Source organism: Citrobacter sp. Cpo109 (assembly GCF_030332565.1).
GTDB lineage: Bacteria > Pseudomonadota > Gammaproteobacteria > Enterobacterales > Enterobacteriaceae > Citrobacter > Citrobacter portucalensis.
In genome coordinates this window covers 1-57508 of the sequence record NZ_JAOWHQ010000068.1, presented here as the reverse complement: position 1 = coordinate 57508, position 57508 = coordinate 1, and the positions used below count along the sequence as shown (strand labels likewise).

The following is a 57508-nucleotide window of genomic DNA, read 5'->3' as shown; positions in this document are numbered from 1 at the left end:
CTTGGGCGTTTCTTTCCATTGCGTAAAACATCGCGCTGGCAAGAAAAAGCCACTGGCTGGCTGCGGCGCTATGGCGCTGTCACACTATTATTAAGCTGGATGCCGGTTGTGGGGGATTTGCTGTGCCTGTTAGCCGGGTGGATGCGCATCTCGTGGGGCCCAGTTCTCTTTTTCTTATGCCTTGGCAAGGCGCTGCGCTATGTTGTTGTCGCAGCGGTTACGACACAAGGCATTATGTGGTGGCACTAATTGTGTTGTGGGATAGCCTTCAGGGTAACCAATACCATTATGCTAATTAAAACGATTTTGACAGGCGGGAGGTCAATTTGATCCCGGACGTATCACAGGCGCTGGCCTGGCTGGAAAACCATCCTCAGGCATTAAAGGGGATTCAACGTGGTCTGGAGCGCGAAACGCTGCGTGTTAATGCAGATGGGTCATTAGCAACGACAGGCCATCCTGAGGTGTTAGGCTCAGCGCTAACGCATAAGTGGATAACCACTGACTTTGCCGAAGCATTGCTGGAGTTCATTACTCCACCCGGTGACGACATTGAGAAAATGCTCACGTTCATGCGCGACTTACATCGTTATACCGCCAGAAACCTTGGCGACGAGCGTATGTGGCCGTTGAGCATGCCTTGCTATATTGCCGAAGGTCAGGATATCGAACTGGCGCAGTATGGTTCGTCGAATACCGGTCGCCTGAAGACGCTGTACCGTGAAGGCCTCAAAAACCGCTATGGCGCGTTGATGCAGACAATCTCGGGCGTCCACTACAACTTCTCGCTGCCTATGGCTTTCTGGCAGGCGAAATGCGGTGTAACCGAAGGTGAGGATGCTAAAGAGAAGATCTCCGCGGGCTACTTCCGTCTGATCCGCAACTACTACCGTTTTGGTTGGGTGATCCCGTATTTGTTTGGTGCCTCTCCGGCCATTTGTTCCTCATTCCTGCAAGGAAAACCAACAACTCTGCCGTTTGAAAAAACCGACTGTGGGATGTATTACCTGCCGTACGCAACGTCGCTGCGCCTGAGTGACTTGGGCTATACCAATAAGTCGCAAAGCAATCTCGGAATTACGTTTAACGATTTGCATGAGTATGTGGCAGGATTAAAGCGCGCGATTAAGACGCCTTCCGAGGAGTACGCGGCGATCGGTCTGGAGAAAGACGGTAAGCGTCTGCAAATCAACAGCAACGTTCTGCAGATTGAAAATGAGCTGTATGCGCCTATTCGCCCGAAACGCGTCACTCGTCGTGGAGAAACGCCATCAGATGCGCTTCTGCGTGGCGGTATCGAGTACATCGAAGTACGCTCGCTGGATATCAATCCGTTCTCGCCTATCGGCGTGGACGAGCAGCAGGTGCGCTTCCTCGATCTGTTTATGGTCTGGTGTGCGCTGGCTGATGCCCCGGAAATGAGTAGCGATGAATTGCTGTGTACGCGTAAAAACTGGAATCGCGTGATTCTCGAAGGGCGTAAGCCTGGGCTGACGTTAGGTATTGGCTGTGAAACAGCCCAGTTCCCGCTGCCTAAGGTTGGGAAAGATTTGTTCCGCGATCTGAAACGCGTGGCACAAACGCTGGACAGCATCGATGGAGGAGAGGAGTATCAGAAGGTCTGTGATGAACTGGTTGCCTGTTTTGACAATCCTGAACTGACTTTCTCTGCCCGGATCCTACGGTCTATGATTGATGAAGGCATTGGCGGCACGGGCAAAGCGCTGGGTGAGGCTTACCGAAATCTGCTGCGTGAAGAGCCGTTAGAAATAGTGCAGGAAGCTGAATTTATTGCTGAAACCGAGGCTTCAAAGCGTCGTCAGCAGGAGATCGAAGCGGCTGATACTGAGCCGTTTAGCGTGTGGCTGGAAAAGCACGCTTGATACAAAAGAAAAAGGCCACTCGGGAGTGGCCAAAATTTCATCTCTGAAAACAGGGATGATGATAACAAATGCGCGTCTTTCATATACTCAGACTCGCCCCGGAACAAAGAGTTCAGATTATTTTTAAAAAATTTATCGGAGGTGGCTAAATGCCGTTGTTAGATAGTTTTACTGTCGATCACACCCGGATGGAAGCTCCCGCGGTCCGGGTTGCAAAAACGATGAACACCCCGCATGGCGACGCAATCACCGTGTTTGATCTGCGTTTCTGCATTCCGAACAAAGAAGTGATGCCTGAGAAAGGTATCCATACGCTGGAACACCTGTTTGCAGGTTTTATGCGTAACCACCTTAACGGTAACGGCGTTGAGATTATCGATATCTCTCCGATGGGATGCCGTACCGGCTTCTACATGAGCCTGATTGGTACGCCGGACGAACAGCGTGTAGCCGACGCGTGGAAAGCGGCAATGGCGGACGTGCTGAAAGTACAGGATCAGAACCAGATCCCGGAGCTGAACGTTTACCAGTGCGGTACGTATCAGATGCACTCTCTTAGCGAAGCACAGGATATCGCGCGTCATATTCTGGAGCGTGATGTACGCGTGAACAGCAATGAAGAGCTGGCGCTACCGAAAGAGAAACTGCAGGAACTGCATATTTAGTCTTATTGATTAGCTGTTCCAGTATTTATATTAACCCCGGTTTATGTCCGGGGTTTTTTATTGCTTAATATAATGTGTGTTTATTATATTTGCGGTGGGAATATATTATAATTTAAGTGATACCTGACCTGTTAAATAATAAAATGTGATCTGGCAAACAGAATGAGGCGGATAATTAACGATGCCAGAGTGTATTGATCACATAAACTAAAAAACATAAATAATTAATAGAAAAACATAATGGAATACGCCAGATATCCGGGTAATAACAAGACTCTTTTAATAGCCGGTAGATAGGTTTTTTATCAAATCTTATCTGGTATACATTAAACTTTAGGGATGAAAATGAAGGCTAAATATTTGGCGCTGATGATCGGTGCTTGCTTTTCTCATAACCTTTGGGCAGCAAATAATATCACTATTGAGCAGCGTCTGGCTGAACTGGAGCAACGTGTTGTTAATGCCGAAAAACGGGCATCCGATGCTGAGGCGCAAATTCGCTCGCTGAAGCAGCAGCAGGTCACCGCTACGCCGACGGTGAATGTCCAGTCTGCCGAGCCGATTGCAGCAGGTGAAACTCCGCCTAAGCTGACATTATCCGGCTTCAGCGATATTAAGTTCTATGGCGATGTCGAATTTAATATGGATGCGGCAAGCCGTTCCGGTAGCCTGACATCGACGAGAACGTCAGCGAATAAAGATTGGGCACCAGGAACCAATGAACGCTGGGATATTAACGGACGCCTGTTGCTGGGCTTTGATGGTTACCAGCGGCGGGACAACGGTAATTTTGCAGGGTTCTCGGTACAGCCTCTGGCGGACCTGACCGGAAAAATGAACCTCGATGATGCCGTTTTCTTCTTTGGTCGTGAGAATGACTGGAAAATTAAGGTTGGTCGTTTTGAAGCCTACGATATGTTCCCGCTGAATCAGGATACGTTTGTTGAATATTCGGGGAATACAGCGAACGATCTCTACAGTGACGGTTACGGCTATATCTATATGATGAAAGAAGGACGGGGACGTAGCGACAGCGGGGGTAACTTCCTGCTGAGCAAAACCATCGACAACTGGTATTTCGAAGTTAACACATTGCTGGAAAATGGCAGTACGTTATATACCGAGAAGCAGTACCACGGAATGGATTTAACCAACGATAAAAACGTGGCTTACGTCCGTCCGGTTATCGCCTGGCAAAACGGGCGTTTTTCAACGGCGATAGCGATGGAAAGTAATGTCGTTAACAACGCCTACGGCTATTACCAAAATGGGACGTGGATCGATCAGTCAGATCGTACGGGCTATGGTTTTACCATGACCTGGAATGGTCAAAAAACGGACCCGGAAGATGGCGCAGTGATTAACCTGAATACCGCCTATATGGATGCGACCGATGAGACAGATTTTACCGCTGGGGTGAATGCGTTGTGGCATCGATTTGAACTGGGTTATATCTATGCGCATAACAAAATCGAAGCCTTCAATGCTACCAATATCGATACCGTTTGTGAGGACGATTGCTGGATCACCGATCCCGGCAATTATGACATTCACACTATTCATGCCTCATATTTATTCCCCAATGTGATGGATATGAAAAACTTTAACATCTACCTCGGCGCCTATGCTTCATGGGTAGAGGCCAATCCGAATAATGGTGATAACAGCGAAGATGCGCGTTACGGCGGGCGTCTGAGATTCAAATATTACTTCTGATTGTAGGTCTAATAAAAAAGGGATCCGCAGATCCCTTTTATCAGATAGTTAGTGTGCGCCACCACCACCGCCGCCCGCACCGAAGGGCGGTTTGGCGAACCACACCAGGCCAAGCAGGACCAGGAATATCCCCGCCGACATCCAGAAGATTTCGTTAGCGGAAATAATCAGCCCCTGATTGGTGATCTGCTGAGCTATCCAACCTGAAGCCTGCTGGTGCGTCATCCCTAAATCCTGCAGCTTATCGTACATAGCCTGTGCATTTGGGTTGTAGGGGTTAACAGATTCCGTTAGCTGAGCATGGTGCAGCGACTCGCGGTTCGTCCACATTGTCGTCGTAATCGATGTACCGATGGAACCTGCCAGCGTTCGCGTAAAGTTCGACAAGCTGGATGCCGCCGCCAGACGCTCTGGAGGTAAGCCGGACAGCGTAATGGTGGTTAGCGGCATAAAGAAGCAGGCTACCGCGAACCCCTGAATAAACTGCGGCCAGGCCGACGCGCCAAAGTCCATACCCGGCTCGAACGTCCACGCACGCCAGTAGAAACAGACGGCGTACATTATAAAACTAAACGTCACCAGCCGACGCATATCCAGCTTGTGCGCGAAGCGGCCGATAATCGGCGACAGGATCACCGGAATCACCCCAACCGGCGCTGACGCCAGACCAGCCCAGGTTGCCGTATAGCCGTATACCTCCTGCAGCAGCTGCGGCAGCAGGACGATTGCGCCGAAGTAGAGCATATAGGCCAGACTGATACACAGACAGCCGATGGTAAAGTTGCGCGACTTAAACAGCGAGAGATCGACAATGGGGTGCTCGTCGGTAAGCTCCCAGACGATCAGGAAGCTGATAGCGACAACGGCGACCACCGTCAGGATGATAATCTCCTGCGAGGCGAACCAGTCCAGCTCTTTGCCGCGGTCGAGCATAATCTGCAAACTGCCGATACCGATGACCAGCAGTGCCAGACCAATGGCGTCAATGCGCCGCTGCTCGGTTTTGGTTTCCCGACCGCGCAGGGTTTGCAGGGTCATCAATACCACCACAGCCCCGATTGGCACGTTGATAAAAAATATCCAGCCCCAGTGATAGTTGTCGCTGATATAGCCCCCAAGAATAGGACCACATATCGGGGCAACAATCACCGTCATCGACCATAGCGCGAGGGCGATGGAACGCTTGGCGGGTGGATAGTTATTCAGCAACAGGCTCTGTGACAGCGGAATTAATGGACCGGCAACAATACCCTGGATTACGCGGAAGAAAATCAGCATGTTCAGGCTGGTGGACATCCCGCATGCCCATGACGCAATGACGAAGGCGATAGTTGACCACATAAAGAGTCTTACTTCGCCAAAGCGTTTTGCCAGCCAGCCGGTGATCGGAATAGAGATAGCGTTCGCCACCCCGAATGAGGTGATCACCCAGGTTCCCTGGCTCAGTGAAGAGCCGAGGTTCCCGGCGATAGTGGGGATCGCCACGTTAGCAATGGTGGAGTCCAGCACCTGCATGAATGTCGCCAGGGACAGCGCGATCGTCATAATGACGAGCTGCGCGCCTTCCAGCGGTTTTTGCTGTTGCATCACACGCACCTTTGAATTAGCCCGCGTTGGCCCGCACGATCTCTTCGATCATCTTATTGACCGGAGCAAGGTTGATTTCACGTGCATTACTTTCTGATACCGGCGTGGTACGAACCTGGCTTGCCAGAATTTGTCCGTCACGATTTGAGGTATCTACCGTAACCAGCGTAGACAAACCAATACGTAATGGATGCTGTGCCAGTTGCTGCGCATCCAGTTCGATACGTACCGGCAGACGCTGGACGACTTTGATCCAGTTGCCGGTTGCGTTCTGCGCTGGCAGCAGGGAGAAGGCGCTGCCCGTACCCATATCGAGACCGATAACTTTACCGGTATATTTTACGTCATCGCCGTAAATATCGCTGATAACGGTCGCCGGTTGGCCGATACGCATGTGCGCGAGCTGTGTTTCTTTGAAGTTGGCATCTACCCACAGGTTAGTGGCCGGAACAACCGCCATCAGCGGCGTGGTTGGGCTAATTTGTGCACCAGGCTGTACGGCGCGACGGGATACATAACCGGTCATTGGGCTGACAATTCTGGTACGTTCCAGCGCCAGCCAGGCATTGCGCACTTCGGTAGCAGCCTGTTGCACAGCGGGTTGATCTTCCAGCTTGCTACCCAGAATCATCGCCTGGTTAGCATTATATTGTTGGATCGCGACATCAAGCTGGGCCTGAGCGCTGGCGACGGCATCACGAGCGTGTTGCAGCTCTTCGCGGCCAATCAGGTTGGCATTGCCCAGCGGAACTCGGCGATTAAAGTCGCTTTGTGCCTGCGCCAGTGCGGTTTTCTGCACTTCAATGCTTGCCTGTAACTGCTTGCTGTTGATCATCAACTGGTGCGTCTGACGCACGCTGGAAGCCAGCGCAGTTTTGGCTTTTTCAAATGCCTGCTTTGCGTCCGTCTGGTCGAGGGTGACCAGCACATCGCCTTGTTTTACAAAGTCAGTGTTATCAGCCCAGACTTTCGTCACGCTGCCTGATACCTGAGCCATGATTTGAACCTGGTTCCCTGCCACGTACGCATCGTCTGTCTCTTCGACATGACGAAGTACTAAAAACCAATAAATCCCATATGCCACGGCAATGATAATAAAGAGCAAGGTCAGAAGGAGCAGCATACTTTTACGTTTGCCATTCTTCTTGACCGGTTGCTGCGGGGTTTGAGTCTCCGCATTTGCGCTCATGTTGTTCTCCACGATCTTATTTTTTTCACATCGGCTGAGCCGACCTGTTTATCAGACAGGCCAGCAGTATGCGTGCTGGCCTGTCGGTTTTTTCATTTATAAATCTGGATTTCTGAGCGAGTCGGCGCGTTAGCGCAGCGCTTCTAACACCGCGCCATCCTGCTCCATCTGATCAAGACGGGTCAGAAGTTTACGGGTAATTTGCTCAAGCTGATCTTTTTCGGTGGTGCTAAGAGACGACCAGAGCTGATGCAGGCAGTTATGCTGAGGCGGTAACACCTCTTGCAAAAATGCATGGCCTTTCTCGGTCAATTGCAGATGCAGACAGCGGCGATCGTTATCGCTTTCGCGACGTTCGATCCAGCCACGTTTTTCTAACTCATCCGCGATGCGGGTAGCGTTAGTACGTGACGAGCCAAGCGCACAACTCAGTTCAGAAGGCTGAATACTGTGGTTTTCCTGAGACTCCAGCGTAATCAACGCCATAAACAACGTCTCGTTAATCCCTTGAGCTTTCAGCATCTTATTGCGGTTTTCCAGCAGCTTGCCCTGCATGTGCATGCATAGGCGAGTCAGAAGCACTTCCTGATAAGGGAACTCTTCGTAGCGGCTGGCGCGAAATTTTAGCATTTGTTCAATGGGCGTAAACGAACTATCCATTTGGGTATAACCTCATTAATTTCAGCCGATATAGTAACGACAGTGACAAATAAAGTAAATGTATTATTTCTTTAAAATGATTGTTTTTATCTATAAGCCAACAAGCATTTTCCAGGCTAATCCATAGCCCAGAGCACTCAGTAACGTTGGAATGATGATGCTGCGGGTCTTATAGAAGCTTGCGCCCAGTATGACAAACCCCACCAGCGTAGGCACGAACCGACGAGCGTCGTGCATCACTTCTGGCGCGGTAGACACCACCAGCAGGGCGCAAATAGATGCAATGCCAATAGTGTCGAGTAATATGCCCGTCGCGCCGCGCTTCGTCGGGCGAACATTGCCCACCCCAAGACGGAGTGGCAAATAGCGAAAACAGTAATTAACGCAGCCGACCAACAGGCCAAGTAGCAGAACCTCATAGCTCATCAGGACCTCCCTGCCAAAATGACTGGATGAGCGCCGTCAGGCATCCGCAGACAATACCTGCAAGGATAGCGGCAGGTATGGAAAACAGCATGACGCCAGCCAGCGCCCCGGCCAGGGAGGCAGTCACGCAGAGCGCTTGTTTACGTTGGAATGACGCGAGCAGGAAGCTCATAAACAGCGCCGGGAGCATGAATCCCAGTGCCGCTTCAACCGCCGGGTAATCCTTGAGTAAACCACTGCCGGAAAACGCGCCGATCACCGTACCAAACACCCAGGAGGCCCAGGAGCACAGTGCGATGCCGATCATCCAGTTTTCACTCCAGCGCCGATTATCCCGGACCAGTTTTGCCGTTGCGGCGGCAAAGACTTCATCGGTAAGGCCAAAAGCCCACAGTGCACTTTTGGGTTTACTCAGTCGCTGGGCTATTCGGCTGCGCAGGGAAGGGCCGTACAAAACATGGCGGACATCCATGGCCATGACGGTCAGCGCGGCGACCCACAGCGAACTGCCCGCAGCGAGCATGGTGGTAATGACAAACTGGCTGGCCCCCGCATAGATAATGCAGGAGAAAAAGACGCTTTCAACCGGCGTAAAGCCAAGGCGAGTGGCATTGAGACCAAATGCAAAAGCGACCGGAATATAGCTGATGACTATTGGCAGGCTGTCTTTGAATCCTTCTGTTAACGTTGCCGAACAGGATTCAGACTGGGGTACAGGGCTTTCCATAGGGTTATAGGTTTCATTACCGAAATTAATATAACTTGGTTCAATGAGTTATAACCTTAGCAGACTGATGGGCTCCTTAACACCCTGTGGAGCCCAATCAGCGGTAAACATGCACTATACGCTTAATTTACGGCTTCCTGACGGTGAAAACCTCGCCACCAGACCACCAGGTTGAGTATGGCAACGGTCGTACCTGCCAGACAAACTCCAGCCCACCCGGCATGCTGCCAGGCGGAGGCTGAAATCAGCGAACCCGCCGCTCCGCCAATAAAATAGCTGGTCATGTATCCGGCGGTCAGGCGATTACGCGCGTCAGGATGAATGCGATAGATAACCGTCTGGTTGGTGATGTGTACGCCCTGAACGGTGAGATCCAGCACCAGAATGCCGATAATCAGCATGGGGACGGAAGTGTGCCCAAGCCAAATAGCAAGCCAGGAGAGCAGCAGTAATAGCAGCCCCATAGTTGTGGTCAGGTGGGATTTACCCTTATCGGCAAAACCGCCTGCCGGACGTGCGCCTAATGCACCTGCGGCACCCGCCAGACCGAACAGACCAATCATGCCTTCTGAATAGTTAAACGGCGGTGCGGCGAGCAAAAACGCCATTGATGTCCATAGGATACTGAAATTGGCAAAGGTCAGACAGCCCAGCATCGCGCGGGTACGCAGCAGTTTATCGTGGATAAACAGGCTGAATACCGAACCCAGAAGTTGCGGGTAGTTAAGATGCGTTTCTGATTTCATCTTCGGCAGACCGCGCCACAGCGCAATCGCCATCAGCGCCATTAATACCGATGCCACCCAAAACACGGTGCGCCAGCCGCCCAAATTGGCCAGTAATCCCGCTACGGTGCGTGCCAGCAGAATGCCCAACAGCAGGCCGCTCATAATCGTGCCGACAACTTTACCGCGCTTGTCTGGCGTGGCAAGTGTCGCCGCCAGCGGAACTAAAATCTGTGCGACTACCGAGAACAGTCCGGTCAGAGCGGTGCCGAGGATCAGCATACTCAGTGACTGACTGCTGGCGGTAATCAGCATGCCACCAGCCGCGAGCAACGTCATGGAGACGATCAGCATCCGACGTTCGAACATATCGCCAAGCGGGACTAAAAACAGCAGACCAGCGGCGTAGCCGAGTTGGGCCGCGGTGACGATAAACCCGGCAGTACTGGCAGATAGCGAAAAGTTACGCGCAATGGTATCAAGCAGCGGTTGCGCATAATAGTTACTGGCGACGGCAAGGCCGGTGGCGATAGACATTAACAGGATCAGCGAAGGGCTAAGTCCCTGAGTGGTTTTCGTCATTGTTTTCAACTGAGTAATGGGTTGCAGAAAACAATCATAACGGAAGTGATTAAATGTTGCTGATTTGTTGAGTGATGGATTGTGCGATTGGGGGAAGGAGGATAGGCCGGATTAGGTGCATCGCGCCACCATCCGGCATTTATGCGGTTACAGGCCTGATGGCGCTACACTCATCAGGCCTGTGAGTGGATTATTTCTGCGCGGCCAGCGCTTCGTTCACCCAGCCGTCAAACTGCTGCTGGTGGGCTTTGATCCAGCCGTCAACGTGACCCTGCACGTCGGCTTCAGACGCTTTCCCGTCGTGCATCATTGCGTTCTGTGCGTTGATATCCGCCAGCGGCAGCTTCATGATGGCAAACAGTTTCGCCGCAGCCGGGTTTTTCTCCGCCCAGGCTTTATTGGCGACAATATGCATAGTGTTCACCGGGAAGCCGTAGTTGGCACCGTTTGGCAGTTTGGTATCAATATCTTTCTGCTCGCCTGGCAGGGAAGAGAACGGTACCTGCAGCCAGACCACATCTTTACCCGGCTTCATTACGTCGCTGACCCAGTACGGTGTCCAGGTGTAGTAAAGAATGGGTTTACCTTCTTTGAAGCGGGTAATGGTGTCGGCCATCATCGCCGCATAGTTACCGTGGCTGACCTCGACGGTTTTTTCCAGATCGAAAGCTTTGTTCTGGTGGTTGATTACTGCTTCACAGCCCCAGCCCGGTGAACAGCCCATCATATCGGCTTTTCCGTCACCGTTGGTGTCAAAGATTTTAGCGATCTTCGGATCTTTTAACTGGGCGATATTGGTGATTTTATACTGCTCAGCGGTTTTCTTGTCGATCAGATAACCCTGTGCGGCACCTGTAACGAATACCCCCTCGCGATAAAACTTTTTGTCTCCGCCCGCAGCGGCGTACATATCATCATGTAGCGGCTGCCAGTTCACGGCGGTAAAAGTTGCATCGCCAGAGGCAATGGAGGTATAGCCGACGTTGTAGTCAACTTCGCTGGTTTTGTTAACGGTGTAACCCAGTTTCTCCAGCGCACGGGCGACTAATTGCGTCTGGAAGGATTCTTCAGAGATAGTGCTCTGGATTGGCTGTACGGTGATGCCTTTGCCCGGCAGGTCGGCAGCGAAAGTGCTGGTGGAGACAAGGGTGGCAAACGCTGTGGCAATAATTACTTTCTGTCGCATCGTTGTTCCTTATTACACTTCATCCTGAATGATTTTGTGCAAGTTAATGAATTGTAGGCCCGGTAAGCATGCGCCACCGGGCAACGGGTGAATTACTTCGTGAATGGGCGAGTGATAAGCCCAATGGGACCGGTGGTGTACCAGCGACGGTTGCCACGACTACGCGAGTCGCGACCAACGGCCTGCGTCAGGCGATCCAGGATGATGGCGAGGATCACAATCCCAACCCCGCCGACGGTGGCAAGCCCCATATCCAGACGACCGATTCCGCGCAGAACCATCTGGCCCAGTCCGCCGACGGCAATCATCGACGCGATGACGACCATTGAGAGCGCCAGCATCAGCGTCTGGTTAACCCCAGCCATAATGGTGGGCATTGCCAGCGGGAGCTGCACTTTAAACAGCATCTGACGCGGGCTGGCGCCAAACGAGCGCGAGGCTTCAATCAGATCGGCTGGCACCTGGTTAATCCCCAGAATAGTCAGACGCACGATTGGCGGCAGGGCGAAGATAATCGTCACCACTACGCCCGGGACGTTACCAATACCGAAAAGCATGACAATCGGCACCAGATAGACAAACGCGGGTGTGGTTTGCATGGCGTCCAGCAGCGGGCGAACAATTTTTGCTGCCCGTGGACTGCGCGCCAACCAGATTCCCATCGGCAGACCGATAACCACGCAGAACAGCAACGCGGTCAACACCAGCGCCAGGGTTATCATGGCCTGCGACCACGCGCCGATGGCACCGATGGCAATTAAGGAAATCAGCGTAGCAACGCCCATCCCCACGCCGGAAATCTGCCAGGCAATCAGCGCGAACAGGATAATCGCTACCGGGGCTGGCATACCTAACAGCAGCTGTTGAAAGCCGTTGAGAATGTAATCCACCGGGACACGAATGCCCTGGAAGACCGGACGGAAATGGGTAACGACCCAGTCGATCCCCTCTGTGACCCAACTGTCCAGCGGGATCAGCGTTTTATGGAACGGATCCATAATATTGAAATGCTCTGGTGCCGGCGCGGGTGCGCTGGTCAGCCAGTCCGCGCCACCACCGTCAGTGGGTGCGCCTGATGGCGTACTCCAGGCATCAGCATTTTGTGCGGCACTGTCGGCCGCTGGTGTGGTGTCCCACGGATTAGTTTGATCAGCCATTGTTTACCCCCTCACGATCTAAAGCCTGTAACAGCATGCGTTTTGAAATGACGCCCACATACTGCTGTTCCTCATCTACAACCGGCACCGCGCACGGGGCCTGACCGACATGAGAAAGCAACTCGCTGAGAGGGGTTTGTGCATCCACGGCCAGCGGCTCATTAATTAACGCCGCTTCAATTCCTTGCGCCTGACTTAACGCTGTTTTTAATGAGTCGATAGAGACAATACCGACAAACTTATTACCGCGCTCGATCACGTAACCATATTCGCGATCTTTGTCCTGCAACAATTGCAGCGCAGAACGTGGACCCACCCCGGGCGTTTTACGAATTAAACCCTCGGGGCTACGGCGTGAAATATCTTTCGCACTGAAGACCTGGCTAATATCAACGCCGCGGAAGAAGGTGCGTACATAATCATTGGCCGGATTATTCAGGATTTCATCCGGCGTGCCGACCTGGACCACTTCACCGTTTTGCATAATGGCAATTCTGTCGCCAATACGCATAGCTTCGTCGAGGTCATGCGATATAAATACCACGGTACGTTGATGCTTCGCCTGTAGCTTTACCAGCTCATCCTGCATCTCGGTACGAATTAACGGATCGAGGGCTGAGAAGGCCTCATCCATTAATAAGATGTCAGGGTTAATGGCTAATGCGCGGGCGAGGCCCACACGCTGGCGCATCCCTCCGGAAAGTTCATCCGGGTAGCCGTGAGCATAATTCTCCAGACCAACCTGACGCAGCGCATCTAACGCTTTTTCACGACGTTCATCCGCACCTACGCCGGCTAATTCCATACCGAATGCCGTATTGTCGAGAACCGTCATGTGCGGCATCAGGGCAAAGGACTGGAACACCATCGCAATCTTTTTTCTGCGCACCTCGCGAAGCTCAGCATCGGATATCCGGGCGATGTCTACGCCGTCAATCAATACCTGTCCGCGGGTGGGTTCAATCAGGCGATTGAGAAGGCGTACCATTGTGGATTTACCCGAACCGGATAATCCCATGATGACAAATATCTCGCCTTCTTCAATGGCCAGACTGGCGTTCTTAACGCCAAGCGATAGCCCCGTTTTATCCAGAATCTGCTCTTTTGAAAGTCCTTTTTCAATATATTTGAAGGCTCTCTGGGGATGCTCTCCAAATATCTTATAGAGATTTTTAACTTCTAATTTAATTGCCATGCAATAGAATGATTCCTGTTATTTGTTTATATCGATATATTACCTGATGGAAATAGTGACCTTTTTCTACCCTAACATACTGAGAATCTGAGACAACCCTGAATTTGGTTGTGGCATGAATATTGCCGAAGGCCAGGCGGCGGGACTTCCCGTGATATAAGGGCTGAGCGCGAATGCGGGCGGGTTAATATTTTTTGTAAATGCCAATGAAAAATCGCCTGAATTGCTGGAATGCAGGCGAATAATGCGGCTGATATTGAGTGTAGATCACACAATTATATTTGCACAACAAAAGTGTGATCCTGTTAAAATATTTCCGCGAAAAATGTACGGTATTTCCCACAGAATTGATTGCTAGAAATTCCAGTCGTCGTCTTCGGTTTCGACCGCTTTTCCCATCACATAGGATGAGCCAGAACCCGAGAAGAAATCGTGGTTTTCGTCAGCGTTGGGCGACAGCGCGGCAAGGATTGCCGGGTTAACCTCCGCCATTTCAGGTGGAAATAGCGCCTCATACCCCAAATTCATCAATGCCTTATTGGCGTTGTAGCAAAGGAAGGCTTTGACGTCATCCACCCAGCCTGTTTCTGCATACAATTCTTCCGTATAGCGCGCTTCGTTATCATACAATTCCATCAGCAGATCGAAGGCAAAGTTCTTTAACTCCTCGCGTGCGGACTCGGAAATATGCTCCAGACCTTTTTGATATTTATAACCAATGTAATACCCATGAACGGCCTCATCACGAATAATCAGGCGAATAAGATCGGCTGTATTGGTCAATTTTCCGCGGCTGGAAAAATACATCGGTAACCAGAAGCCGGAATAGAACAGGAAGGATTCCAGAAACACGCTGGCTATTTTTTTCTTCAACGGTTCGTCGCTGGCGTAATGTGTCAAAACGATCTGCGCTTTGCGCTGGAGTGGGGTATTTTCTTCACTCCAGGCGTAGGCTGCATCCACATCTTTGGTCTGGCAAAGGGTGGAGAAAATTGAGCTGTATGAACGGGCGTGCACCGCCTCCATAAAGCTGATATTCGACAGCACCGCCTCTTCATGCGGTGTTAACGAATCAGCCATTAACGCTGGTGCTCCGGCAACATTCTGAATGGTGTCGAGCAACGTCAGCCCGGTAAAAACGCGGATTGTTAACTGCTGTTCGGCGGCGTTCAACGTTTGCCAGGCCGAAATGTCATTGGAGAGCGGGACCTTTTCCGGGAGCCAGAAGTTACTGGTCAGACGGTTCCATACCTCAAGATCTTTATCATCCTCAATCTTGTTCCAGTTGATGGCGCTCACGCGGGATAATGTCATTTTCTCCTCCTTACAGCGCGCATGACACGCAGCCTTCTATTTCGGTGCCTTCCAGCGCCAACTGGCGTAGTCGGATGTAGTACAGGGATTTGATGCCCTTACGCCAGGCGTAAATCTGCGCTTTATTGATATCACGCGTGGTGGCGGTATCGGGGAAAAAGAGCGTCAGTGAAAGCCCCTGATCGACATGGCGTGTTGCTTCTGCGTAGGTATCAATGATTTTTTGTGGACCGATCTCATAGGCATCCTGATACAAGGCCAGATTCTCATTGGTCATAAACGGGGCAGGGTAGTAAACGCGCCCGGTTTTGCCCTCTTTGCGAATCTCCACTTTCGACACGATCGGGTGAATGCTTGACGTGGCATGATTGATGTAGGAGATAGAACCGGTGGGGGGAACCGCCTGTAAATTCTGGTTATAAATGCCGTAGCGCATCACATCTTCACGCAGCTGTGACCACATCTCGCGCGTCGGCAGCGTAATGCCGCTGGCGGCAAACAGCGTGCGAACCTTGTCGGTTTTTGGCTGCCAGTCGCCCTGCAGATACTGGTTAAAATATTCGCCGCTGGCGTAGCGCGACTGTTTGAATCCGGCAAAGGTTTGACCGCGCTCGTGGGCGATCTTCATTGACGTATTCAGCGCATGCCAGGTGATGGTGTAGAAATAGAGATTGGTGAAATCCAGCCCTTCCGGCGAACCGTAGGCGATCCCCTCCCGCGCCAGATACCCGTGCAGATTCATCTGCCCAAGACCAATTGCGTGCGACGCGCTGTTTCCGGTCTCAATCGAGGGCACGCTGCGGATATGGCTCATGTCCGAAACGGCGGTTAAGCCACGAACCGCCGTTTCCACGGTACGACCAAAGTCGGGTGAATCCATGGTATGGGCAATGTTTAACGAGCCGAGATTGCAGGAAATATCGTGCCCGGTCTGTGCGTAATTGAGATTTTCATCGTAGGTAGAGGCACTGTTAACCTGCAAAATCTCCGAGCACAGGTTGCTCATATTGATCCGACCGGCAATCGGATTGGCGCGATTCACCGTATCTTCAAACATGATGTAAGGATAGCCAGACTCAAACTGGATCTCGGCCAGCCGCTGGAAGAAATCGCGGGCGTTAATGAATTTTTTGCGCACACGTTCGTCGGCAACCAGTTCGTCATACCGCTCACTCACGGCGATATCACCGAACGGTTTGCCGTAAATCCGTTCCACGTCATACGGTGAGAACAGCGCCATTCGGGCATTTTCTTTCGCCAGTTGAAAGGTAACATCCGGGATCACCACGCCAAGCGAGAGCGTTTTGATGCGGATTTTCTCGTCGGCGTTTTCGCGCTTGGTATCGAGAAAACGTAAAATATCCGGATGGTGTGCGTGCAGATACACCGCCCCCGCACCCTGACGTGCCCCGAGTTGATTCGCATAAGAAAACGCATCTTCCAGCATTTTCATTACTGGGATCACCCCAGATGACTGGTTCTCAATGCGCTTTATGGGCGCTCCTGCCTCGCGCAGGTTGGAGAGTAAAAATGCCACGCCGCCGCCGCGTTTGGAGAGCTGAAGTGCGGAGTTGACCGCCCGACCAATAGACTCCATGTTGTCTTCAATACGCAACAGGAAGCAGGAGACCAGCTCACCGCGTTGCTGTTTTCCGCAGTTTAAAAAGGTTGGTGTGGCGGGCTGAAAGCGCCCGGAAAGCATTTCATCGGTCAGCTGCATCGCGAGCGTTTCATCGCCCTGCGCCAGCGTGAGCGCCACCATTGTGACCCGATCCTCAAAGTCTTCGAGATAGCGCTTACCGTCGAACGTTTTCAGCGTATAGCTGGTGTAGAACTTCCATGCGCCGAGGAACGTCTGGAAACGGAATCCGCTGGCGTGGGCATGGTTGAATAGCTTCAGCACGAACGCGCGATCGTAGCGGGCTAACACGCTGGCATCGTAATAGCCTTCATCCACCAACGTTTCCAGACGCTCCTGCTGGCTGGCAAACGCCATCGAGTTTGGGCGGACGTGGGAGGCAAAGAAAGCCTCCACCGCCTGATGGTCTTTGTCGAACTGAATGCGCCCGGCTTTATCGTACAGATTCAGCATGGCGTTCAGGGCGTGATAATCCAGCGTTGGCTGCATTACACGTTCTGCGGTTGTTGTTGCCAAAATTCGCTCACTCCTTTTCGAACGTTGTCGATATCGCTTTGGGTGCCCATCAGCTCAAAGCGATAGAGCCACGGCACGCCGCATTTTTGTGAGATGACATCACCCGCGCGACCGTAGGCGTCACCGAAATTACGATTGCCGGAGGCGATCACTCCACGGATTAACGCCCGGTTGTGCGTATCGTTTAAAAAGCGGATCACCTGTCTTGGGACCGCGCCAGCAGTGCCGCCGCCACCGTAGGACGGCACGATTAATATGTAAGGTTCGTCTACCCGGATCCGCTCGCGTTCGTTAAGCGGAATGCGGATGGCTGGCAGCCCCAGACGCTGCATAAAGCGGTGCGTATTTTCGGAGCTGCTGGAGAAGTAGACGAGCTGACTCATGCGCTGGCCACACGGTGTTCCGGATGCAGACGGTTGATCATGTCCGGGCGAAACCCTGACCAACTGGTTTCACCCGCGACCACGACCGGTAGCTGGCGAAACCCTTGATCGCGCAGGCTATCAGCCAAATCGGGTTGTAAATCGACGTTTACCATCTCAAAGTCAAAACCACGGCTTTCCATTGCCCGTTTGGTGGCGTGGCACTGAACACAGTTATTGCGAGTGTAAATAATAATGCGCATGATTCGTATTTCCATTTAAAAATAAAGGATCGGCGCGATAGAGGGCGTCGGGTTGTGTGTGTCCTGATAGGAGAGATACTAGATGTAGTTTTAAAAAGATTCAACCATACAAGATATGGGAATTTTAGATTGATGATGAGCTGGGTGATGAGCGTGACGGGGGAAGTGATATGTACCATCGCAGGTTGCCGAATGACGACGCGTCGCGTCTAATCCGGCCTACAGGAAAGTACTTCCCGGGCCGGATAAGGCATTTATGTCGCCATCCGGCAGCGCAGAATCACATGCGCATCCCCACCGCCAGACGGTTAAAGCAGTTCATCAGGCTAATGGCAAATGTCAGGTCGCTAATTTCTTTCGCGCTGAAATGGTCTAGCAGCGGCAGATAAACGTCATCTTCGGCGTGAGTAGTGGCAATCTGGGTGACCGATTCGGCCCACGCCAGCGCCGCACGTTCCTGCTCGCTGAAGTGGTGACTCACCCGCCAGCCTGCCAGTGCGTCCAGTTTGGCCTGCGCAACACCGGATTTGCGCAGTGCTTTACTGTGCATTTCCAGACAAAAGGCGCAGCCGTTGATTTGCGAAACCCGCAGGTAAATCAGTTCCGTCAACGTAGGTTCCAGCGCGCAGTTTTCCAGCGCTTGGCTTGCCTGAACCAGAGCGTTATAGATTTCAGGACTGAGTTCGTAATAGGGCTGGCGTAACATTGTCATGGTATTTCTCCTCGTTTGGATGACCCGCAATGTAGCACTATAATGGACTGCAACAGAGAGCCATATTGTTGCCAAAAAAGCAGACCATAAATGCCACGTTATCAGCAAATCGCCCGTCAGTTAAAAAACGCAATTGAGAAAGGCGAACTCAAGCCTGGCACCAGATTGCCCTCCAGCCGGACCTGGGCCCAGGAGCTGGGAGTATCACGCTCGACGGTGGAAAATGCCTATGCAGAGCTGGTGGCGCAGGGCTGGCTCGCGCGGCGTGGGCAGGCAGGAACGTTTGTCAGTGAGCAACTGCGACCAGAAAGGGCGCCTGCATCGCCTGCCATCTTCGCCGGAGAAAATCCCAGACCGCAACCTTTTCAGATGGGATTACCCGCACTCGATCTTTTTCCGCGTGAAGTCTGGGCACGGGTGATGGGACGGCGTTTACGCACCCAAACGCGTTTTGATCTGGCGGTGGGCGATGTATGTGGCGAACGGGTGTTACGCCAGGCAATTGTTGATTACCTGCGCGTTTCACGCAGTATTGAATGCCAGCCAGAGCAGATTTTTATCACTTCAGGCTATGCGGCATCAATGACGTTAATCCTGCGCGCTCTGGCGCATCCCGGTGAGGGAATGTGGGTCGAAGATCCCGGTTTTCCGCTGATCCGGCCCGTGGTGGCTCAGGAACGCATTGAGTTGATGCCGGTAGCGGTGGATGCCGATGGTCTGGATGTCAGCGCCGGGATCCGTGACTACCCGCAGGCGCGTTTTGTACTGCTCACTCCCGCACATCAAAGCCCACTGGGGGTAGCACTGTCTTTGGACCGTCGCCACCAGTTGCTGGAGTGGGCGACTCGCGTGCAGGCGTGGGTAATCGAAGATGACTATGACAGTGAATTTCGTTACCACGGTAAGCCGTTACCGCCGCTAAAAAGTCTGGATGCGCCCCAGCGGGTGATTTATGCCGGAACGTTCAGTAAATCGATGTTTCCGGCTTTGCGCACGGCGTGGCTGGTGGTGCCTCCGACTCAGGTCGAATATTTTCGTCAGCAGGCGGCGCTAACGGCCTGTAGCGTTCCGGTTTTATGGCAGCAAACGCTGGCAGATTTTATGCAAGATGGCCACTTCTGGCGGCACTTAAAACGTATGCGACAGCATTATGCTCAGCGACGACAATGGATGGAAAACGCCCTGACTGAACAAGGGTTTAGCGTCATTTCTCAGGAAGGTGGGATTCAACTGGTGATGAGTGTAGACGGAGATGATATTGCGCTGGTGCGCAAAGCGAATCAGGCCGGGTTAGCGGTTCAGGCGCTAAGCCGCTGGCGAATAACGTCAGAAGGAAAGGGTGGAATATTGCTGTCATTTACCAATATCAGCTCGGCGGAAATGGCGCAACAGGCGGCCTACCAACTGAGGTTGGCGCTGACATAAATCTGTACGGTTCTTAAGATATTCATCTCATCGTGTTCACTCGTTTATGGACTTTTCTGAAAGCGTTGTTAATGCTGAATCAGGTAAGGTAAGCCCGCAGTAAAAGATAACGAGGAAAATAATATGTATTTACGACCTGATGAGGTGGCGCGCGTACTTGAAAAAGTGGGCTTTACCGTTGATGTAGTGACGCAGAAAACGTACGGCTATCGGCGTGGCGAAAATTATGTGTATGTTAATCGTGAAGCTCGCATGGGGCGTACCGCATTAATTATCCATCCCACGTTGAAAGAACGTAGCTCTTCGCTGGCGGAACCGGCAACGGATATTAAAACTTGCGATCATTACCAGCAATTCCCGCTGTATTTAGCCGGAGAGACTCATGAGCATTATGGTATTCCGCACGGCTTTAGCTCGCGTATTGCGCTTGAACGTTATCTGAGCGGGCTGTTTGGCGACGTTAATTCTAACTAATAACGCGACTGGCAGTGCCAGTCGCGAAGAAGCGTGTCAGGCTTTAGCCTGATGATAGCTGCTGACCTTAAACAAGCGGCGGCAATAATCAAGAAAGTAGCCATAGACAGCGCCCATCAGCATTGACACCACGATGTTCGAACTTACTGCAGCTGTAATCTGATGCCAGTCTGCGCCAACCGTCAGCAGAATAATCACATACACCGGCGACTGGAAGGTGACATAAGCCAGCACATCCGCCAGATTTTTTGCCCATCCTGCCTGCGTGGCTTTACGGGCCGCGCGCATGAACAAATCACGATACATGCCGTATGGCCACGCGATCAGTATGTTGACAGGGATAGCGACTAATCTGGAATACAGCGACTGTTCGAAGCTCATTCCAGAAAGGAATATTTCGATCAACATGTTCACGACAGAACAATAAACAACCATCGCGAACGTGTCTGCTACTGCATGACGCAAGCGTGACTGCGGAGAGAACATGTTAATGCTCCTTGTAAAAAGGGGAAAAAAGGTTTTGAATACCTTAACAGCTAGTGATTTGTCTTGCTGCTTTCGCGCTTTAATAGGATATCTGCCTGGATAATAACTAGCAACTAGCTGGAAATTTTTATTTATTGTCTTTTTGTCGATAAAATGCTCTGTAATGGTTTGTTTTTTGTTCGTTTTGGTGTTTTCGTTGCTGTATTAATTAAAGTCTTTTTAGATCAAAGAGTTATTGTTGCTTGTTTTTCTGAATTTTTTGCGCTCCTTTTCTGAATGTTGACTGATGTGCAATATGTATACTCGTTGGTTCCACGAGATGCTGTGGCTTGTTTCTTAAGTGACGCGCTGAGATACCTTGCAGGTATATTCAAAGCTGCAATCAGGGTAATAGAATATATTGTCTGGGCGATAGCAGAATGGATGCTATAAATATCATAGTTGGCTATTTGTTTAATGATAAACGAATAAATTAGACTGGAAATATAATAATCAGTTGCATACAATATTTAGCGTAATACCGTTTTTATGTTTTACGTTAAAGAGGTTTTGTTAATATGAGTTCAATGTTAAAAAACTTAAATAATATCCGCTCGCTGCGTGCAATGGCTCGTGAATTTTCCGTTGATGTACTGGAAGATATGCTTGAAAAATTCAGGGTAGTGACCAAAGAACGGCGCGATGAAGAAGAACAGCTACAGCGCCAACGTGCAGAACAGCAGGCAAAAATTAATGCCTTGCTGGCGCAGATGCAGGCAGACGGGATCAGCCCAGAGGAGCTGCTGAGCATAACACCTGCGACGGCACGTTCAGTTAAAAAACGCCAACCGCGCCCGGCGAAATATCGTTTTATCGATCTCAATGGTGAAACGAAAACATGGACCGGACAAGGTCGCACACCGAAGCCAATTGCCCAGGCGCTGGCTGCCGGTAAATCTCTTGATGACTTTTTGATCTAATTGCGAAGGCGGTGAGGAGATCCTCACCGCTTATTTTCAGCAAACGCCGAAATCACCCTCTTCGGTATATCGCGTGACATCAGCTGCTTTCAGCGTAAATTTATCACCGCTTTCATTACTGGCTTGTACCGCCACAATTTGATCGTCATTGACTTCAACAACCTTCAGTTTTGGACCGCCCATACGCGGTTGAACCAGATCGCCAGGTTTAAACATATTGTTGCGCTCCTTTATTTATCATTTATCGCAGAACTCACCATAGATCACGTCAACCGGCGGGTACAGTGCTGTTTCAATGATTACCGCTTAATGAGTACGTCGGTTCCAGGGCATGATGTCCAGTAATCGCGCCATACCGCAAAAGCCGGTCATGCCAGCGAGAATCAGCCCGGCGCCTACAAAACCGCTCAGCAGGAAGAAGGCGCTGCTAACGCTATAGCCCAGAATAACGCCGAGTAGGGCAAGGCTACCTGTGGCTATCTGCACCTGACGCATCAGCGGTAACGGTTGTGAACTGTCTTTCGCCACCGGCAACCCTGCGGCTTTCCAGCCGTCAATTCCACCTTCCAGCAACCAGACCTGCGCGGGTGCGGCGATGGCGCTCAGTTTTGTTGCCGCATTTTGTGTACGTTTGCCTGACTGGCAGTGAAAAATCACCTGCTCGGCGCGTAAATTCGCAGGCAGCGATCCCTGCTCAAGGGTAGGTAACGGCGCCAGATGTGCCTCAGGAATATGCTCGTGCAGATACTCGTCAGCATCGCGGATATCAATCAGTTTTGCACCCTGCGCGACCAGTGTCTGCGCCTCGCGTGGGGAAATCATCCCAATAGTCATGATGGCTCCTTATGGGCAATACAGTGTTTTTAATGTGGCGATCAACGAATTCACAGCCGCATTTTTAATGGAGTAGAGGATGCGCTGAGCATCGCGCTGGCTTTCTATCAGACCTTCTTCACGCATACGCGACAGATGCTGGGATGTGGCGGAAGGGCTAAGGCCGGTAACACGGGCTAACTCACCCGCGCTGGTACCGGGTGAACCACAGAGCATGCACAAAATCAGCAACCGTTTCGGGTTACTCATCGCTTTTAGCAGGGCGGCAGCCTGTTCAGCGCTGGCCTGGAGTTGTTCAAGTTCAGTCATATGTATTTAAGCATGATCTAAATTAAGCGTATTCTAAAATAAGTAACCAACGTACGCCAGCGTAAAGAGCGTAAAGGAGGGTAAAACAGCCGCGGAATGCTGGCAGAGTTGGGTAGAATGGCTACTCTTAGAGATAAAATCTCTTTTTAAACAATGATTAACTTTTGCTTGTAGGGAGTGTGTATGGGTTTCTGGAGAATCGTTTTTACTATTATTCTGCCCCCGCTTGGCGTGCTGCTGGGGAAGGGATTCGGCTGGGCATTTATCCTCAATATCGTTCTGACGCTGCTGGGCTACATTCCTGGTTTGATCCATGCCTTCTGGATACAGACGCGTAACTAATTCCTTTCTACTACGGCGCTTTGGCGCCGTTTTCTTTGTGCCCCTTTCTCCTCTGCTACACTTTTGGGTGTTGATTGTAAATTACCGAGGTGGATATGGGACTCTTCAATTTTGTAAAAGATGCAGGTGAAAAACTGTGGGATGCGGTCACTGGAAACCATGACACAGCCGATCTGGCAAAAAAAGTGCAGGAACACCTGAACAAAACCGGCATCCCTGATGCGGATAAAGTGGACGTGCAAATTAACGAAGGCAAAGCCACTGTTTCTGGTGAGGGATTAAGTCAGGAAGCGAAAGAAAAAATTCTGATCGCGATTGGTAATATCTCCGGTATCGCCAGCGTAGACGATCAGGTTAAAACCTCTGCTCCCGCGAGCGAAAGCCAGTTTTATACCGTGAAATCTGGGGATACCCTGAGCGCTATTGCCAAACAGGTTTACGGTAATGCCAACCTGTATAACCAGATATTTGAAGCGAATAAACCAATGCTGAAAAGCCCGGATAAAATCTATCCTGGGCAGGTTTTACGTATTCCGGAACAGTAATATTATTCAGGCTTATTGCGTCAGCAATTTACCGGACATAGCCTGTTGAATTATCGGAATCGGCGTCAGCAAGTGCTGGCGCATTAATTCGCTGGCGCGCGCGGCATCACGTGCCAGAATCGCTTCGGTCAGCGTCTTGTGCTGATCGTGTTTGTCTTCCAGCATTTCAACCGACAGTACCGTTTTACGCAGCCAGATAAACCGGTAGCGCGCCGCCAGAGAAAACAGCCGTTCACGCATTTGCAGCAGATATTGTGAACCACAGCCGGCGACAATCGCCGAGTGAAACGCCTGGTGGCGCTGATCCCACTCGTCGAGCATCTGTTCGCTGGCGTCAATGGCCTCAAGCTTACTGAGCATATGTGCGCGCGCCAGAATTTCAGCTTCCCAGGCGTCGTCGCCGCGTTCAATGGCCAGCGCGACCAGCATGGCTTCCATATTGGCGCGGGCATCGAAAATATCGAGCAACTCCTGCTCTGACATCGGGGCGACACGATACCCTTTCTGATTAACCACCGTCACTAACCGCTCAGCAACTAACTGCGAAAGCGCTTCGCGCAGCGGTCCCACACCTAGCTCATAGCGTGAGGTTAGCAGGCTCATACGCAGTTTTTCATCAGGCTGATACACACCGCGGATGATGTCGTTCTTCAGCCAGCGGTATCCATCAATGGCCGTCGGTTGGGGAATGGCGGTCATGGTCATACTCCTGAAAGGATTTCCCGGCCTGAGCCGGGAACAGGTTTAATGCGTATTTTGCAATGGTGCTTTTTGCCACGATAGCAGTTTTTTCCAGCGTGACATAATGGGCACGGTGCAAATAATTCCTATGGCTAACAACCCGGTAGAGATAACTTCCAGCTGTTGTGCCGGGCGAAACAGCATGACCACCAGCACAAAGATAATAAACGCGATGACCAGCCAGGTAAGCCACGGATAGAGCCACATTTTCAGTTTAATTTCACCGCCTCGCGCCAGCAGGATTTTGCGCATCCGCAGTTGAGAAACGGCAATGACCAGATACACCAGCAGCGCGATGGCACCGGAGCTGTCGATCAGGAATTTAAATACCTTGGCCGGGGCGTAATAATTGACGATGACGGTGAGGAACGCGGCACCTGTCGACAGTAACACCGCCACATAAGGCGTTTTGCTGCGGTTCGTTTTACCCATAAAGGCGGGGGCATCGCCACGGCGGCTCAGGGAGTAGAGCATACGCGATGACGTATACAGCGCGGAGTTAAGACAGCTGGTCACCGACAGTAAAATGACGCAGTCCATGATCAATTTCGCGTGCGGGATATGCAGTAGCTCCAGCACCGAGCGGTAAGAACCGACTTCTTTCAGGCCCGGCATATTCCACGGGATCAGCGCCACCACCACAAAAATAGAGCACAGATAGAAGATAGAGATACGCCAGATAACCGAGTTGGTGGCGCGAACGATATGTTTATCCGGGGTATCGGATTCGGCGGCGGCGATGGTAACTATCTCCGCGCCCATAAAGGAGAACATGGTGATTAACATCGCGCTGATCACGGCGCCAAAACCGTTGGGCATAAAGCCGCCCTGATCCCACAGGCGTGAAACTCCGCTAACTTCGGCATAAGGGTAGAAACCGCTAATCGCCGCCGCACCGAGGGTAATAAACGCCAGAATGGCAACCACTTTGCACAGCGCCAGCCAGAACTCGAATTCACCGTAATTTTTAACGCTCAGCAAGTTACTGCCGGTTAACGCCAGCGTGATAACCAGAGAAAACAGCCAGATAGGAATGCCCGGTACCCAGGAGTGCAGAATGATGGCGGCAATATTCGCTTCCAGAGGGATAACTAACACCCAGAACCACCAGTACAACCAGCCGATGGTATAACCTGCCCACGGCCCGATGGCCTTATCGGCGTAAGTGGAAAAAGAACCGGTATCCGGGGTGGCAACGGCCATTTCGGCCAGCATGCGCATAATCATCACCACCAGCAATCCGGCGAACAGATAGGCTAATAATACTGCGGGACCGGCTTCTGCAATCGCCACGCTTGAACCGACGAACAAACTTGCGCCGATTACCCCGGCAATAGACAGCATGGTGACGTGGCGTGATTTCAGCCCGCCCCCTAAATCATGTGATTGTGACACTTGCCCCATCTTTAAACCTCGTTATTGTTATTGACGTCGCTTCCTGCACCTTACCCGTAGGCCCGGTAAGCGTAGCGCCACCGGGCATCACAACATTGCCGGATGGCAGCGCTTGCGCTTTATCCGGCCTACAATTTCACGTTTTTATTCGGGGGGTTAACCCTGCTTTGCCTCGGCAAAACACTGGGCGATAATGTCCAGCCCCTGGCGGATTTGCGCATCTTCAATGGTCAGCGGGACAAGAATGCGCAGCACGTTGTAGTAAGGTCCGCAGGAGAGCAGGATCAGTCCTTTCTCGCGTGCACGCGCCACCACTTCCGCAGTCAGTTTGGCGTCTGGTTTCGTGCGATCGCCGTTTTCGAACAGTTCGATAGCAATCATCGCGCCCAGCCCGCGTACGTCGCCAATCTCGCGATGGGTTTCCGCGATAGCCAGCAGGCCTTCGCGCAGGGTTTGCCCCAGCTCGTTGGCTTTTTGCAGCAGATTTTCCTGTTCGAAAATGTTCAGTACCGCCAGCGCGGCGGCACAGGCAATTGGGTTACCGGCATAGGTGCCGCCCAGACCGCCCGGTGGGATTGCGTCCATGACTTCGGCGCGTCCGGTCACGCCCGCCAGCGGGAAGCCTCCGGCGATGGATTTGGCGAAGGTGGTGAGATCGGGTGCAACGCCCATCTGCTCCATGGCAAACAGCGTACCGGTGCGACCCGCACCGCTCTGTACTTCATCGGCAATCAGCATGATCCCGTGTTCGTCACAAATGGCGCGCAGCCGTTGCATAAAGGAAGGAGAGGCCGCGTAAAAACCGCCTTCGCCTTGAACGGGTTCAATCACGATGGCGGCGACGTCTTCTGGCGCGGCATCGTTTTTGAAAATGCGGTGAATGCTGGCGATAGCATCATCTTCACTGATGCCGTGCAGCGGGCAAGGATAAAGCGCACGATACACGTGGCCCGGCATCAGCCCCATTCCGGCGGAGTACGGATTGACTTTCCCGGTCAGTGACAGGGTGTAGTGGGTACGACCGTGGTAAGCGCCGCTAAAGGCGATAGTCCCCGTACGCTTGGTGGCGGCGCGGGCGATTTTCACCGCGTTTTCCACCGCTTCAGAGCCGGTGGTCACCAGCAGGGTTTTCTTGGCGAAATCACCCGGCACTTTCTTATTCATGATTTCACACAGCTCCAGGTACGGCTCATAGGCCAGCACCTGGAAACAGGTATGAGACAGCTTTTTCAACTGCGCTTCTACCGCAGAGACGATCTGCGGATGCAGGTGACCGGTGTTCAGCACCGCAATACCGCCAGCAAAGTCGAGGAATTCACGGCCTTCAACGTCCCAGACCCGACAGTTTTCTGCCCGCTCGGCAAAAATAGGGTGGATCTGTCCTACGCCACGGGGAACGGCGTTGCTGCGACGTTGCATGAGTTCTTTGTTGGTGCTCATCAGGTGTTCTCCAGTATTTGTTTTATTAAAGGCCGATGCACATATATTTGATTTCTAAGTAGTCTTCGATGCCGTATTTCGATCCTTCACGGCCAAGACCGGAGGCTTTTATCCCCCCAAACGGGGCGACTTCGTTGGAGATAATACCGGTGTTAATCCCGACGATGCCGTACTCCAGCGCTTCGCCAACGCGGAAGACGCGGCTTAAATCACGGGCGTAGAAATAGGCGGCCAGACCAAACTCGGTGTCGTTGGCCTGAGCGATGACGTCAGCTTCGTCTTTAAAACGAAACAGCGGAGCCAGCGGTCCGAACGTTTCTTCTTTGGCGACCTTCGCGTTATCTGGCACATCCACCAGGATGGTGGGCTGGAAGAAGTTACCGCCCAGCGCGTGAGGCTTGCCGCCCGTGATAATGCGCGCGCCTTTATCCAGAGCGTCGGCGATGTGTTCCTGCACTTTGGCAACCGCTTTATCGTCGATCAGCGGTCCGGTGGTGACGTCAGGTTGCAGACCATCGCCGAGATGCAGCTTGCTCACCGCCTGCTGGAGTTTTTCAGCAAAGCGCTCATACACGCCGTCCTGCACGTACAGGCGGTTGGCGCAGACGCAGGTTTGACCAGCGTTACGGAACTTCGATGCCAGCGCGCCCTCCACGGCTTTATCAAGATCGGCATCGTCAAAGACGATAAACGGCGCATTGCCGCCCAGTTCCAGCGATACTTTTTTGATGTCTTTGGCGCACTGCTGCATTAACTGACGGCCGATTTCGGTCGAGCCGGTAAATGACAGCTTGCGCACCAGCGGGTTGCCGGTCAGCTCGTTACCAACCTCGCTTGCAGAACCGGTCACTACGCTGAAAACGCCTGCCGGGATCCCGGCGCGATTAGCCAGTTCTGCCAGCGCCAGTGCGGAGTAAGGGGTCTGGCTGGCGGGTTTAAGCACCATCGTACAGCCAGCTGCCAGCGCCGGACCGGCTTTACGGGTGATCATCGCTGAGGGGAAGTTCCACGGCGTAATCGCGGCGGTAACGCCGATCGGCTGCTTGATGACGATCAGACGCTTATCGGCCTGATGACCAGGGATCGTATCGCCATAGATGCGTTTGCCCTCTTCGGCAAACCACTCAATAAATGAGGCGGCATAGGTGATTTCGCCTTTGGCCTCCGCCAGCGGTTTACCCTGTTCCAGGGTCATCAGGTGGGCGAGATCGTCCTGATGCTCAATCATCAGGTTGAACCAGCGGCGCAGGATATTGGCTCGCTCTTTGGCGGTCAGCGCACGCCAGGCCGGCAGAGCGCGGTTAGCGGCGTTAATCGCTTCGCGGGTTTCATCTGCCCCCATTTTAGGTACGCTACCCAATTGCTGACCGTTGGCGGGATTGGTTACCGCGATGGTCTCGCCGCTGTTGGCGTCACGCCAGTTGCCGTCGATCAGTGCCTGCTGGCGAAATAAGGTTGGATCGTTAAGTTGCATGATTGCTTCCTGTCTTAATCGGTTTAACGGGTAAATGCGGCGTGTAATGTCTCCACGCTACGTGCCGCACGCAGCGTGCGTCCGGGATTACTCTGGTTCTCCAGCAGCGCATGAACTTTGCTGACAATATGTGCGCCGATAGGGATCGCCGACGTTGCCGCCGGAGAAGGGGCGTTACAGGTGTGAATTGAGCGTGGCGTGGTGACAAACAGAAAATCGTCGATAAGCTTGCCATCAGGTGATACCGCCTGTGCCCGTACGCCCGCAGGCCACGGTTGCAGATCCTTGAGCGTCAGGCTCGGGCAGTACTTTTGTACCAGCCGCAGATAACCGCTTTTGCACAGCGAATTCTTCATTTCACCAAGCCCTGAGCGCAGGTTGTTTTGCAGCACGCGGCGAATACCAGAAGAGCCGAGGATCTCCAGCGTATCGCTGAGCGAGAAGTCACGTTTACGGTAGCCTTCACGTTTAAATGCCAGTACCGCGTTGGGGCCGACGGTGACGCTGCCGTCAATCATCCGGGTCAGATGAACGCCGAGAAACGGCATCGCCGGGTCGGGGATGGGGTAGATCAAATGGTTAACTATCTGATTATGTTCTGGCGCCAGGCGGAAATATTCGCCCCGGAACGGACAGATGATAAAGCCAGGTTCAACGCCGAGCATTTTTACCAGTCGGTCCGCCATCAGGCCAGAACAGCTAATCAGCGTCGCGCCTTCATATTCCTGGCCCTGACGGGTACGGACAATCACGCCCGCAGCATGCTCTTTCAGCGCGCTGACCTCGGCGTTGTAAATAATCTCACCGCCTTTGGCCTGGAAAATTTTCGCCATCGCGGCGGTGACTTCGCGGTAGCTGACAATCCCGCTCGACGGGACAAAAATGCCGCCCAGTCCGGTGATATTGGGTTCACGCTCGCGAAGTTCCTGCGCATTCAGCCATTCGCGCTCCAGACCGTTAGCGGCGGTGCGATCCCAAAGCGCGCGCATGCGCTCCATTTCCAAAGCGGAGGTGGCAACCAGCATTTTTCCGCAGACGTCGTAGCGGATACCGTTTTGGTCGCAAAAGGCTTTTGTGGCGCGATTTCCGGCCAGGCAAAACTGAGCCTTCAGGCTGCCGGGGGTGTAATAGACCCCGGCGTGAATGACGCCGCTGTTATGGCCCGTCTGGTGGCAGGCCGGGCCGGGCTCTTTTTCCAGTAGCGCGATTTTGGCGTCCGGATAGACATCAATCAATTGCATGGCGGTCGACATGCCGATAATGCCGCCGCCAATAATCACAAAATCATACATCCGCTTTTCCTTCGCGCTTACTGATGGGTCTGGTAGTGGTTTGTCGCGTACGCAAAATAACCACGCTGGCGCATCAGTTCGCGGCGCAAGTCCGGATGCGAAGTGAAACGATCGCGCCCGTGCAGCCAGAACAGGTTGTTGATCAGCAGGAATTTACCTACTGAAACCGGAACGGAAATAATGCTCTTGCTGGTTTCCAGCGCATCGGACAGGTCACTCAGCCAGACGCCTTCTTCATAGTCTTTTGGCTGGACGAACTGGTCGATGTAGCGCATTACCGGGCGGCCCTGCTGGTCAACGTCAAATACCGGATGGAACACTTCCTGACTGACGTTTTTGCTTGGCGGTGCGGCAAAGCGCATGGCGCGACGCGCCAGAGGATGGGTAAAGTACTGCTCCAGATGCTCCCAGTCGTCGAGGTGCAGTAGCAGCGAGTTACCGCCGGTCATGTTCTGCTCGTCGATCTTCATCATCAGCACGTAATCGGTGATTTCTTCGAGGTAGGTTCCGTCGTTGTGCAATTCCATCACTCGGTGAGGCTGGCGCAGATAGCTGTCTGAGTTATCGACGTTTTTCACCACAAAACGAGCGTAATATTGACCGCTCATCGCATCAAAATTAGAGCGTCCGATGAGGTGCGCTACCGCCGTTGCCAGCTTGACCATCTCTTCCGCCTGCGCCACGTCGTCTACGCCAACGGCATTGATTAGCAGTGCGCCTTCGGCACGATCGAGCAGGGTTTTCAGCAGCAGGGGCTGTAACTGATTGCCGCACAGGTCGTCGAGGATTTTGCCCACTTTGAAGCGCAAGAAGGATTTGTATTCCAGCGCCTGAACCGGCCACTGCGCGACGGCCTGCAGAAATTGCTCAGTGGTCTCAGCAGAAAAAGTCAGCTCCAGCAGGCGTGGGGATTGGGCTGACGGTTTCAGCGTGAAACCGCTGTAGTGCTGGGCTGGATCTTCAGCGTTCGGTTTTACGGCAGTCAGTGCGTTCATCAAATCGTTCCTCTCAGTAGATTGTCAGGGAGATATGGCGCAGCTCGTTTCATAGCCATAAATTAAAAATATCTACATTTTTGAAAAACGCGCACAGAATGAACTTGTTTGTTTATTATTTGTGATCAAAAGCAACAATTATTTAACATTGTGAAGGGTGTGGGTTAATGCGAGGGAAAAGATAAAGTATTTTAAAACAGTGGGTTAATCACGCTGCCGTTGGTGATGAGTCAACGGCAGCGGCAAAGTCAGTAACCGACTTTATAAATACGCCCGGTTTGGATGCCTTCCACACTGCGGCGGTAGGCGTTGGCGACGGTGGTGGCGGGCACGCTTTCAAAGCCCGGGAAGAAACTGTCGTAAGCTTCGGCGGATTCACTCAGCACGGTCGGACTTATCAGGTTAATGCGTTGACCATGGCCTAGTTCACAGGCCGCGGCGCGAACAAATCCTTCCAGCCCGGCATTAATCGTTGCGGCGTTTGTCCCCTGTGCGATGGGCTCGTGGGCGATAATGCCGCTAATTAACGTTATCGATCCGCCAGCATTCAGAAAATGCTGCCCGGTTAATGCCAGGCGTATCTGGCCTAATAGCTTATCCTGAAGCCCCTGATTAAAGTCCTGGTCGGTCATTGTCGACAGCGGCCCAAAGAACAGATTACCGGTGGCGGAAACGATCGCATCTACCCGACCGACTTTTTCAAACAAGGCCTCGACACTCTCCTGCGAGGTGATATCGACCTGGTAATCCCCCTGAGTGCGACCCACGCGGACCACCTCATGTTTACGGCTCAATGCTTCTGTAACTGCGCGACCCACTGTACCACTGGCACCAATAATGACGATTTTCATAACCACCTCCGCAATAGTGTGAGCCGCTATTCTTTAATGAAAATGAAATCAGATAAACTGGCTAAAAGTTAGATGATTACTAACCAGGGGTTTGTAATATGGATAAACTGCGCGGCATGGAAACGTTTGTCGCCGTGGTGGAGAGTGGGAGCTTTACTTCTGCGGCGACGAGGCTAGAGATGTCTGCGGTGATGGTGGGAAAATATATCACCCAACTGGAAGCGCAGCTCGGCACGCGTTTGCTGGAGCGCAATACGCGCCGCCAGAGTCTGACCGATGCCGGACGCGTCTATTTTGAAGAAGCCCGTCGTGTGCTGGAGCAGGTATTGATAGCCGAACGTTCGGTAGAGCGTCTGCGGCTGGCACCTGCGGGGACGCTGCGCATTAGCGCGCCCACTTCTTTTGGCGCTTGCGTGATCTCGCCGCTGGCCGCTGCGTTTTTACAGACCTGGCCAGAGGTGCGCATTGAACTGGATCTCACCAACCGGATGGTTGATCTGGTGAATGAAGGTGTCGATCTGGCGATCCGCATTGGCGATATCCATCAGACAGACGTGGTGGCGAAATACCTGTGTCCCTACCGTATGGCAATTTGTGCTTCGCCAGATTATCTTGCCCGCCATGGCACCCCCCGGACGCCCGCGGATCTGGTGGATCATCTGTGCCTGTCCCATACCGTGTGGACGGCTCGCAACGAGTGGATACTGCCTGGCGTGACGGGGGAGGTCAGATGGAAGCGCGATGCGATCCTGCGTTGTAACGATGGTCATGGCCTGCGTATGGCGGCGGTAGCGGGGGCTGGGCTGTTATTGCAACCTGAGGTGCTGCTGGCGCAAGAACTGGCTACGGGGAAATTGATTCGGATCCTGGAAGGGTTTACGCCGCAGCCGCGGCCAATTCATTTGCTGTGGCGACAGGATTTGCGTCCGTTGCCTAAGCTGACACGGTTTGTTGAGCACCTGCTGGAAGGAACGCGAAGTTTGCGCTGAAGATGAAAATGCCGGATGACGTTGCGCTTATCCGGCCTACAACCGAGCCAAATTGTAGGCCGGATAGGGCGCAATAGCGCCGCCATCCGGCAATTTGTTAGCCGATATCCACCTGCGGTTTGCTGTTGCGTTTACGGATCATGCGCAGCACCGGCGGGACCACGATAACCAGTACCGCCATCACCAGCAGCACTTTCGCCACGCCGCTGGCCCACAGAATATCCATACTGCCGTTACTGATAGACAACGCCCGGCGCAGGTTCTGCTCCAGCATTTCCCCGAGAACGAAGCCCAGAATCAATGGCGACATTGGGAAGTGCATTTTACGCAGGATGTAGCCCAGCACGCCGAGGGCGACCATCAATACCAAATCGAAGGTGGTGCTGTGAACGGCGTACACGCCAACCGCGGAAACTGCCGCGATAGCCGGTACCAAAAACCACAGCGGGATGGTCAGCATGCGGGTAAACAGACCGATCAGTGGAATGTTCATCACCAGCAGCATTACGTTAGCAATCAGCAGCGCTGCAATCAGCCCCCAAACGATATCCGGCTGCTCGGTAAACATGGCTGGACCCGGGGTGATGTTGTACAGCGTTAGCGCGCCCATCATCACCGCCGTGGTACCGGAGCCCGGCACGCCGAGCGTCAGCATCGGAATAAAAGAGCCGCAGGCCGAGGCGTTGTTGGCGGCTTCTGGCGCCGCAACGCCGCGAATATCCCCCTTGCCAAAGCTGTCGCTGTTGCCGCTGAGCTTTTTCTCGGTCATGTAGGTGATGGCACTGGCAATGGTGGCGCCAGCGCCAGGCAGAACGCCGACGAAAAAGCCAATCACTGATGAACGCAGGGTGGCCCCTACGCACTGTGCGCCTTCTTTGGCGTTGAACAACATGCGGCCCGTTTTACGCACCAGCGTCTGGCCACTGCTGGTATGTTCCAGCATTAACAATATTTCAGAGACAGAGAACAGCCCAATCACCACCACGATAAACTGCACACCGTCAGAGAGATGGACACTGTCAAAAGTAAAGCGATAAACCCCGGTGTTGGCGTCTACGCCGACGGTCGCAAGTCCGAGACCGATAAGCGCTGCCAGAAATGATTTCAGCGGATTTTGCGCCATCATGCTGCCGAGACAGGCAATGGCGAAAACCATTAAGGCAAAGTATTCCGCTGGACCGAAGGCCAGCGACCATTGGGCTAACGCCGGGGCAAACAGAATGATGCCGCCGATGGCGATAAGCGAACCAAAGAAAGAGCTGACCGCCGAGATAGAGAGCGCCACGCCACCGCGTCCTTGCTGCGCCATCGGGTAACCATCCAGCGCGGTCATAATCGCCGCCGCATCGCCGGGAACATTCAACAGGATGGAGGAGATGCGCCCGCCATATTCACAGCCTATGTAGACTGTAGCCAGCAGGATCAGCGCGGATTCTGCGGGCAGATGCAAAGCAAAGGCCAGCGGCAGCAGGATCGCCACGCCGTTGATCGGTCCAAGGCCGGGCAGCAAACCCACAATGGTGCCGACAAAACAGCCTATCAAGGCGATGACCAGGTTTTCCGGTGTCATTGCCACCGCGAAACCCTGAGAAAGATAAATCCAGGTATCCATCGTTTCTCCGTTAACCCAGCCAGGCGCCGAGTGGTAAGGTGACGTCAAGCAGTCGGTCAAAGGCATACCACAGCAGAATGCCGAGCACCGCGCCGGAAATACCCGCAGCCGGGATGGTTGCACCGAACAGCATGCCAATCACCACGGTGAGAATGGCGGTGGCGATGGGAAAACCGAGCCACTCAAAACCCCAGGCGTACATCAACAGAACAATGACCATCGTCAGCAGCTTTTGCAGCACGTGGCGACGGGGCCAACTGATGGTGTCCGGATGGCGCAACAGCAGCGCCACGGCACAGACCAACATCAGACCGATAATGCCAAGCGGGAAGGGACGCGGCCCTACGGGTTCATAGCTGTATTCGCTGCTGATTTGCCAGGCCACGAACAGCCCGGCTATGCAGAGCAACAGCCAGATACCTGCGAAAATACGATCGCTCATCATCTTTGCCTCTGCGTTTACTTCGCCAGACCGAAGGCTTTCGCCTGCTCACGATAATCCGTGACCTGCTTTTTCACGTAGTCGTCGAGCTGTTTGCCACTCATGTTGAATTCAAACAGGCCGCGCAGATCGCGCTGCTTTTTAAACTCATCGGTCTGCTGGAGTTTGTTAAAGGCATTAACCCACCACTGATACTCGGCGTCGCTGACTTTTGGCCCAACGTAGAAGCCACGAATGATAGGCCACACGAGGTCATAACCCTGCTCTTTGGCGGTTGGCACGTTGGCTAACTGTCCCGGCAGGCGTTCATCAGAGAACACCGCGAGCACGCGGATTTTGTCGCCGCTGAGGTAAGGCACCATCTCACTGAGATCGCCGGAAACCACCTGCACGTGATTGCCCATCAGTGCGGTAACCGGCTCGCCACCGCCTTCAAAGGCCACATAGCGCATCTTGTGTGGATCGACATTGGCTTTTTGCGCCAGCAGCGCCGACTTCATCCAGTCCTGGCTACCGATAGAGGCACCTGCACCAATGACCACGCTGTTAGGGTCTTTTTCCATTGCCGTCAGCAGATCTTTCAGCGTTTTCCACGGTGAGTCCTGGCGCACGGCAATCATGCCGTAGTCGGTACCCACACTTGCCAGCCAGCGGACATCATCCACGCCGTAGCGACCAAACTTGCCCTGTGACAGGTTCAGCAGTGAGCCGCCGGAGAAGGCCACTACGGTTCCCGCTTCAGCCGGGCGTTGAGCGACGATCGCGTTATAGGCCACGGCACCAACGCCACCGGGCATGTAGGTGACGCGCATCGGTTTTTCGATAGCGCCGGTTTCCATCATGCTCACCTGAATCAACTTACAGGTGAGATCGAAACCGCCGCCGGGTTTAGCAGGGGCGATACATTCAGTGCGCGATGGCGCTTGTTCCGCCAGTACAGAGGTACTCATCAATAAAATGCTTGCAGTAAGGGTACGAAGTAACTGTTTTTTCATTGTTTATCCTCACGCCGGAAAACCGGATTTTCGGGTACGGAAGAAGATTTTTGTGATTATGTGAGCCGATGTGTAGCAGTTCGGTTGCGTGATTGTTAAAACATTAACCTTTCAATTCCCTTTCAATGCGGCAGAAACTTTACAGGATGTGATATGCGTCTCTTATTAGCGGAAGATAACCGTGAGTTAGCTCACTGGCTGGAGAAAGCGCTGGTGCAAAACGGTTTTGCCGTTGACTGCGTGTTTGATGGCCTGGCAGCCGACCATCTTTTACATAGCGAAACGTATGCGCTGGCGGTGCTAGACATCAATATGCCGGGGCTGGATGGTCTGGAAGTCGTTCAGCGGCTGCGCAAACGCGGGCAGACGCTTCCTGTCCTGCTGCTGACGGCGCGTAGCGCGGTGGCCGATAGGGTGAAAGGGTTGAACGTCGGAGCCGATGATTATCTGGCAAAGCCGTTTGAAATCGAGGAACTGGATGCCCGGCTGCGGGCCTTGCTGCGTCGCAGTGCGGGACAGGTGCAAGGCATACAGCAACTGGGGGAGCTGGCGTTTCACGATGAAGGCTATTTTCTGTTGCAGGGGCAGCCGTTGGCGCTCACGCCACGTGAACAGGCGCTGTTGACGGTGCTGATGTACCGTCGGTTGCGGCCGGTTTCACGTCAGCAGTTGTTTGAGCAGGTCTTCAGCCTGAGTGATGAGGTTAGTCCCGAAAGCATTGAGCTGTATATCCATCGTTTGCGCAAAAAGCTACAGGGAAGCGATGTGCGTATTGCTACGCTGCGCGGTCTGGGCTATGTGCTGGAGCGTAGCGATGAAGTGGGTTAAACCCCAATCGTTGTACCTGCAACTGCTGATGTTTTTGGGCTTGCCGCTAATGTTGCTGTGGGGGCTGTCGGCATTTAACAGCTATGTCAGTGCGCTACAGGCGGCGACCCAGGCGTATGACCGCACGCTCCTTTCATCCGCCAGGACCGTTTCCGAGCGGCTGGTGGTGCGCAATAAACAGCTGGAAGTGAACGTGCCATGGGTGGTGCTGGACAGCTTTGAATTGAATATGAATGACCGACTGTACTACAAAGTGGTTGATCCGGCGGGGAAGGTTATCTCTGGTTATGACGATTTACCGGCGATGCCGCCAGCTACCTCGCGCACGCGGCTTTATCCGGCGCTGGCATGGTTTTATCACACTGAATATCGCGGTGAGGCAATCCGTGTGGCGCGTCTGCTGCAGCCTGTCAACGAAGGCGGCATTGTCGGCATGGCGGAGATTTATGTTGCCGAAACGCTGCAATCGCGGCGCTATCTGGCGCGACAGCTGCTGTTTTCCTCGTGGGTTTCGCAAGGGCTACTGGTGCTGCTGACGCTGGTGATGGTTGGCTGGCTGCTGCGCCGGGTGCTGCGCCCGATGCGCCAGCTGTCATCGCTGATGGTGCGTCGTGAGCCAGGCCTGCTGACGCCGCTGCCGGAACTGCTGCCATGGTCGGAAACCCGTCTGCTGATTGTGGCTTTCAACCGTTATCTGGACCGACTTCGCGGTCTGATCTCTCGTCAGGAGCGCTTCAGCGCGGATGCTTCCCATCAGCTCAAAACGCCGTTGGCGGTACTGAAAACTCAGGCATCGGTGGCTCTCGCCAGCGCCGAACCGCGGCAATGGTATGAGAGTTTACAAGCCATGAGTAGCACGCTCGATAATACCATTCAACTGACGGAGAGGCTGTTGCAGTTGTCTGCGGTGAAGCGCAAGGAGCAGGGGGAAAGGCATTTCTCGCCGGTTAATCTGTATGAGGTGGTGCAAAGCAGCTGTTTTACCCGACTGGCGCAGTCGCGTAGTAAAGGGATCGATCTGGGCTATGAAGGGGAACAGGACGCGGTGTGGGTCGAGGGAGATGAAGTGCTGCTCGGTGAACTGTGTGGGAATCTGCTGGATAACGCACTGAAATACACGCCGTCACAGGGGATGGTGACCGCCCGACTGCAACGAGAAGGAGAGGCCGTGGTGCTGGTGGTCGAAGATAGCGGACCGGGCATAGATGAGCAGATGGTTCATCAGGCTCTGCTACCGTTTCATCGTCTTGATAACGTAGGCAATGTCCCAGGCGCCGGGATCGGCCTGGCGCTGGTCAATGATATTGCTCGCCTGCATCGCACGCATCCTCAGCTAACGCGTAGTGAGACATTAGGTGGGCTGAGGGTTCAGGTACGCTTTTTAAGCGTTACCGTATGAGGTATTCATGGTGATGATATTTGTTGTTTAATTATAATAAAAAGTAATTAATTGTATTATTAATATCATTTGAAATGTTGTCTTAAGGCAGCTGTTTTTATTTTAATTACTGTATTAAACAGTAACGCTAAAGTGATTCAACGTCACTGAAACAATACTTTTGTGCAATTTATCATACATAAAACACTCTTTCATAGACCATGAGATGTTATCTGTCAATAGCGATAATGTTGTTAAAGGTTATCTTTTTTGCTGAGGTAGATAAAACTTCTATTGATATCAACTGCATTAAAATCATATAGATACGATTTCACTGGAGAGGGTTGTCACAGTAATGAGTATTATTTTTTACATTTACTGACAATGTGCCATTGCGTTTTTTAGACTTGTGATATAATTAGCAACATGAAATGAGAAAAAAACAATTAAAGATCAATAAATAATGGGCTGAGATATGCTTAAAAAATCGCTAAAGATTAGCAGCCAGGGATATCCAGTCTTTTTAAAACTGGTCGATTTCATTGTTATCAATGTGACGTTAATTTTTAGCGCCCATTTGCTGGGTTTGGTGCCCTTTAACACCATTGCCATTTTGAGTCTTCTCTTCTCCATCTTTTTCTTGCTGTTTGCTGAATACATTAAAATGTACCAGCAAAAGATTAAGACGATCGGTTTACGTAATCAAAAGCGCTTGGTTTTTTGTACGCTGCTGGCGATTTTTTTTAACGAACTGGTCAGTATGACGGTGGCTGAACCTGAGTCACTGGGCTACTTAGACAGACTGCCTTCCCCTTTTTATTCAGCCATTATTTACTGGTACTTCATTCCATTACCTTTTCTTTACTACATTCGTTTTTTTATTTTTAAGTATTCAACGAAAAAGAGTATACGGGTGGCGATTATTGGTCTGACCGACAATGGTCTGGCCGCAGAAACCGCGCTAATGAATGAATACGCCAATATCACATTAGATCTGGCCTTTTATGATGAGCGCGCCTTATCTCGTTGTGGCGATGTCGTTGATAAGGTTAAAAGTCCCTTTCGTGGTCCGGTTATCAATCTGGTCGAGGAAGCCAAGAAGGGAAACATAGACGAAATCTATATTGCTTTACCGATGGTTGCTTTACATCGCATTCGTCACTTTTTGGCCATGATGTCAGACACCACCGTAGATACCTATATTGTCCCTGACTTTTATACCTACAGTAACAACATGTCCAAGTTACGATCCATCCACAATCTGCAAACTATCGGTATCTTTAGTTCACCTTTTGAGGGGGCTGGCTCGTTTATTAAGCGGGCGGAAGATTTGGTTCTTGGCAGCGTCATTATGGTGATGATTTCCTCCCTGATGCTGGCGATTGCCATTGGTATCAAACTCACGTCCCGTGGGCCTGTTTTTTTCAAACAGGACCGCTATGGCTTGAGCGGGCAAAAAATTAAGGTCTGGAAGTTTCGTTCTATGCGCGTCATGGAGAATTCCGATACGGTTATTCAGGCCACTAAAAACGATCCACGGGTAACCAAATTCGGGAGCTTTTTGCGCCGCACTTCGCTGGATGAACTTCCGCAATTTATTAATGTTTTGCAGGGAAGTATGTCGATTGTCGGTCCCAGACCTCATGCGGTTACGCATAATGAGCAGTACCGCAAACAGGTCGAAAATTACATGATTCGCCATAAAGTTAAGCCAGGGATCACTGGGCTTGCGCAGATCAACGGGTTCCGTGGGGAAATCGATGCGCTTTATAAGATGGAAAAAAGGGTTCAGTACGATATTGAGTACATTCAAAACTGGTCGTTATGGCTGGATATAAAAATTATTATTAAAACTATTTTCAAAGGATTTGTCGGTAAGAATGCATACTAAATTACTCGTTATTACCGGAATCGTGATATCGCAGTCCGCATGGGCTGATTTAACACCGAAATCACACATTGGCTTTGCGGGGATAGACTTCCAGGGCAAGGTCTCTGTGGACTATGGTTATAATGATAACGTGTCTTATCAGCCACATAGCAGCGATGCTATCGGTTCCTCGTTTCAGAGTGCTGCGCCCGTTCTGAGTATGATTGGAGAGCGTGGTCAGGATAAGTATTTGCTGATGTACTCTGGGGATTATCGTAACTACTCAAGCGATTCTGCTGATAACTACAACGATCATTTTTTCCGTTTTAACGGTGCCTGGCGTTATGGGCTCATGCATGGCTTAACCCTCAATCTGGAGGATTCGCTTGGGCATGAATCCCGCGGCCGTGATATCACCGAGGGTTTTCTACCGAGTCAGTTTGAGCAGTATGGGATTAAATCTCCGCTGACGACGAATTTTATCAATAGTGAATTGCGTTACAGCTACGGTGCGCCTGATGGTCGCGGCAAAGCGGAACTGGCATTGTTATACAAAAAACTGACTTTCGGTAACACCTCTGATGTTCGGGACAGCAGTGAGGACTTCTACAATTATATTCAGGAACAGGAATGGCATGAAAATAGCCTGATAGCGGAAGTTTTTGACCAATACTCATCCAGAACGCGCTTTCGCTATAGCTTTATTACTAACCAGCGTCGCTATGATAACAACTCAGATAAAGACACTAATGAGTATTATTTGCTGTATGGCCTGAAGTCGCAGTTGACGGGGAAAACCAATGTCGACATGAATATTTCATGGCTGTATAAAACATTTGAAAACAACGCAAACTCGCATGATTTTAATGGTCTAAACTGGGACATAAAAGCGGAGTGGAAGCCGTTACAGCAGTCTGTTTTCACGGCCCATTCTGCGCAAAGCATTAAAGACCCATCGGAAGTTGGGGGATATATTTTAGTGACCCAGTATGGCCTTTCTTACCAGCATTTCTGGTTAGGTACTCGTTTTTCTACTTTATTGGACTACTCATTCACTTCGGAAGACTATAAAAAACAGAACAAGGATCGGCATGATAAAGATGGCGTGTTTAGCGTCACCATGAGCTATGACTACACGCCGTCGGTTAATTTTGAGATTAAATATCAGATAGATACATTAAATTCGAATAAGGATACTGACTCGTTTTATATCGGTCCCAACGACAATCAGGAAGTCATTAGAACGTTGGGTTATGATAATTCTATGATTATGCTTAAAGCTAAGGTTCAGATCTAAAATGAAAATAATAGAACTGTGCGCGGTTTTGCTATTCAGTATCCTGTTGGTCGGATGCACAGCGTCCAGCCCGCGATTAATGGACGATCCTGCTACTGTTCAGCAGGATTATCGGCTTGGGGCGGGGGATACGGTCAATATCGCTGTTCATGGTCAACCCGATATGACGATGCGGTTTATTTTGGATAAGAGCGGGGAAATTAATTTCCCGTTTGTTGGTGCTCTTAAATTACAAGATAAAACCGTTGATCAAGTGACTAAAGAATTAACTCAACGCCTGACCGGAGATTATTTTACATCTCCGATGGTGACGGTGAGTATTGCCGAGTTCCGCAAATACTATGTTTCAGGTGAGGTAAAAAGTCCAAATGGCTTCGCCTATGAGCCAGGGCTTACCGTCGAGAAATCTATTGCGCAGGCGGGTGGATTTACAGATCGTGCTGACCGAAAAGATATCAACATTCGCCTGTCAGGGAGCAATCAGCTGCTTGAGAATGTCGATTTAACGCACTCTGTTCATCCTGGGGATGTCGTGATTATTGGCATGGGGTTCTTCTGACGATGAAACTATCAATAGTGGAAAACGGCAAAAAACGAGAAAGCAGTGTCGAATTCTCCCGCTTTGCCAAAGAGCTGAAAAAGAACGCCTGGAAAATCGCGCTGGTCGGTATCGTTGCCGGGGTCGTCGCGTATCCGTTAATCAGCATGATGTCTTCAAAGTATGTTTCAACGGCGACGGTGCTGATTAAGGCGCAGGCTGATAACGTTTCTCCGTTTCCACAGGTTGATGGTTTCGATTCAACGCGCAGTGGTTACTACGAAACACAATATGCGTTGATGCATTCACGTATTGTGCTGGAGCAAGCCGTACGTGATATGAAGCTGGATGAAAACCCGGAGTTTACCGGGGAAAAAGCCGGTGCTCAGAGGGCTGATAGCAATGAAAGTCGACAACTGAGAATGGAGCAAGCGCTGAAAACGCTGGCGAAAAATCTGAATGTCATTGGTATTCGTACGACGAACCTGGCGTCTATTACCTATGAATCAACGTCCCCTCAGGTTGCGGCTGACATTGCGAATGGCGTCGCGCAGGCTTTCATCAACTACACGGTGGAGCAGAAACGCCTGAAGGTGGAGAAAGCTCGCGAACTGAATTTTGAAAAAATGGAAGAGATTCAGAAGTCGATAGCTAAGCAAAAAGACGAGATGGACAGCTATCTGAAAAATGCCGGGCTGCTGACCTTCCGCGGTATCGATGGTTTTGAAACCGAGCAGTTAAGTATCGTAACCAATCGCCTGGCCGATGCGACCCAGCGTCGGGTTGCCGCTGAATCCGTCTATAACGAGGTGAACGGGGGAGGTAAGTCCATTGAGAGCGTTATCTCGCTGCCTTCGGTCTCTAACCACGCTCAGATCCAGGATTTGCGCATTGCGTTGATTCAGGCGCAACGAACGTTGTCCGAACAGCGTAAAGTCTATGGGCCAAAAAATCCTGCCATTTTAAAAGCAGAAGCCGATGTTCAGTCGATCCAAAGCCAGACCGGACGAGTGTTGGGTGAGCTGAAGGTCGGTTTACGTCAGCAATATCTGGCAGCGCTGGCGGACGAAAAAAACTATCAACAGCAGGTGGCTGAGCAGAAAGAGATCTTCCAGAAAATGGCGTCAAAACGGGATGTCTGGAACAGTCAAAAGCTGTCGTTAGATAAAATGGAAGACCTGTATAAATCGCTTTATCAACGTACTCAGGAGCTGTCGCTGTCCGGCGTGAATGCCGATGCGGTGTTATACGACCCTGCAGTACCCGCGTTAAAACCGGCGAAACCGAATAAATCTTTATTATTGCTGATGGTGGTCATGCTGGTGGTGGTGTTCAGCATCATGTATTTCATTGTCAAAGCGGCAATGGATAACTCAATCGGTACCCTCAGTCGCATGAAAAAACGGCTCAATGTTGTTCCGTTGGGTGAAATTCGTCGTTTTAGCGGAATCTCAGGGCGCGCACAGGTGCGGGACATGATCATGAAGAACCCGCTTAATGCCGATATCGTGCACGGTATCCGTACCCGGATTATGCTGGATAATCGACCTTTACAGACGCTCGCCGTGGCGTCAACGGAGCACGGCGATGGGCGTTCTTTGTTGGCGAATCTGTTAGCTAACTCTTTTAGTTTCGACCAGAAAACACTGCTTATTGATGCGGATTTCTTTAACACTGGTGGGCTCACATCCGAGCTGGCGTCAGCTACATCTGCAGGCTTAGCGGAACTGTTACGCGGGGAGACAGAGCTTGAACAGGCGCGGATCAAACTCAGTGATAATCTCGACTTTATTCCTCACGGTAAGAGCACCATCTCATCTTTACTGATGCTGTCTTCGGAGCATGTTGAACTCTTAATGCGCGAGTTGAAATCGCATTATCAGCGCATCATTATTGATGTTGCTGCTGTGAATCAGAGTCAGGATGTTCAACTGATCAAACGTGCCGTCGATGGCGTTGTTTTCATTGTGAAAGCCGGGGTGGGGTCGGCGGGACAAATCGCCAACGCGCTGGATAAGATCGAGGAAAATAACGGCGTGGTGATTGGTGCGGTGCTCAATGCAGTTGAAGAAAAGGATCTTGAGACGCAAGAAGGTCTGCGTTCACTGAACTTCAGTACCGATCAACTGATGGCAACGCCAGGCCGCGTATGAGTCTACTGAAGAGCGCTTCCACAATAGCCGGTTCATCAGTCATCTCGCAGTTGATTGGTGCACTGTCTATTTGGTTGATTTCACACAAGTACGATATGGCTGAAGTGGGGCTTTATGCGCTCAACTACAGCATCGCCGTGGTGGGCGCTCAGGTGTGTACCTTTGCATCACAACTGTTAATTCCTAAGCAGCAGGATGACGAACTGGTACAGAATGTTGTGTTTTGCCTGATCCAAAGCACGATCATTGCCTTACCTTACGCCGTGCTTACCGCGTGGCTGTTTCACCAGAACATCCTGTTTCTCTATTTGCTAACGCTGGCAACGGCGTGGGTTTTAATCTCGGAAAACCTGTCGCTACGCACGGCCAACTTTCGTTTTCTGATTTTCCAGCGTATTTCTGTTTCTGTGGTCGTTGTACTTTCCGTCCTTCTTACGCACCATGTACAACTATTTTATTGGTCGTGGGCCTGCGCGACGATGGTGCTGACCATAAGCTGTATTTTGCATTCGTTTGATATTCGTTCGGTGGCGGCCAGACATCTGCGACCCGCCAGTAATTGGCATTTTTTCAAACAGAATATTCATCACATTACCAAAGTGGGCAGCGCGGAAGTGTTGGCGATGGCCAGCAGCAATTTGCCTATTATGCTGATTAACTTTTGGTTCTCGGCGCTGACGGCGGGTTATTTTTCCGTGGTTAGCCGCTTTTGCCTGGCTCCGGTGGTGATCATCGGGAATGCGGTGCGCAATACTATTTTTTCCAAATGGTCTATCGACTTCAGAAATAATACCTTTAACTATCAGGAGTATACCAAGGTACGTATGCTATTGCTGGTATTAGGGGTTATCTGTACCCTTGGGGTTTTTATTTTCTATCCGATTGTGATGCGCCTCGGTTTTAGCGAAGACTGGATTAACTCCATTGAGACGTCACGCTACATGTTGCCCTATTTATTCCCTGCGCTGGCGATAAGCCCTCTGACGGTGATAGAGCTTATTTTTGGTTCCCATCGCTATTTTCTGCGCATCCAACTGGAACAGCTGGCAATTGTACTCTTCGCTTTTGTTGTGACGCCCTATTTTTATAAAGATTATGCAACGTCGGTCATCTTGTTTTCTTCACTGACATTTATTCGCTACGCCTTCATTTATCTAAAAATGAATAAGCGAGCCAATCTCCTGAAAGACAAGCCGGTGATACTATGACGCTTAATACCGGATACTATTTACAGGTTTATACCTTTGTCACGCTGATCCTGTGTGGCTTGGTGCAATACTTTACCGGCATGCAGTCAGTGCTGTGGATACCTTTTTTCCTCACCTTATTGATGGTGGGATTATTGGTGATGCAGACGCGTGATGGCTCCTTACATCTGGATGCCCAGGAGACGATTGTCCTGGCATTGTACTTTTCGTTTCTGGTGCTGGCTGGAGCATCGACGCTGATTCAGGGCGGGATCACCGTCGCGATTGTGGCATTTAAAAACGAAATTGCGCTGTCGCTGGTGATGATCTGTTTGCTGCTGGGCTTTTGCCGGGAGTCACAGATTTACCGCGCAACGCGCTATCTGTATTGGGTGTTTTACGCGCAGATTCCGGTAATGATTTATCAGGTGTTACTGGTCGTTCCCCAGCGCGTCGCGGTGCGTGGTGAAGATGAGAAATGGGACTCCGTGGTTGGCACGTTTGGCGGTGACCCCATGGGGGGCGGGAATACTGCCGCAATGGGCCTGTTTTGCCTGTTAATTATGTTGTTAAAAGTCTCAGAATATAAGCATGGACTCACCACGTTCAAATCCATGGCGCTGCATATTGTTCTCGGTATCGGGTTATGCATCATTGGTGAAGTAAAGTTTGTCATTCTGCTATCGCCTATATTCCTGGCGTGGGTGTGGCTTTCACCGAGCTACGTCAAAGACGTTAGTAAGGTCAATCTGAAGACGTTATTGGTTATTGTGGCGGGAATGCTGTTGCTTATTAGCCTGTCGATTGTGATCCTCGCGTACTATTATTCTACGGCGTTCGGTGGCGATCCATCGAAAAGCTCGTTAAGTATTTTTATCGACTCCTTAAGCTATATCTTTGATCCGAACTACATTATGTCTACCGGTGAGTTAGGGCGCTTTACGACGTTCCTGTTCTGGTTGAAAAATAACGATCTGTGGGGGCTTTCAGGAACGTTATTTGGCTACGGACTCAATGCAACTAACAGTGGTAGTACGGTGTCGCCGGGCTTTTTGAATATTATCTACAACTTAATTCTTGACTCGACTTCCCTGAGTATGCTGCTGTGGGAAGTGGGGGTGATCGGCACGTTGCTCTTTATTAGCTTATTCATTTATATCCTGAAGGTTTGTCAGCCAAAGCCATTACTGATGCTTGAGCAACTGGACCAGCAGGATCTTCAGTTGTTGAGCTTTGCACCGGCGTTTAACGCTTTTGCGATTAGTTGCTTAATTAGCTTACCTTATAGCCAGATACTGATGATTACACCGATGTTACAATTCCTGTTCTATTTATCACTAGGATCAAGTTTAGTGATTCGTCGAACCGTCCTTCGCTGCGTAGGGTAATTGTATGGACCAAAAACCGTTTATTTCAGTGAGTATTAAAACACTCAATGAATCTAAATGTATTGAGAAGACGATTGACAGTATCCGTAAGCAGCTTATTGATTATCCACACAAAATTATTGTGGCAGATAGTCTGTCAACGGATAACACCCAACAGCTTGCGATCGATAAAGGGGTGACCGTAGTGTCCTTAACTGACCCTGGCGATCGCTGCTGTGGCGTCGGGCACCAGTTAGGTTATCTGTATAGTGAAGGGGATTATCTGCTGCTGATGGACGGCGACATGGAACTGGAAGAGGGCTTTGTGGATCAGGCGGTCGCGTTTTTGCAGGCCGAACCAGAATATGCAGGCGTTGCGGGAACCGTTGAAATGGACGATGCCGTTAACTATGAATTTAAATCGCGTAAGCAACGCATTAATAAAATCTATCCACTCGGGGATAGCGATCATCTGGGTGGCGGTGGGCTGTATCGTCGGTCGGCAATTGAAAAAATTGGTTATCTGACTAACCGTAATTTGCACGCGTATGAAGAGGCTGAACTGGGCCTGCGTTTAATCGAAGCAGGCTATAAACTGCGGCGTCTGGATATTCCTTACTTCAGCCATACGTCACATACGCTGCCGACGTTTAAGATGCTGGCGCGGCGCTGGACCAGCGGTTATTACCAGGCACCGGGTGAGCTTTTGCGTTGTAGTTGGGGGAAGCCCTGGTTTTCCCAGTCATTCAATATCGTGAAGAATGAGGCGGTATTTGCGCTTTACCTTATTCTCTTATTTGTGGCGCTGCTCAGTTTAAATATCAATGTGTTTGCCGTTGCGCTTCTACCATTACTGGCGTTTGCTTTGTTGAAGATTGTGCAAAACCGCTCGTTAACAGATGGGCTGCAAAGCGTTATTAATTTAATCGTACGCTCAGTGGGGCTGATCAAAGGTATTTTTTATCCAGTACGCGATCCGTTGACTCCGCCTGACAGTAAAATCATTCATGAATAACTAAGGCTGGCGCAATGAAAGTTTTATTAGTGAATAAGTTTTTTTTCATTAAAGGCGGCGCGGAAACGGTTTATTTTCAAGAGCGCGATATGCTGAAACAGGCCGGAGTGCAGGTTATTGATTTCTCTATGCATCATGAGAATAATTTCCCCTCGGACTATGCGGATTATTTTGTCAGTAATGTGGACTACCACAAAGCGAGCAATCTGCTGGGCGGTATCAAAACGGCGGTTAACTTTATTCATAATTCGCAGGCCTGCAAAAAAATGCTGGCGCTATTAGAAAAAGAGCGCCCGGATATTGTCCACTTTCACAACATCTACCATCAGTTAACACCGGCATTGATTAAAGTTGCGCGCAATTTTGGCTGCAAAACGGTGCTGACTGCGCATGACTATAAGATTGTGTGCCCCGCGTATTCCATGCTGCGCGACGGCAAAGTGTGCGATTCCTGTATTACCGGAACGGTTTTCAACGCCTTCAGGTATCGTTGTCAGGAAGGTTCAGCCTCAAAAAGTTTACTGCTCTCCCTGGAGGCAACCTGGCAGTACATTGCACAAAACTATCAGGCACTGGATGTGATTGTTTCACCAAGCGTTTTTTTACGCGGTGTTTTGCTGCGCACGCTGCCAAATTCGCGCATTGATGTCATCGTCAATGGCGTTGATGATAGCCGTCCCCTGGCCGAAGTAAGCGATGAAGGCTATATGCTGTACTTCGGTCGTCTGAGCCGTGAAAAGGGCGTGGCAACGTTGTTGGCAGCGCATAAAAAAATGCAGAACAGCGCGCCGCTGAAAGTTGTGGGGCACGGTCCGTTGCATGATGAATTAGCCGCCAAATACCCTGATGTTGAGTTTTTAGGTTATGTGCAACAAGGGGAGGCGCTCGATAAGCTTATTAAGCATGCGCGAGCGGTGATCCTGCCTTCAGAATGCTATGAAAACTGTTCTATGGCGATATTAGAAGCGATGTCCTTAGGCAAACCGGTTATCGGGTCGCGCATCGGCGGTATACCGGAACAAATTCGTGACGGTGTCGAAGGGATTTTATTCGAACCGGGTAATGTGCATGAGTTAGCCAATGCGATGGACGCTCTGGCCGACTCGCCTGAGAAGGCGAGGAATATGGGCTTACAAGGTCGTGCACGGTTGAGTGAAAAATATGCGCTGAGTAAACATATGGATACCCTACAGGCGCTGTATAAAGAACTGCTGAGCAGGCCATAGTATGAGTAAAAAAATAACGGTTTTTGGAACGCGTGGTATTCCCGATGTATTAGGCGGTGTGGAGACACACTGTCAGAATCTTTATCCTGCCATTAAACAGCAGTTCGACGTGGATGTTTGCGTGATCGCTCGCTCGCCATATGTAAATTACAAACGATCGGTATATAAAAAAGTCGAAACTTACGCGCTGTGGGCACCTAAAAAGCGTTCGCTGGAAGCTATTGTCCATTCCGTTATAGCGGCGTTTAGGACACGTATCGACCATTCGGATATTGTGCATGTCCATGCTATCGGCCCTGGCCTTGTGATCCCACTCTTACGCGTGATGGGTAAAAAGGTAGTTTTTACCCATCACGGGCCCGATTACGATCGCCAGAAATGGGGATATGTAGCCAAAAAAATATTGTTGCTGGGTGAGCGTTGGGCGGTGAGATATGCCAACGAGGTGATTGTGATTTCTGAAGTTATTAATCAACTGATCCAGAAAAAACACGGTCGCTATGATGCGCATTTAATTCACAATGGCGTGAACAAGCCGCGGTTATTATCACAGCTCACCATCGACAATACGCTCTCCCGCTTTGGGCTACAGCCGAAAAACTACCTCGTGGTGGTTGGGCGGTTTGTGGAAGAAAAAGGGATGCATGATGCCATCGCCGCTTATCAACACAGTGGTTTGACCATACCGTTAGTACTAATTGGCGATGCGGATCATCCGACCGAATACAGCGTGCGCCTCAAAAAGCTTGCCGCCGACACGCCAGGTGTTGTGATGACTGGTTTTTTACGTGGTGACGAACTTCAGGCGGTGTTTTCGCAGGCTAAATTGTTTGTGATGCCCTCATACCATGAAGGATTGCCCATTGCGCTGCTGGAGGCAATGTCATTTTCTCTTCCGGCCGTCGTCAGTGATATTCCGGCTAACCTTGAAGTTCAACTGCCCGCCGAGGCCTATTTTAAGGTGGGAGATGTAACCGGTCTGGCTGAAAAATTAGGCCAAGGGGCAACAGCAAATAGCGTGGACTATGGTGTATATTTGCAAAACTACAATTGGCATGAAATCGCCAAAAAGACGGTTAACGTCTACCACTCCATTGATAAAGATATAGGTTAATTTTGACCAGTCCTCAAAATCGTCCTCCTGCCATCGAACGGTTTTACGCTCACCTTGATGAGCGGATAGCGGAGGAATTGACCCCTGAACAAAAAGAAGGGGTGGAAAAAGCGCTCCTTGCTACAACCCTGACTTCGCGGCATCAGATCGATATTCGCAGAAGCTTTCCTTTTTTCAGCAAGCGTTATTATCTGGTTTTTTTGTTTGGCAGAGATTTACGCCGCCAGCATCGCCAGGAATCAACCCTGTCGAGAATGTTGCTCACTTTTTTGCTGCTGATTGCCGTGCTATTCGTCACCTGCTGCATATTGCTGACGCTGTATATGATCAAATCCGCGTTAGGTATTGATGTGTTCCAAAATTTTCACGTAGGTATCTGGGACTGGTGGTTAAGTCTGAAAGACCGCTAGCGTTAACAAATTGGTGGAGGACGTCTTTGCGATGAAGCGTAAATGGGTTTGTGCGTTGTTGTGCATGTTTTTCCCGCTGACGGTTATGGCCGCATTGACGACCGTTACCCCCAAAGCATTGACGGGCCCGTTAACCAATCCGGGGATTGGCGTGGCAAGTTTTCATCAGGGATACGGTGAAACGCTGGGGCTGGCGGACTATCCCAATACCGGATTTGAATACGAGCGTTTTTACTGGCGGGATCTGGAGCCAGTCGAAGGCCAGTACAATTTTGCGTTGGTGGATGATGCCTTTAAATACGCGGCGGCACATCGCCCTGCGATGAATGTCGGGCTACGCTTTATGGCTCTGGCAGAGCCGGAAAGCGGTTCGCAAATTCCTGACTGGCTGATTAAAAAAGGCGTGAAAGGAACCTGGACGCCGGATAAAAAGACATTTGCCCCGGATTTAGACGATCCTCTGTTTATTCAATACAGTCAGCGTCTGTTGAACGCATTTGGTAAGCGCTACGATGGTAATGAGAATCTCGCGTTTGTTGATATTGGCATGGTGGGATCGTGGGGAGAATGGCATAACAGCAACTTCCCGAACCTGAAGCCATTACTGGAGCGATACACCACGGCGCAACTGGATCGCTACGTCGCGATGCACTTTTCTGCTTTTCCGGTGACGCCAAAAACCATGCTGATAAGCGGCGGTCAAAGTCTGGCGAATGCCGTGGCGCGTGGGGCTGGGTGGCGTGCGGACTGTTGGGGGGACCTGCGCGTATTTTCGGACACCTGGAACCATATGGCTGATGATTACCCCCAGCGATTGCTGGCTGCGCAGCAGAGTTATTCAGGGTTCAACGACGCCTGGAAACGTGCGCCGGTGAGTCTGGAGATCTGCTCGTATATGCAGGACTGGAAGAACACCTTTCACTATACACGTGCTGAAGTGCAGGGGATTTTTGACTGGGCGGTCAAGCAGCACGCCAGTACCATTAACCTGAAATCGAGAACGATACCCAGCGACTATCGACCGATTGTCGACGATGCGCTGACCAAATTGGGCTATCGATTTCGCCTTGCGTCCCTGAGTCATGAGTCCGTGTGGGACAGCGGACAAACGCTGACATTAAACAGTACCTGGTACAATGAGGGTATCGCACCGATTTATCTGCCTTACATGCTGGCATTCCGGGTCGTAGACAGCGCCAATAAGGCGGTGGCACAGGGGAATTCCGCGGAGGATATTCGCCGCTGGCTCCCCGGTAAGTATCAGGTCAGTTATGCGTTATCTATGCCAGGCCGACTGGCGAAAGGGCAATACGCGATTGAGGTTGCGATGCTGGATAAGTCAGGGGCGGCGAGAATTAACTTTGCCAATGAAGGGAAGCAGAGCAGCGGCTGGTACCGGGTGTCAACAATAACGGTACGCTAGTCAGACACAGCAGCGAGCCTGACGGTCAGGCTCGCTGCTGAGAACATTAAATTTGATACCCATTCGGGTTATTTTTTTGCCAGTTCCAGGTGTCACGCATCATTTCATCAAGGTTGTAGATGGCCTTCCAACCTAGCTCTTTGTATGCCAGCGATGGGTCAGACCAACATTCGGCAATATCTCCGGGTCTTCTGGCGACAAACTGATAGTTTATTTTTGTCTGCGCCGCTTTTTCAAACGCCTCAATCAGATTAATTACGGAATAACCGACACCGGTACCGAGATTAATCACTTTGTAAGCCGCGCCTTTGTTCTGGCAATCCAGCGCGGCTAAATGACCGGTCGCCAGATCCATGACGTGAATATAATCTCGCACACCGGTACCATCAGGGGTTGGATAATCATTACCGTACACAGACACGGTTTCCAGCTTACCAATCGCGACCTGGGAGATATACGGAACCAGGTTATTAGGGATACCGTTAGGATCTTCACCAATCCGACCTGATGGATGGGCGCCAACCGGGTTGAAATAGCGCAGACAGGTAATGCGAAAATCGGGTTGTGCACGTGAGAAATCGGCCAGAATTTGTTCGACCATCAACTTAGACGTGCCGTACGGATTAGTGGTACCACCCGTGCGCGATTGCTCGCTCAGCGGTACGCTTTCTGGATTACCATATACCGTGGCAGATGAGCTAAAAATGAAACGATTAACGCCAGCGGCCAGCATCTCATCCAGTAAAACCAGCGTTCCGGTAACGTTGTTTTCATAGTAGGCGAGGGGCTCTTTTATCGACTCTGAAACCGATTTGAGTCCCGCAAAATGAATGACATCGGTGATGTTATGGTCGGCGAAAATGTTTTTTAATGCCTGCCTGTCGAGAACATCGGCGATATAGACAATGGGCTCTCTTCCGGTGAGTTCCGCGACCCTGTCCAGCGAGATTCTGCTGGCGTTCGCCAGATTATCGATGACTACGACATCATCGCCTCTTTCCAGTAGCGTTAACACAGTATGTGAACCAATATAACCTGCACCACCAGTGACAAGAATTGCCATACAGACTCCAGATAAACGGGGATTGATTCACGCCAGTACCATAGAGAACGCGTTATTGGTAACGTTTGGTAAGGTAATAATTGCGATACCTCACCATGCATTTATAAGAAATTTTTTTAAGTATAGATAAAAAGCTGAATTTGTTTATTTTTGTATCATAAACAATATAGTTATTTGAGAAGTTCAGCGTGTGGACGCCGTCACTGTGGTTGATCGACGAATTGATTTGTTCGATCAGAGTTTCAGCAAAATTAGTGTCGTTTAGTGTCACTAATTCTTTGATATAGATTGATTTTCCATAAGTTTCAGGCGTGCACTCCTGTGTAAGGAAGTACATTTTATTTTCGACCTGATAGGAGGCACCTGCACCTCGATGATGGGGATTGCTCACCTTCAATGAGGGGGTAATCCGCTGCCATTGTCCATAAATATGATCTGCTGAATGAATAATTATTTCGTTATCCATCGTGGTGGACAACAGATAACAGGTTTCATTAATTGAGATAAATACGTTGTCGGTTAATTGGGTATCAGAGATTAAAACTTTAACTTGCTTCCAGCGTGCAGGGAACTCAATTGACTGAAACAGTATTACCTCTTTTCTTTCTGAAGACTCGGGGATCATGAACAGTTGATCGTTGATATGTATCAGATAAGGGAATGACAAATGACACTGTAAGTCGTCAAAGCCTTCAAGCCTAATATCTTCAAGTTCAACCAGTTCACGGTCAAGAACGCGACATCGTAGCGTGCCTTTTGAGTTGCGAAAGCTAAGAGCTTCATAGAAAACATACAGTTTATCGCCTTTTTCAATCAGAAAAGGATCGGCCTGAAATGTATATTTCTTTTTTAACTGCTGCGCAGTGGATTTGCTTAATATCTCCAGAGTGTTGTCGGGGAATGAGTGTGTACCATTATCCTTAATAAGCATGATGTCCCACGACTCATGATAAAATAACTTATCCATTATTCTTTTTATTTTTGTTTGCATTTGCACCTGATCCTTTTTATCGCCAGCACCATGTATGAACAGCTGTTTGCGACTCAGTGAATGAGCCTGTCGCAATGTTGTATAAATGTGCGAAAACCGATGTGGAACACCAGTGGCTACTTTAAAACTAGTCGCAAGCCCGTTTTTTGTCCACTAACAGAAATAGGGAGAGGAGATGTCCAGAGCATCCTTGCTCCAGTGGGGGAATTACTCGAAATGCACCTGCGGGTTATCTGCAAGGGAAACGTAGGTTTTGCTGTTTTTATCCAGGGTACGGATTTCACCGCTTTCGATGTCATACACCCAACCGTGCAGACGAAGCGCATTATTGCGCAGCCCAACCGCGACACAAGGATGCGTTTTAATGTTGTTAAGCTGTGCGATAACGTTCTCTTCCACCATGGCATTAACTTTATCGATTGGGTTATCCCAGGTTTTTTTATCGACCACGGCTTTCGCGGCATCGGCATAGTGCAGCCAGTGAGCGACAGCGGGCATCGGATCCAGGGGCTGGCTATCGGCAATGGCTTTCATCGCGCCACAATTGGAGTGACCGCAGATGACGATATCCGTTACGCCAAGTGCGACAACCGCGTATTCGATGGTTGCGGATACACCACCCGGTTCCGGACCAAATGACGGTACGATATTACCGGCGTTGCGGATAACGAAAAGCTGTCCTGGATCTTGCTGAGTAACGAGTTCTGGTACCAGGCGGCTATCGGAACAGGAGATGAAAAGTGCCTTAGGATTCTGGCTAGATGCCAGGCTGCGGAAGAGTTCCTTGCGTTGAGGGAAAATCTCTTTTTGGAAGTTGAGGAAGCCCTCGATGATATGTTGCATAGCAGTGTCTCTTGTCTCTGTTTAAGCAGGTTATGATGAAGATCACACTTTCCAGTTTAACACCAGCCGACAGAAGGGAAAGACTTTATAGCAGTTCAGCAACATCTTTGGATAATTTTGCCCCACCGTGGCAGGGCAAATCGTGTGATGTACGCTATGCGTTTTGCCATTTCTGGTATGCCGCTTTTAGCCGGTTCATCGCTTCTACCAGTACCGGGCGTGGGCAGCCAACGTTGAGTCTCATGTGCCCCTCTCCACCGGGACCATATTGCGCCCCAGGTGACAGGCCAAGCCTGGCGTCATGCACAAAAAAAGCGCTTAGCTGCTCATCGCTGAGATCCATTTTTTCCACATTCAGAAACAGAAGATACGACGCGCCGCCATACACAATGGAAATCAAGGGACAGTACTTTTCGATTTCACTTTTTACAAACGCTACATTGTCGGCCAGATAGGCCAATAATTTCTGGTGCCAGTCGGCGCAATGGGTAAAGGCGCTGTAAATGGCCGCCTGCTGCAATGAATGCGTCTCTGCAAGGTAGCAGTTATCCAGAAAGTGGTAGAACTGATGGCGTAATTCATCATTCTTAATAATGGCGATTCCGCCCTGGATCGCCGCCGTATTGAAGGTCTTGCTGATGGAAGTAAGTACGATTGACCGACTATCTGGCGCTTCATCAACAGTAAAAAACGGCAAATGGCGCTTTCCTGGCAGGGTTAAATCACTATGCACTTCATCAGACAGAATGATGACGCCAGCCTGCTGGCAATAGTGGCTTATTTTTTCCAACGTTTCCCGCGACCACACCATTCCACCTGGATTATGCGGTGAAGGGAACAAAAACATTTTGCACTGCTTGAGTTTCTCGCTGAAATCATGCCAGTCAAATTCATAGTGCCCGTTTTTCTCAATGAGGCGCGTCTGAATCAAATTCCTGCCGCTGGTGTTTACCAGATTAGGATAGGGATCATAGATTGGCGTACAGGTTAAAATATTATCGCCTGGACGGGTAAGCGCCATTAAAGAGAGTACGATAGTTTTTATAACACCGGGAATAAAATGTAACCAGTGTGCCTTGATATCGGCATCATACTGTTGTGCATACCAATGAATAACAGATTCTTTCCATTGTGGATAATCCAGGTTATAGCCTTGCACAGGCTGCGATACCACCGAACGCAGCGTGCTCATGATTGGCTCTGGTGTCGCAAAATCCATATCTGCAATCCACAGCGGTAATACATCGGTGGTACCGTACATCTGTTGTAATTGCCCGTATTTGCGACAATTAACATCCCTTGTGACAATATCATCAAACAAAGACATTGTTGACTCCTGGAAAGTCTCTGAAAATAGTGTAAGCAACGCAAAAGCGAAGAATGTTTATGTATATCTAATGGATATATTTAATTTACCCTGGTGATAGCTAATATTTGGCTATTTGGTAGTTTATGATTTTTGCTCAACCATATTCTCAGTGGCTTCATTGGGCTCATATTTAGGGAAGGTGCGAATAAGCAGGTCATTTCTTCCCAAGCTGACTCGCTGATTAAAATTTCGCGGATCTGGGCCGATTTTTTTCCCGCAAACACATCGAATCAGCCTATTTAGGCTATTTTTTCCACCATTTCTGGCGTTATTTCCGGTTTTTACTGAGATCTCTCCCACTGACGTATCATTTGGTCCACCCGAAACAGGTTGGCCAGGGTGAATAACATCGCCAGTTGGTTATCGTTTTTCAGCAGCCCCTTGTATCTGGCTTTCACGAAGCCGAACTGCCGCTTGATGATGCGAAACGGGTGCTCCACCCTGGCACGGATGCTGGCTTTCATGTATTCGATGTTGATGGCCGTTTTGTTCTTGCGCGGATGCTGCTTCAAGGTTTTTACCCTGCCGGGACGCTCGGCGATCAGCCAGTCCACATCCACCTCGGCCAGCTCCTCGCGCTGTGGCGCTCCTTGGTAGCCGGCATCGGCTGAGACAAATTGCTCCTCTCCATGAAGCAGATTACCCAGCTGATTGAGGTCATGCTCGTTGGCCGCGGTGGTGACTAGGCTGTGGGTCAGGCCACTCTTGGCATCGACACCAATGTGGGCCTTCATGCCAAAGTGCCACTGATTGCCTTTCTTGGTCTGATGCATCTCCGGATCGCGTTGCTGCTCTTTGTTCCTGGTAGAGCTGGGTGCCTCAATGATGGTGGCATCCACCAAAGTGCCTTGGGTCATCATGACGCCTGCTTCGGCCAGCCAGCGATTGATGGTCTTGAACAATTGACGGGCCAGTTGATGCTGCTCGAGCAGGTGGCGGAAATTCATGATGGTGGTGCGATCCGGCAGGGCGCTATCCAGGGATAATCGGGCAAACAGGCGCATGGAGGCGATTTCGTACAGGGCATCTTCCATGGCACCGTCGCTCAGGTTGTACCAATGCTGCATGCAGTGAATACGCAGCATGGTCTCCAGCGGATAGGGCCGTCGGCCATTGCCCGCCTTGGGATAAAACGGCTCGATGACAGCGGTCATATTCTGCCATGGCAGAATCTGCTCCATGCGGGAGAGGAAAATCTCTTTTCGGGTCTGACGGCGCTTAGTGCTGAATTCACTATCGGCGAAGGTGAGTTGATGGCTCATGATGTCCCTCTGGGATGCGCTCCGGATGAATATGATGATCTCATATCAGGAACTTGTTCGCACCTTCCCT

Annotated in this window: 56 protein-coding genes (1 of these 56 cut by a window edge); 23 read left to right on the top strand and 33 right to left on the bottom strand. The window is 50.9% G+C overall.

What is annotated here, in order from left to right:
* The 4 genes from OGY71_RS17080 to OGY71_RS17065 all read left to right on the top strand — a co-directional run.
* Positions 1-249: the 3' portion of a YqaA family protein gene (locus OGY71_RS17080; RefSeq protein ID WP_003825961.1), read on the top strand. 180 nt of this gene lie to the left of the window's left edge; 249 of the gene's 429 nt are visible here — the last part of the coding sequence; its start codon lies beyond the left edge, outside the window; its stop codon occupies positions 247-249.
* Between the two features lie 77 nt (positions 250-326).
* Positions 327-1883: a glutamate--cysteine ligase gene (gshA, locus tag OGY71_RS17075; RefSeq protein ID WP_008785615.1), complete on the top strand. Its 1557-nt coding sequence runs from the start codon at positions 327-329 to the stop codon at positions 1881-1883.
* A 149-nt stretch (positions 1884-2032) separates the two neighbouring features.
* The gene (gene luxS / locus OGY71_RS17070) at positions 2033-2548 is read left to right on the top strand and encodes an S-ribosylhomocysteine lyase (protein ID WP_003037312.1); all 516 of its coding nucleotides are present in this window, start codon (positions 2033-2035) and stop codon (positions 2546-2548) included.
* A 345-nt stretch (positions 2549-2893) separates the two neighbouring features.
* Positions 2894-4264, top strand: a complete 1371-nt coding sequence (locus tag OGY71_RS17065; RefSeq protein WP_286613486.1) for a carbohydrate porin — start codon at positions 2894-2896, stop codon at positions 4262-4264.
* A gap of 48 nt (positions 4265-4312) precedes the next feature.
* Here OGY71_RS17065 and emrB read toward each other — a convergent pair whose 3' ends face one another.
* The 14 genes from emrB to OGY71_RS16995 form a co-directional block, all read right to left on the bottom strand.
* A complete protein-coding gene (gene emrB / locus OGY71_RS17060; RefSeq protein ID WP_003825966.1) occupies positions 4313-5851 on the bottom strand; it encodes a multidrug efflux MFS transporter permease subunit EmrB in 1539 nt (512 codons plus the stop codon).
* A gap of 16 nt (positions 5852-5867) precedes the next feature.
* A complete protein-coding gene (gene emrA, locus OGY71_RS17055) occupies positions 5868-7040 on the bottom strand; it encodes a multidrug efflux MFS transporter periplasmic adaptor subunit EmrA (RefSeq protein ID WP_191222232.1) in 1173 nt (390 codons plus the stop codon).
* Between the two features lie 129 nt (positions 7041-7169).
* Entirely contained in the window at positions 7170-7700 is a 531-nt protein-coding gene (emrR, locus tag OGY71_RS17050; protein WP_003037300.1) for a multidrug efflux transporter EmrAB transcriptional repressor EmrR, read from the bottom strand.
* Between the two features lie 90 nt (positions 7701-7790).
* A complete protein-coding gene (gene ygaH, locus OGY71_RS17045; protein ID WP_003825969.1) occupies positions 7791-8126 on the bottom strand; it encodes an L-valine transporter subunit YgaH in 336 nt (111 codons plus the stop codon).
* Positions 8116-8853 carry an AzlC family ABC transporter permease gene (locus OGY71_RS17040; RefSeq protein ID WP_003825971.1) on the bottom strand — a complete coding sequence of 246 codons (738 nt, stop codon included), beginning with the start codon at positions 8851-8853 and terminating at the stop codon, positions 8116-8118. Before OGY71_RS17040 ends, ygaH begins: the two co-directional genes overlap by 11 nt.
* Positions 8854-8975: 122 nt before the next feature.
* On the bottom strand, positions 8976-10160 hold the full coding sequence (locus tag OGY71_RS17035; protein ID WP_191222233.1) for an MFS transporter: 1185 nt from the start codon (positions 10158-10160) through the stop codon (positions 8976-8978).
* 190 nt (positions 10161-10350) lie between these two features.
* The gene (gene proX / locus OGY71_RS17030; protein WP_003825976.1) at positions 10351-11346 is read right to left on the bottom strand and encodes a glycine betaine/L-proline ABC transporter substrate-binding protein ProX; all 996 of its coding nucleotides are present in this window, start codon (positions 11344-11346) and stop codon (positions 10351-10353) included.
* Between the two features lie 92 nt (positions 11347-11438).
* Complete coding sequence (gene proW / locus OGY71_RS17025; RefSeq protein ID WP_008785611.1) at positions 11439-12503, bottom strand: glycine betaine/L-proline ABC transporter permease ProW; 1065 nt, start codon at positions 12501-12503, stop codon at positions 11439-11441.
* On the bottom strand, positions 12496-13698 hold the full coding sequence (gene proV, locus OGY71_RS17020) for a glycine betaine/L-proline ABC transporter ATP-binding protein ProV (protein ID WP_191222234.1): 1203 nt from the start codon (positions 13696-13698) through the stop codon (positions 12496-12498). Before proV ends, proW begins: the two co-directional genes overlap by 8 nt.
* A gap of 354 nt (positions 13699-14052) precedes the next feature.
* Complete coding sequence (nrdF, locus tag OGY71_RS17015; protein WP_286613485.1) at positions 14053-15012, bottom strand: class 1b ribonucleoside-diphosphate reductase subunit beta; 960 nt, start codon at positions 15010-15012, stop codon at positions 14053-14055.
* Between the two features lie 10 nt (positions 15013-15022).
* On the bottom strand, positions 15023-17167 hold the full coding sequence (gene nrdE, locus OGY71_RS17010; RefSeq protein WP_149334869.1) for a class 1b ribonucleoside-diphosphate reductase subunit alpha: 2145 nt from the start codon (positions 17165-17167) through the stop codon (positions 15023-15025).
* The gene (nrdI, locus tag OGY71_RS17005; protein ID WP_063940985.1) at positions 17140-17550 is read right to left on the bottom strand and encodes a class Ib ribonucleoside-diphosphate reductase assembly flavoprotein NrdI; all 411 of its coding nucleotides are present in this window, start codon (positions 17548-17550) and stop codon (positions 17140-17142) included. The genes nrdE and nrdI overlap by 28 nt, the downstream gene beginning before the upstream one ends.
* Positions 17547-17792, bottom strand: coding sequence for a glutaredoxin-like protein NrdH (gene nrdH / locus OGY71_RS17000; protein WP_048236625.1), 246 nt, complete (start codon positions 17790-17792; stop codon positions 17547-17549). The genes nrdI and nrdH overlap by 4 nt, the downstream gene beginning before the upstream one ends.
* A 280-nt stretch (positions 17793-18072) precedes the next feature.
* Positions 18073-18504 (bottom strand): carboxymuconolactone decarboxylase family protein, encoded by a 432-nt coding sequence (locus OGY71_RS16995; protein WP_003825991.1) that lies wholly within the window; start codon positions 18502-18504, stop codon positions 18073-18075.
* 90 nt (positions 18505-18594) lie between these two features.
* Here OGY71_RS16995 and pdxR point away from each other — a divergent pair, with 90 nt between their 5' ends.
* Both pdxR and OGY71_RS16985 read left to right on the top strand, forming a co-directional pair.
* Positions 18595-19929, top strand: a complete 1335-nt coding sequence (pdxR, locus tag OGY71_RS16990) for a MocR-like pyridoxine biosynthesis transcription factor PdxR (RefSeq protein WP_286613484.1) — start codon at positions 18595-18597, stop codon at positions 19927-19929.
* Between the two features lie 123 nt (positions 19930-20052).
* A complete protein-coding gene (locus OGY71_RS16985; RefSeq protein ID WP_003037262.1) occupies positions 20053-20403 on the top strand; it encodes a DUF2002 family protein in 351 nt (116 codons plus the stop codon).
* A 36-nt stretch (positions 20404-20439) separates the two neighbouring features.
* Here OGY71_RS16985 and alaE read toward each other — a convergent pair whose 3' ends face one another.
* A complete protein-coding gene (gene alaE, locus OGY71_RS16980; protein ID WP_003037259.1) occupies positions 20440-20889 on the bottom strand; it encodes an L-alanine exporter AlaE in 450 nt (149 codons plus the stop codon).
* Between the two features lie 557 nt (positions 20890-21446).
* Between alaE and stpA the strand changes: the two genes are divergently transcribed.
* A complete protein-coding gene (gene stpA / locus OGY71_RS16975) occupies positions 21447-21848 on the top strand; it encodes a DNA-binding protein StpA (RefSeq protein WP_008785604.1) in 402 nt (133 codons plus the stop codon).
* Between the two features lie 36 nt (positions 21849-21884).
* Here stpA and OGY71_RS16970 read toward each other — a convergent pair whose 3' ends face one another.
* The 3 genes from OGY71_RS16970 to OGY71_RS16960 form a co-directional block, all read right to left on the bottom strand.
* Positions 21885-22064: a GDFGVC terminal motif YodC-like protein gene (locus tag OGY71_RS16970; RefSeq protein ID WP_003825999.1), complete on the bottom strand. Its 180-nt coding sequence runs from the start codon at positions 22062-22064 to the stop codon at positions 21885-21887.
* 90 nt (positions 22065-22154) lie between these two features.
* Positions 22155-22682, bottom strand: coding sequence for a rhodanese family protein (locus OGY71_RS16965; RefSeq protein WP_286613483.1), 528 nt, complete (start codon positions 22680-22682; stop codon positions 22155-22157).
* A gap of 9 nt (positions 22683-22691) precedes the next feature.
* Entirely contained in the window at positions 22692-22991 is a 300-nt protein-coding gene (locus OGY71_RS16960) for an ArsR/SmtB family transcription factor (protein ID WP_193134564.1), read from the bottom strand.
* Positions 22992-23174: 183 nt separating this feature from the next.
* On the opposite strand from OGY71_RS16960, the gene OGY71_RS16955 reads away from it, so the two are divergent.
* Together OGY71_RS16955 and lysM are read left to right on the top strand one after the other, a co-directional pair.
* Positions 23175-23333, top strand: a complete 159-nt coding sequence (locus tag OGY71_RS16955; protein ID WP_003037242.1) for a YqaE/Pmp3 family membrane protein — start codon at positions 23175-23177, stop codon at positions 23331-23333.
* 95 nt (positions 23334-23428) lie between these two features.
* Positions 23429-23878: a peptidoglycan-binding protein LysM gene (gene lysM / locus OGY71_RS16950; protein ID WP_063940987.1), complete on the top strand. Its 450-nt coding sequence runs from the start codon at positions 23429-23431 to the stop codon at positions 23876-23878.
* A 12-nt stretch (positions 23879-23890) separates the two neighbouring features.
* On the opposite strand, the gene csiR is transcribed toward lysM, so the two are convergent.
* The 7 genes from csiR to OGY71_RS16915 form a co-directional block, all read right to left on the bottom strand.
* Positions 23891-24577, bottom strand: coding sequence for a DNA-binding transcriptional regulator CsiR (gene csiR, locus OGY71_RS16945; protein WP_020996289.1), 687 nt, complete (start codon positions 24575-24577; stop codon positions 23891-23893).
* 45 nt (positions 24578-24622) lie between these two features.
* Entirely contained in the window at positions 24623-26023 is a 1401-nt protein-coding gene (gene gabP, locus OGY71_RS16940) for a GABA permease (protein WP_032944690.1), read from the bottom strand.
* 147 nt (positions 26024-26170) lie between these two features.
* Entirely contained in the window at positions 26171-27454 is a 1284-nt protein-coding gene (gene gabT / locus OGY71_RS16935) for a 4-aminobutyrate--2-oxoglutarate transaminase (protein ID WP_063940988.1), read from the bottom strand.
* Positions 27455-27479: 25 nt separating this feature from the next.
* Positions 27480-28928 carry an NADP-dependent succinate-semialdehyde dehydrogenase gene (gabD, locus tag OGY71_RS16930; RefSeq protein WP_149334867.1) on the bottom strand — a complete coding sequence of 483 codons (1449 nt, stop codon included), beginning with the start codon at positions 28926-28928 and terminating at the stop codon, positions 27480-27482.
* Between the two features lie 23 nt (positions 28929-28951).
* Entirely contained in the window at positions 28952-30220 is a 1269-nt protein-coding gene (lhgD, locus tag OGY71_RS16925; protein ID WP_003826017.1) for an L-2-hydroxyglutarate dehydrogenase, read from the bottom strand.
* Between the two features lie 17 nt (positions 30221-30237).
* Entirely contained in the window at positions 30238-31215 is a 978-nt protein-coding gene (glaH, locus tag OGY71_RS16920) for a glutarate dioxygenase GlaH (RefSeq protein WP_003826020.1), read from the bottom strand.
* Between the two features lie 248 nt (positions 31216-31463).
* Complete coding sequence (locus OGY71_RS16915) at positions 31464-32066, bottom strand: short chain dehydrogenase (RefSeq protein ID WP_003826021.1); 603 nt, start codon at positions 32064-32066, stop codon at positions 31464-31466.
* 98 nt (positions 32067-32164) lie between these two features.
* Here OGY71_RS16915 and OGY71_RS16910 point away from each other — a divergent pair, with 98 nt between their 5' ends.
* Complete coding sequence (locus OGY71_RS16910; protein ID WP_286586750.1) at positions 32165-33055, top strand: LysR substrate-binding domain-containing protein; 891 nt, start codon at positions 32165-32167, stop codon at positions 33053-33055.
* A 97-nt stretch (positions 33056-33152) separates the two neighbouring features.
* On the opposite strand, the gene OGY71_RS16905 is transcribed toward OGY71_RS16910, so the two are convergent.
* The 3 genes from OGY71_RS16905 to OGY71_RS16895 are packed head-to-tail and all read right to left on the bottom strand — an operon-like array spanning position 33153 to position 36104.
* On the bottom strand, positions 33153-34667 hold the full coding sequence (locus OGY71_RS16905) for a tripartite tricarboxylate transporter permease (RefSeq protein ID WP_003826025.1): 1515 nt from the start codon (positions 34665-34667) through the stop codon (positions 33153-33155).
* A gap of 10 nt (positions 34668-34677) precedes the next feature.
* Positions 34678-35112 carry a tripartite tricarboxylate transporter TctB family protein gene (locus tag OGY71_RS16900; protein ID WP_100247225.1) on the bottom strand — a complete coding sequence of 145 codons (435 nt, stop codon included), beginning with the start codon at positions 35110-35112 and terminating at the stop codon, positions 34678-34680.
* A 14-nt stretch (positions 35113-35126) separates the two neighbouring features.
* Entirely contained in the window at positions 35127-36104 is a 978-nt protein-coding gene (locus OGY71_RS16895; protein WP_125112810.1) for a Bug family tripartite tricarboxylate transporter substrate binding protein, read from the bottom strand.
* Between the two features lie 153 nt (positions 36105-36257).
* On the opposite strand from OGY71_RS16895, the gene tctD reads away from it, so the two are divergent.
* The 13 genes from tctD to OGY71_RS16830 all read left to right on the top strand — a co-directional run bounded on the left by tctD (position 36258) and on the right by OGY71_RS16830 (position 51910).
* Positions 36258-36932 (top strand): transcriptional regulator TctD, encoded by a 675-nt coding sequence (gene tctD / locus OGY71_RS16890; RefSeq protein WP_003826032.1) that lies wholly within the window; start codon positions 36258-36260, stop codon positions 36930-36932.
* On the top strand, positions 36919-38331 hold the full coding sequence (locus OGY71_RS16885; protein WP_286613482.1) for a sensor histidine kinase: 1413 nt from the start codon (positions 36919-36921) through the stop codon (positions 38329-38331). The genes tctD and OGY71_RS16885 overlap by 14 nt, the downstream gene beginning before the upstream one ends.
* A 454-nt stretch (positions 38332-38785) precedes the next feature.
* Complete coding sequence (locus OGY71_RS16880) at positions 38786-40201, top strand: undecaprenyl-phosphate glucose phosphotransferase (RefSeq protein ID WP_003826035.1); 1416 nt, start codon at positions 38786-38788, stop codon at positions 40199-40201.
* The gene (locus tag OGY71_RS16875; RefSeq protein WP_003826036.1) at positions 40191-41477 is read left to right on the top strand and encodes an outer membrane beta-barrel protein; all 1287 of its coding nucleotides are present in this window, start codon (positions 40191-40193) and stop codon (positions 41475-41477) included. The genes OGY71_RS16880 and OGY71_RS16875 overlap by 11 nt, the downstream gene beginning before the upstream one ends.
* Position 41478: 1 nt before the next feature.
* A complete protein-coding gene (locus OGY71_RS16870) occupies positions 41479-42036 on the top strand; it encodes a polysaccharide biosynthesis/export family protein (protein WP_003826038.1) in 558 nt (185 codons plus the stop codon).
* A gap of 2 nt (positions 42037-42038) precedes the next feature.
* Positions 42039-44168 (top strand): GumC family protein, encoded by a 2130-nt coding sequence (locus OGY71_RS16865; protein WP_286586747.1) that lies wholly within the window; start codon positions 42039-42041, stop codon positions 44166-44168.
* Positions 44165-45376 (top strand): lipopolysaccharide biosynthesis protein, encoded by a 1212-nt coding sequence (locus OGY71_RS16860; RefSeq protein ID WP_003826042.1) that lies wholly within the window; start codon positions 44165-44167, stop codon positions 45374-45376. Before OGY71_RS16865 ends, OGY71_RS16860 begins: the two co-directional genes overlap by 4 nt.
* Entirely contained in the window at positions 45373-46743 is a 1371-nt protein-coding gene (locus tag OGY71_RS16855) for a hypothetical protein (RefSeq protein ID WP_003826045.1), read from the top strand. Before OGY71_RS16860 ends, OGY71_RS16855 begins: the two co-directional genes overlap by 4 nt.
* A gap of 4 nt (positions 46744-46747) precedes the next feature.
* A complete protein-coding gene (locus OGY71_RS16850; protein ID WP_286613481.1) occupies positions 46748-47737 on the top strand; it encodes a glycosyltransferase family 2 protein in 990 nt (329 codons plus the stop codon).
* A 14-nt stretch (positions 47738-47751) separates the two neighbouring features.
* On the top strand, positions 47752-48963 hold the full coding sequence (locus OGY71_RS16845) for a glycosyltransferase family 4 protein (RefSeq protein ID WP_063940997.1): 1212 nt from the start codon (positions 47752-47754) through the stop codon (positions 48961-48963).
* A 1-nt stretch (position 48964) separates the two neighbouring features.
* Positions 48965-50077: a glycosyltransferase family 4 protein gene (locus OGY71_RS16840; protein WP_063940998.1), complete on the top strand. Its 1113-nt coding sequence runs from the start codon at positions 48965-48967 to the stop codon at positions 50075-50077.
* A 2-nt stretch (positions 50078-50079) separates the two neighbouring features.
* Entirely contained in the window at positions 50080-50487 is a 408-nt protein-coding gene (locus tag OGY71_RS16835) for a hypothetical protein (protein WP_003826052.1), read from the top strand.
* A 31-nt stretch (positions 50488-50518) separates the two neighbouring features.
* On the top strand, positions 50519-51910 hold the full coding sequence (locus tag OGY71_RS16830) for a DUF4832 domain-containing protein (protein ID WP_063940999.1): 1392 nt from the start codon (positions 50519-50521) through the stop codon (positions 51908-51910).
* Positions 51911-51956: 46 nt separating this feature from the next.
* On the opposite strand, the gene galE is transcribed toward OGY71_RS16830, so the two are convergent.
* From galE to OGY71_RS16805, 5 genes are all read right to left on the bottom strand, one after another.
* A complete protein-coding gene (gene galE, locus OGY71_RS16825) occupies positions 51957-52973 on the bottom strand; it encodes a UDP-glucose 4-epimerase GalE (RefSeq protein ID WP_003826055.1) in 1017 nt (338 codons plus the stop codon).
* A 52-nt stretch (positions 52974-53025) separates the two neighbouring features.
* Positions 53026-53964, bottom strand: coding sequence for a glucosamine inositolphosphorylceramide transferase family protein (locus OGY71_RS16820; RefSeq protein WP_063941000.1), 939 nt, complete (start codon positions 53962-53964; stop codon positions 53026-53028).
* Positions 53965-54171: 207 nt separating this feature from the next.
* Complete coding sequence (locus OGY71_RS16815) at positions 54172-54807, bottom strand: carbonic anhydrase (protein ID WP_003826059.1); 636 nt, start codon at positions 54805-54807, stop codon at positions 54172-54174.
* Positions 54808-54961: 154 nt separating this feature from the next.
* A complete protein-coding gene (locus OGY71_RS16810; RefSeq protein WP_213194472.1) occupies positions 54962-56134 on the bottom strand; it encodes a MalY/PatB family protein in 1173 nt (390 codons plus the stop codon).
* Positions 56135-56457: 323 nt separating this feature from the next.
* On the bottom strand, positions 56458-57438 hold the full coding sequence (locus OGY71_RS16805) for an IS5-like element ISKpn26 family transposase (protein WP_016156491.1): 981 nt from the start codon (positions 57436-57438) through the stop codon (positions 56458-56460).
* Between the last annotated feature and the right edge of the window lie 70 nt (positions 57439-57508).

What these genes read in the sequence shown, in the direction of transcription:
- luxS (WP_003037312.1), top strand. Translation starts at nt 2,033, where the DNA reads ATGCCGTTGTTAGATAGTTTTACTGTCGATCACACCCGGATGGAAGCT.
- OGY71_RS17065 (WP_286613486.1), top strand. Translation starts at nt 2,894, where the DNA reads ATGAAGGCTAAATATTTGGCGCTGATGATCGGTGCTTGCTTTTCTCAT.
- emrB (WP_003825966.1), bottom strand. Translation starts at nt 5,851, where the DNA reads ATGCAACAGCAAAAACCGCTGGAAGGCGCGCAGCTCGTCATTATGACG.
- emrA (WP_191222232.1), bottom strand. Translation starts at nt 7,040, where the DNA reads ATGAGCGCAAATGCGGAGACTCAAACCCCGCAGCAACCGGTCAAGAAG.
- emrR (WP_003037300.1), bottom strand. Translation starts at nt 7,700, where the DNA reads ATGGATAGTTCGTTTACGCCCATTGAACAAATGCTAAAATTTCGCGCC.
- ygaH (WP_003825969.1), bottom strand. Translation starts at nt 8,126, where the DNA reads ATGAGCTATGAGGTTCTGCTACTTGGCCTGTTGGTCGGCTGCGTTAAT.
- OGY71_RS17040 (WP_003825971.1), bottom strand. Translation starts at nt 8,853, where the DNA reads ATGGAAAGCCCTGTACCCCAGTCTGAATCCTGTTCGGCAACGTTAACA.
- OGY71_RS17035 (WP_191222233.1), bottom strand. Translation starts at nt 10,160, where the DNA reads ATGACGAAAACCACTCAGGGACTTAGCCCTTCGCTGATCCTGTTAATG.
- proX (WP_003825976.1), bottom strand. Translation starts at nt 11,346, where the DNA reads ATGCGACAGAAAGTAATTATTGCCACAGCGTTTGCCACCCTTGTCTCC.
- proW (WP_008785611.1), bottom strand. Translation starts at nt 12,503, where the DNA reads ATGGCTGATCAAACTAATCCGTGGGACACCACACCAGCGGCCGACAGT.
- proV (WP_191222234.1), bottom strand. Translation starts at nt 13,698, where the DNA reads ATGGCAATTAAATTAGAAGTTAAAAATCTCTATAAGATATTTGGAGAG.
- nrdF (WP_286613485.1), bottom strand. Translation starts at nt 15,012, where the DNA reads ATGACATTATCCCGCGTGAGCGCCATCAACTGGAACAAGATTGAGGAT.
- nrdI (WP_063940985.1), bottom strand. Translation starts at nt 17,550, where the DNA reads ATGAGTCAGCTCGTCTACTTCTCCAGCAGCTCCGAAAATACGCACCGC.
- nrdH (WP_048236625.1), bottom strand. Translation starts at nt 17,792, where the DNA reads ATGCGCATTATTATTTACACTCGCAATAACTGTGTTCAGTGCCACGCC.
- OGY71_RS16995 (WP_003825991.1), bottom strand. Translation starts at nt 18,504, where the DNA reads ATGACAATGTTACGCCAGCCCTATTACGAACTCAGTCCTGAAATCTAT.
- pdxR (WP_286613484.1), top strand. Translation starts at nt 18,595, where the DNA reads ATGCCACGTTATCAGCAAATCGCCCGTCAGTTAAAAAACGCAATTGAG.
- OGY71_RS16985 (WP_003037262.1), top strand. Translation starts at nt 20,053, where the DNA reads ATGTATTTACGACCTGATGAGGTGGCGCGCGTACTTGAAAAAGTGGGC.
- alaE (WP_003037259.1), bottom strand. Translation starts at nt 20,889, where the DNA reads ATGTTCTCTCCGCAGTCACGCTTGCGTCATGCAGTAGCAGACACGTTC.
- stpA (WP_008785604.1), top strand. Translation starts at nt 21,447, where the DNA reads ATGAGTTCAATGTTAAAAAACTTAAATAATATCCGCTCGCTGCGTGCA.
- OGY71_RS16970 (WP_003825999.1), bottom strand. Translation starts at nt 22,064, where the DNA reads ATGTTTAAACCTGGCGATCTGGTTCAACCGCGTATGGGCGGTCCAAAA.
- OGY71_RS16965 (WP_286613483.1), bottom strand. Translation starts at nt 22,682, where the DNA reads ATGACTATTGGGATGATTTCCCCACGCGAGGCGCAGACACTGGTCGCG.
- OGY71_RS16960 (WP_193134564.1), bottom strand. Translation starts at nt 22,991, where the DNA reads ATGACTGAACTTGAACAACTCCAGGCCAGCGCTGAACAGGCTGCCGCC.
- OGY71_RS16955 (WP_003037242.1), top strand. Translation starts at nt 23,175, where the DNA reads ATGGGTTTCTGGAGAATCGTTTTTACTATTATTCTGCCCCCGCTTGGC.
- lysM (WP_063940987.1), top strand. Translation starts at nt 23,429, where the DNA reads ATGGGACTCTTCAATTTTGTAAAAGATGCAGGTGAAAAACTGTGGGAT.
- csiR (WP_020996289.1), bottom strand. Translation starts at nt 24,577, where the DNA reads ATGACCGCCATTCCCCAACCGACGGCCATTGATGGATACCGCTGGCTG.
- gabP (WP_032944690.1), bottom strand. Translation starts at nt 26,023, where the DNA reads ATGGGGCAAGTGTCACAATCACATGATTTAGGGGGCGGGCTGAAATCA.
- gabT (WP_063940988.1), bottom strand. Translation starts at nt 27,454, where the DNA reads ATGAGCACCAACAAAGAACTCATGCAACGTCGCAGCAACGCCGTTCCC.
- gabD (WP_149334867.1), bottom strand. Translation starts at nt 28,928, where the DNA reads ATGCAACTTAACGATCCAACCTTATTTCGCCAGCAGGCACTGATCGAC.
- lhgD (WP_003826017.1), bottom strand. Translation starts at nt 30,220, where the DNA reads ATGTATGATTTTGTGATTATTGGCGGCGGCATTATCGGCATGTCGACC.
- glaH (WP_003826020.1), bottom strand. Translation starts at nt 31,215, where the DNA reads ATGAACGCACTGACTGCCGTAAAACCGAACGCTGAAGATCCAGCCCAG.
- OGY71_RS16915 (WP_003826021.1), bottom strand. Translation starts at nt 32,066, where the DNA reads ATGAAAATCGTCATTATTGGTGCCAGTGGTACAGTGGGTCGCGCAGTT.
- OGY71_RS16910 (WP_286586750.1), top strand. Translation starts at nt 32,165, where the DNA reads ATGGATAAACTGCGCGGCATGGAAACGTTTGTCGCCGTGGTGGAGAGT.
- OGY71_RS16905 (WP_003826025.1), bottom strand. Translation starts at nt 34,667, where the DNA reads ATGGATACCTGGATTTATCTTTCTCAGGGTTTCGCGGTGGCAATGACA.
- OGY71_RS16900 (WP_100247225.1), bottom strand. Translation starts at nt 35,112, where the DNA reads ATGATGAGCGATCGTATTTTCGCAGGTATCTGGCTGTTGCTCTGCATA.
- OGY71_RS16895 (WP_125112810.1), bottom strand. Translation starts at nt 36,104, where the DNA reads ATGAAAAAACAGTTACTTCGTACCCTTACTGCAAGCATTTTATTGATG.
- tctD (WP_003826032.1), top strand. Translation starts at nt 36,258, where the DNA reads ATGCGTCTCTTATTAGCGGAAGATAACCGTGAGTTAGCTCACTGGCTG.
- OGY71_RS16885 (WP_286613482.1), top strand. Translation starts at nt 36,919, where the DNA reads ATGAAGTGGGTTAAACCCCAATCGTTGTACCTGCAACTGCTGATGTTT.
- OGY71_RS16880 (WP_003826035.1), top strand. Translation starts at nt 38,786, where the DNA reads ATGCTTAAAAAATCGCTAAAGATTAGCAGCCAGGGATATCCAGTCTTT.
- OGY71_RS16875 (WP_003826036.1), top strand. Translation starts at nt 40,191, where the DNA reads ATGCATACTAAATTACTCGTTATTACCGGAATCGTGATATCGCAGTCC.
- OGY71_RS16870 (WP_003826038.1), top strand. Translation starts at nt 41,479, where the DNA reads ATGAAAATAATAGAACTGTGCGCGGTTTTGCTATTCAGTATCCTGTTG.
- OGY71_RS16865 (WP_286586747.1), top strand. Translation starts at nt 42,039, where the DNA reads ATGAAACTATCAATAGTGGAAAACGGCAAAAAACGAGAAAGCAGTGTC.
- OGY71_RS16860 (WP_003826042.1), top strand. Translation starts at nt 44,165, where the DNA reads ATGAGTCTACTGAAGAGCGCTTCCACAATAGCCGGTTCATCAGTCATC.
- OGY71_RS16855 (WP_003826045.1), top strand. Translation starts at nt 45,373, where the DNA reads ATGACGCTTAATACCGGATACTATTTACAGGTTTATACCTTTGTCACG.
- OGY71_RS16850 (WP_286613481.1), top strand. Translation starts at nt 46,748, where the DNA reads ATGGACCAAAAACCGTTTATTTCAGTGAGTATTAAAACACTCAATGAA.
- OGY71_RS16845 (WP_063940997.1), top strand. Translation starts at nt 47,752, where the DNA reads ATGAAAGTTTTATTAGTGAATAAGTTTTTTTTCATTAAAGGCGGCGCG.
- OGY71_RS16840 (WP_063940998.1), top strand. Translation starts at nt 48,965, where the DNA reads ATGAGTAAAAAAATAACGGTTTTTGGAACGCGTGGTATTCCCGATGTA.
- OGY71_RS16830 (WP_063940999.1), top strand. Translation starts at nt 50,519, where the DNA reads ATGAAGCGTAAATGGGTTTGTGCGTTGTTGTGCATGTTTTTCCCGCTG.
- galE (WP_003826055.1), bottom strand. Translation starts at nt 52,973, where the DNA reads ATGGCAATTCTTGTCACTGGTGGTGCAGGTTATATTGGTTCACATACT.
- OGY71_RS16820 (WP_063941000.1), bottom strand. Translation starts at nt 53,964, where the DNA reads ATGCAAACAAAAATAAAAAGAATAATGGATAAGTTATTTTATCATGAG.
- OGY71_RS16815 (WP_003826059.1), bottom strand. Translation starts at nt 54,807, where the DNA reads ATGCAACATATCATCGAGGGCTTCCTCAACTTCCAAAAAGAGATTTTC.
- OGY71_RS16810 (WP_213194472.1), bottom strand. Translation starts at nt 56,134, where the DNA reads ATGTCTTTGTTTGATGATATTGTCACAAGGGATGTTAATTGTCGCAAA.
- OGY71_RS16805 (WP_016156491.1), bottom strand. Translation starts at nt 57,438, where the DNA reads ATGAGCCATCAACTCACCTTCGCCGATAGTGAATTCAGCACTAAGCGC.